Source organism: Ezakiella massiliensis (genome assembly GCF_059862345.1).
Genome location: NZ_JCBCEO010000002.1, coordinates 57672 through 115342 on the forward strand (window position 1 = coordinate 57672; position 57671 = coordinate 115342).

Genomic DNA, 57671 nt, shown 5'->3' on the forward strand with positions numbered 1-57671 from the left:
AGCGGAGATGGTCAGTAGAACATAGGGCGAATTGGAAAAGCCGGTTATGGATGAAAATTTTCCATAGTGGCCACCAAATAAATCAAAGCCGGCATTGCAAAAGGCCGATATCGAATGAAAAATCCCGTAGCCCAAGCCCTTTATTAAACCAAAGCGGGGGACAAAGGCCAGTGACAAGAGGGCCGCGCCCAAAAGCTCGATGGCAAAGGTAATTGCAAAAACTTTTTTGAGTAAAACAACTATGCCTTGGAGTTTGGATTGGTTGAGCTGTTCTTTTAAGATCAAACGGTCTTTTAGGTCGATTTTTTTATTTAAAATTAGGGGAATTAAGGTCGCGATGGACATAAAACCCAGGCCGCCGATTTGAATCAGGGTCATGATGACGATCCTGCCAAAGAGATTCCAAGTGGTCGCCGTATCCACAACCACCAGGCCCGTAACGCAGACGGCCGATGTGGAAGTGAAAAAGGCATTCAAAAACCCCACGCTCTTGCCAGATTTTGTGGCAAGGGGAGTGGTCAAAAGCAGGGCGCCGATTATAATTACGGCCAAAAAACCCAAAGTAATGTATTTAGTTGGCTCCAAACGGTGGTTTTTAACTTGGCTCATTTTTTCCTTCCTATAATAAGCAGATAATTTCTACCTTCGTGTAATTAAGATTATAACACCAAAAGACAAATAAAAAAAGGGATTTCAATCACAGAAAAATACATGCGTGTGCATTGGAAAAATTTTGTTTGATTGGTTGCGGGAATTTTGGCAAAAAAATTTTTTGCTTGCAAACAAAAACGAGGCGGAAATTTCGCCTCGCTCAATCTTTATTTTTATTTTAAATACTCCAAGACCCTAATGGCCAATTTTTCCCAGGAATTTTTGTCGATTTCCTCTTGGATGTCTGCCGGTATCTTGTAGCCGGCTTTTATTTTTTCGATTTGCTTGATGATATTATTTGCCAGGCGTTTTTCATAGGCTGGTACATCCTCTGCAACTGGCTTGTCCAGGTCGTAAATCCTTGGGAGCTCTGTGTACAAGATTACGCCCGAATCATTGACCTTGTCACCCAATTGATTTTTTAGGCCAGCTATATCAGATGTAACTGCAAGCTTGCCGCAGGCCAGGGCCTCGATTGCAATGAGTCCCAGGGCCTCATAATATGAGGGCAGGACAAAGATGTCGGAGTTTTTTAATTTTTCCGCCATTGTCTTCTGGGTTTGGGAATTGTAGACAAAGAGTTTGTCAGAATTTTTTGCATTAGCAAATAATTTTTCTCTTTGGTCTTCGTTTGCGTGGCCAACCAGGTGGAGTTCAACATCTGGATGGGCTTCTTCTATATATGGAAGGGCACCTGCAAGAGCAAAGACGCCCTTGGATTCGGAAATCTTTCCTGCGTACATAATTTTTATAAAATCGCGTGGCTCAGCCTTGTAATTAGTATTAAAAATATTTTGGTTGAAGCCGCCGCCAATCAAAGTGATTTTTTCTTGTGGTATATCAAATATTGCGGAAATTTTTGCATCCTCGCCCGGTGCAACTGTGAAAATCCTCTCGAGTTTTGGAATGTTGGGCAGCATCTTTTTAAATTTTTCGTGCTGGCCAATTTGCCTGAGGTCGGTCCCGTGACAAAAGGCGTAGACCTTTTGGTCGGCAAAGACTTCCTTGACCAGATTTGTCACCAAAAATAAGTGGTGGGAGATGATTATATCTGGCTTTAAATTTTCCTTGATGTAAATTAATTTTTCCCTGTAAGCGTCAAGGACCTTGTCAAACATCTCGTCTGTGGCTTCGGAAAAGATTGTTGAGTCATAGGGCATGACGTCGGACATTCCCATGATTGGGAAAGGCAGGCGGTCGGACTTAAATTCCACTTCAAAGCGCAGGTCTGATTTTGGGAAATCAAATTCCCCTTGATTTGCATAAAGCATTATATTTTCGTGGCCGTGCTTGTCCAGTTCTTCAATTAAATTCGTATAGTAAACTCCAGACCCTGTTTTCATTGGCAATTGTTGGAGCACGTGTAAGATTCTCATAAGTCCCTCCTCTTTATTTTAATATTTATTGTGTCGCCGATCTTGTAATCGGAATCGCGATTTAAAAATATGGTTTCCAGTTTGTGGCCTTGGTAGTCCAGTGTTAGCTTGGAGATTTCCCCCTGGTAAATCAGGTCAATAATTTTTGCAGGTTCGCCGTCATCAGCGATTGTAATGTCTTCGGGGCGGACATAAGACGAATCGATCCGCGATGAATCGCCGATGAAATTTAAAACAAATTCATTGGCTGGGTGCTTATAAATTTCCTCGGCTGTCCCGATTTGCATAATCTCTCCCTTGTTTAAAAGCATAATGTTGTCAGAGATTTCAAAGGCCTCTTTTTGATTGTGGGTGACAAAGATTGTCGTGATCCCAAATTCGTGCTGGAAGCGTTTGATCTCCGACCGCATTTCCACTTGGAGTTTGGCGTCAAGGCTGGAAAGGGGTTCGTCCAGTAATAAAAGTTTTGGTTCGACAATCAAACTCCTGGCGATTGCCACCCTTTGCTTTTCTCCGCCCGATAGCTCGTGGGGCTTACGCTTGTCGTAACCGGTAAGTCCAACTTTTTCAAGCATGTCCTTGCCTTTTTTAATCCGAGCTTCCTTGTCGAAGCCGCGGAACTTTAAACCGTAGGTTACGTTTTCCATTATAGTCATATGTGGAAAGAGGCCAAATGATTGAAAGACTGTAGAGACTTCTCTTTCTTCGGGCGGTAGATGTGAAATGTTTTTCCCGTCCAAAAATATGTCGCCGTCAAATTTTATAAAGCCGCCAATGGCCTTTAGGATTGTGGACTTTCCGCAGCCCGATGGGCCCAGGAAGCACATGAGTTTGCCGGCTTCCAGTTCAAAGGACACGTCCTTGATGGCGTATTTGTCCCCGTATTTTTTTGTTAGATTTTTAACTTCTAGAAACATTTGTCCTCCTCATCCAAAGTCTGTAAAGTCCGTTTACAGTCAGGCAAATAACGATAATCAATAGGGCTATAACCGCGCCCACATTGTACTTGGCGGATTGAATTACGTCGAACATGACCAGGGTCAAGACTTTTTGGCCCGGATAAATTAAAAATATAATGGACCCTATGGTGGTCATGGTTGTGGTAAAGGCGTTTACAAAGCTAACGCTAAGGGCCTCACGCGAAAGTGGGATGACCGCGTCTTTGATTTCGTCAACACGCGATCCGCCCAGGTCACGGATGGAATTTAAGGTGTCGGTTGAAATTCCCTCCATGGCAGCCACGCCCATGCGTGACGAAAATGGCAGCTGCTTAAATAAAACGTTCAAGACAACTATGGTCGCCGTCCCCGTTAAAACCAGTGGCGGATTTTTAAAAGCCAGTATATAGCCCAGGCCGAAAAAAGTTCCTGGAATTATATATGGGAGATTTGCAAAGAAATCTACGTATTTCATGACCCTCATCTTTCTAATTTTTAAATAATAGCCGATGAGAAGTCCAATTATCGACCCAAAGATTGCAGAGATCAGCGAGTAGACGACCGAACGAATTGCAGTTCCCGTTATATATGGCCGGGTCTCCACGAAGTTTTCAAGGGTAAAGTACATTTGCCCTTGGTAAAATTTGGTGAAGGCCGACATGACAATTGCCGCGTAGAGAATTGTAACGGCCAAGAGGAAAAATCCCGAAATGGTCAGGAGCAAATAATAAAGACTGCCTGATTTTTTTATCTTGATCTCCGAGGTCGAAGTCACGCCAGCAGCCGTCGGTGCCATGGACTTGAAGTCCCTCCCGTAAAATAAAAACATGAGTAGGGATGGTATTAACAATAAAACATTGATTGCAGAGGCCTTGGCTAAATTGCCCTCAGCTATAACTGCAAAATAAGATTCGACCGCCAGCACATTGAAATTGCCGCCGATAATGGCAGGCGTGCCGAAGTCTGCGATTGACCTAAAGAATGATAAGAGCACGACAGCCTTGAGGCCGGGCCTGGCCGCAGGTAAAATAATATCCTTGATCAGGCTGCTCGTGTTGGCCCCCAGATTTCTGGCGGAATTAATTATGTCTTGGTCGATTGATTTTATAAATGAAAATAGAAGCAGGGAATTCAAAGATAAATTGCTGATGGTTTGCATCATGACAATCCCCCAGAGTCCGTAAGGGTTCATGGATAAGCCCAAAAGATGGTAGGTGATAGCCCCCCGCCTGCCAAAGAGATTTATAAAGGATAAACTCGTGACAAAGGGCGGCGAAATCAGGGTTATGCTAAGTAAAGTCAAAAGCACTCTTTGCATATTTTTGCTGGACAGGTAAATAATAATTGCCGTGGCGAGTGCCGACAGAGATGAAAAAAATGTAGTAAGTAAACCCATCTTTAGGGTGTTGGTTATAGTTTTGCCTTGGTTTTTAAAGAGGGTGACCATGGACGAAAAATCCAGGGAGTGGTCGGATATAATCGCCTCTTTGAAAACAAAAATAAAAGGAACAAGGATGAAAAGGACGACAGAAACCACCAAAAGGCTTACGATTAAATAATCTAATACTTGGAATAGCTGTCTTCTTTTCATACTTGCTCCTTCTTTTTCTCTTAAGCGAGATTAACTTTTATATTATTCTGTTTTTCCCTTGGAAATTTCAAGGAATTTGTCTAAGATGTTTTGTCTTTCGCTACCAAAGGTTGATAGGTCTTGTTTGATAAGCTTATCTTGTGGTAGGCCAAGTTCTAGACCCTTTACGCCCGGTTTAATAATTTGAGCTGAGTCTTTGCCGTCGAGTTCTGCAATCATTTCTTGGGCTTCTGTTGTTAGCATGAAATCTACAAATGATTTTGCAACTTCAACATTGTCTGAACTCTTGAAAATTGCAACTCCTTCTGGTACCCATGGAATACCGTCTTCTGGATAAATTACATCTAGGCCTTGTTCTTCAGCAACTTTGAAAGCACCGTTGTCAACAGGGATAATGCCGATAGCAAATTCGCCTGCTGCAGTTTTTTCTTGAGGGTCCTTGCCGCGTTTGCCGTAGAAGTCGATGTTGGCATTTAATTTTTCAATGTAATCCCAACCCTCATCACCAAACAAATCCAAGAGGCCTTTAACTACTGCGTAGTTGGTGCCTGAGATTGCTGGGTTTGACATGATAACTTCGTGAGCGTATTTTGGATCAGCAAGTTCTGCCCATGTCTTTGGAGCTTCAAGTCCCTTTTCCTTTAGAACATCTGGGTTTACAATGAAACCTGCAACTGTTAGACCCTTTGCAATCCATGCGCCGTCTGCATCCTTGTAAGCTGGATCAACATCGGCTGCGTTTGGTGAAATGTAATTTTCTAGTAGGCCGTCAGTTTTTGCAGCCATAAATGCGTCGAGTCCGCCGCCAAACCATAGGTCAGCCATTGGCTTGCCTTCAGCCTTTGTTCTGTTGATAACTTCACCTGATGACATGGAGAGGAATTCTACCTTGGCTCCTGTCTTTTCTGTGAATTTGTCGAAGAGCTTTACGTATTTGTCGCTTGTTGCAACAACGTTTAGTGTGCGACCATTGAAGTCTGGCCATTCGGCTTCTTTAGCTTCTTCTGTCTTTTCTTCTGGCTTTTCATCTTTCTTTTCTTCTGTTTTTTCTTCTGTCTTAGCTTCTTCAGCTGGCTTTGTTTCAGCTTTGTCAGCTGGTTTTTGGCAAGCAGCCAATGTTCCAGCTACAAAAAATACAGCTAGGATTAAGCTAAAAATTTTTAAAAATTTATTGTTCATTTTTTCCTCCTTAATATTTGGGTTTCCCCAACAAATGACCTATACCCTGTAAAATTTTTATTAATCATTTTATAAAAAAAATTAATAGGCGGACTTTTGCTATTGATAAAACTTATAGGCAAAAAGATTTTCTTTTGTGTTATAATATTAATAATAAGAAGAGAGGTGGCCATGGAAAAGGAAAATATAAATAATAAGAAAAATGGAAAAGTAATTTTAGTTGGTGCTGGACCGGGTGCAGTTGACCTGGTAACTGTAAGAGGGCTTAAGGCAATTGAAGCTGCAGACGTGATCGTCTACGATAAATATATAAGTGAGGAATTTTTATCTTTAAATCCGACCGCTGAAAAAATTTACGCGGGAAAAATTGGCGGTGGTGATTTTGTCCCCCAAGAGGAAATTTGTAAAATCCTCTATGACCAGGCGGCCGCTGGCAAAACTGTAGTCAGGCTTAAAGGCGGAGACCCTTTTGTCTTTGGTCGGGGCGGAGAGGAAGTCTTGTATTTAAATAAACTGGGCATCGAAACGGAAGTTGTACCTGGCATTTCGTCTTCAATTGCGGCTCTGGGTTTAAATAATATTCCCATCACCCACAGGAAGATGGCGCGTAGCTTTACGGTTATGACTGCCCACAGCTTGGGGCGGTCAGCCGACCACATAAATTTTGCCGCCCTCCATGAGCTTGGCGGAACGATCGTGTTCTTGATGGGGAGACGGGACAGAAAAAATATTGCAGAGAAATTAATTGAAGCAGGCTTTGACAAATCTTATCCTGCAGCCTTGATCTCAGCTGCAAGTCTGCCAGAGGAAAAAGTTATCAGGACAGATTTGATTTCCATTGTAGAAAAGGAATACGAAATCGATAGCCCTGCAATAATTGTCGTGGGCGAGGTTGTGAATGCCTTAGAAGATTAAAGCGGCTTGAAAAATACAGGCATAAATGATAATATAGAGATGGATAAGTTACTATAAAATAAAGAGGAGGAGAGTCATGGACTCAGGAAATAATCAATTAGCCGATCTTGGGCAATCATTTGCAATTATCCTAGGCTTTTTAGCAATCGTAATATGCTTTATACCTTCAGTATTTAGGTTGGACAGTTTGGGCTTTTTTCTGGGTCTAATCGCTTTGGTTATTGCTTTGCGCTCTTCTGAAAATCAACCATTAACTTACAAATCAAGGGCTGCAATAATATTATCAATAATCGGCATAGTTTTTTGTATGGTGTTTCCAGTTCTTACTTTGATATAATTTATGGAGGGTGATTTTTAAAAATGAAATCTAATAAAACTGATCCAGGAATCTGGTCACTTGTATTTGGAATTTTATCTGTATTTGCCTTTAGCTCTTTGTTCTCGACTGTACTAGGCGCTCTTGGTTGGACCATGGCCAGCGCTAACTTAGAAGCGGATTCATCCAGGGACATAGCGAGAGCTGGGCGGCTACTTTCTATAATCGGCGTCATAATAGGCATCGGATTAACTATTGCCTGTTTTACCATGCCTAATTCTAATTGCGGAAATTTAAGGAGGATTTTATGAAAACCAGACTTGCAAAGATAAATGACATAGACGAACTTTTGGTCTTGCAAAAGAAATTTCATGTGGACACCATTAGTCCAGAAGATAAGCCAGACGGCTTTGTTACAACGAAACTCACCGAAGACCAATGGAAGAGCTTGATTGAAGATGAAAAGGGTGTCAGCGTTTTGATTGACGAAGATAAGGACGACAAGATTGTCGGCTATGCCCTGGCAGCTTCTTGGGAATACTGGAAGGTCTGGCCTCTTTTTCATTACATGATCGATAGACTACACGAAGATACTTACAAGGGCGAGGTCATGAGCGTGGGAAATTCCTACCAATACGGACCCATTTGTATTTTAAAAGAATACAGGTCCACGGGCGCCTTTGAAAAATTATTTTTCTTTTCCCTGGCAACCATGAAGGATAGGTTTAAATACCTGCTGACCTTTGTCAACCAAATCAATCCCAGATCATACAATGCCCACACCCACAAGGTTGGCTTGGATGTGATCAAGGAATTTGAATTTAACAATAACAAGTATTGGGAACTTGGAACTACAACAGATAGGACGGAATAATGGCTAAAGAATTTGAAACACTAAAGGGAACTCACGACTACCTGCCCCACGAGCAGATGTTGAGAGAACACATAAAGGATATTTTAAAGAAAAATTTTGTTAAGTACGGCTTTCCTGCAGCGGAAACGCCAATTGTTTGCATGCTTGATTTGTTGACGTCAAAATATTCTGCTGATGCGGATATCTTGGACGAAATTTATCAGCTATCGGACCAAGGCGAACGGGCTTTGGGTCTTCGCTATGACCTGACCATTTGCCTGACAAAATTAATTTCATCTAACAGGGGGATTACACTTCCTTTTAAGCGCCACGAAATCGGCAGGGTCTACCGCGACGGCCCGGTAAAGCTCGGCAGGAACCGCGAGTTTACCCAGTGTGATGTGGACGCGGTCGGCATCTCATCCATGCTCCAAGAGGCAGAATTTATGAACCTGACCCACCACGCCTACAAGGACTTAGGTCTGGAAGTGGAAATTTTATATAATAATAGGAAACTTTTGTACGGACTCATAATTGAAACCCTGGGCCAAATGGACGAAGAGTCTTTAAGAAAGTGCATTATGCTGGTGGATAAACTGGACAAGATGACCAAGGAAGCTCTTGCAAAAGAATTTGCAGAATTGGGTTTTGGGGCTGACAAATTTGAAAATCTCTACGCGACTTTCTCTATGACCTATGATGAAATCAAAGACAAATACAAAGATTCGGAAGTCGAACTCTTGCAAGAGGGTTTGAAAGAACTCGACGAGCTCCATGCTCTAACAGTAAACACAGATGCCAATGAGTCCATGGCCTTTAAACCATTTTTGGCACGCGGCATTGACATTTATACATCCACAGTTTGGGAAATATTCTTAAAAGACCGGGTGGTAAATGGCCACGAATTCAACGTGTCATTGGGCGGTGGCGGCCGCTATGACAAGATCATCGGGACCTTTATCGACGACGGCAATGAATATCCAGCCATAGGCATGTCCTTTGGACTCGATGTAATCTATGAAGTCCTAAAGGCCAAGTCAGAAGGTGAAAGTGAGGCGCTTGTCGACCTCTTTATAATCCCAATGGACACCCAAGTGCCAAGCTTTATCCTGGCGGAAAATCTCCGCAAGCTCGGCCTCAAAGTCGAAATAGAAAAAGTCGATAGAAGGGTCAAGAAATCCATGAACTACGCCAACAAAGAAGGCATTCCATTTGTAACAGTAATCGGCGGTAATGAGATTGAAAAAGGCCAGATTTATATTAAACAGATGGAGACGGGCGTGGAAATGATTAAAAACATCGACGACTACGAAGGCATCACTCAATTTATTTTTGGTTAAAATTGCGACTTTTTGCAGTGTTCGACATTTTGCTCATTCCGACGTACCCTCTAGTACGCCTCATTCGTCAAAATGTCTCAGCCTACAAAAATTCATCAATTTTTCCTCAAAAATAATATGTAGAAAAGCTTACGTTAAAAAACAAATGTAGAAAAATATTTATTGAATTATAAAAATCAAAACAAAAAATACGCGAAGCGTTGTAGGGGCTACCTTTATGGTAGCCATATTTTTTGTTTTCATTTTCTAATTAGACTCTGAATTTTTTATGGACATGTGGGGGTCGATAGGACAAGTGGGTATATATAAACAAATAGTCATTCGTAAATGTAATTTTATACTTATTTGGGGGGATATGATGAAAGGTTTTGTTAATACTGCGATTGTGATTAGAATTTTGAAAAAGATTTTTTGGATAATTTTAATATATATTTTGGTCGCGGGGATTTTTTCTTATTTTATTCCGGCTAAAAACCACCCACGGACTGAAGCGGCTTTGCAGATGGCAGATGAATGGGAGGCGGCAGGAGAAAATTCAATAAGCCCTGACCGAGTCAAGGCCATTGGCGATCCGACGGATGCACTTGCGGTTCGCCTGTCAATGATTCGAGCGGCCGAAGACTATGTAGATGTGGTTTACTATGCCATAGATACCGACGAATCGTCTCAGGCTTTTTTAAGTGAGCTGGTGGACGCGGCTGACCGTGGAGTAAAAGTTCGTCTCATGGTCGACGGCAAGATGGGCGGCTTACCCAAAAAATATAGACGGGCCCTGGCCAGCCATCCCAATATTGAATTTGGCCGCTATAATCCAGTAAAAATTTACAGGCCCTGGACACTTTTTGAAGGCCTCCACGATAAAATAATTTTGGTTGACAACAAGTACGCCCTGACTGGGGGCAGAAATGTTGGCGATCCATACTTTGCCCTGGCAAATCCATTGGCAGCTAACAAGCACGACAGGGATATTTTTATGGTCAAGGACTCGAGCGATGGACCTTTGAGCATAGTCGACGCCTTAGAGTCTTATTATGAAAATCTGTGGACCAATAAATTAAACAGGCAAGTGAGAGCCAAAAATACAGACTCAGAAAAAATTCAAGAGCTCTTGGCTGATGGCAGGAAATTTCTCGCTGACAAGGGCGACCTTTACGACAGACCTATTAGTGATTTTGTCGACTCTGCCTTTTCAGCTAAGAGGATCAAGGTCTTTCACAATCCACTAGAAGCACGCTTTGGCAAAAATGAAACCTGGGTCTTGGACGACCTCAAGGCTCTGGCCCATGAGGCAAATGAATCCGCCCTGGTGGAAACGCCATATACAACGGGGACAAAACCCATTATGGATTTTTTATCAGTCCTTGGTGAGAACCTAGACACGACATTCATTACAAATTCCCTTTACTCTGCCAACAACATAATGGCCTCGCCAAATTATCTTTTTCAAAGGAAAAAATTCTTGGCTACAGGCATAAACATTCACGAATATCTGGGCGAGGAATCCATCCACGGCAAGGCCCTGGTCTTTGATGATGAAATCACTGCAGTTGGGTCCTTTAATATGGACTCCCGGTCGGTAAATCTAAATACCGAAACCATGATTGTCGTCGATAGCCCAGCCTTCACCCAAGACTTTTTATCCCAAATACAGCCGACCCTGGACCAATCTCTACAAGTTGGATGGGATAATGAATTTGTAGAGCGAGAGGATTTTGATGAGCCGGAGGTGGAGAGGGGGAAGAAGACGAAGTTTTTCCTAGCTTATATTCTTTTTAGATTAATACAATTTTTTATATAAAAATTGACAACAAATAAAAAATCTTGCAGAACATTATGCCTGCAAGATTTTTTTAATTTGCGGTTAACTTCGCGACATTCTCGTGGAATTTAATCGGTTTGGCCGAAATAAATCGGCCGCTACATGACCGATTAAACTTTCACTTCGAATCTCATCAAAATTCCCTCGCAAATTATATCTGATTATAAAATTGATATTGTTCAGCACGTTTGCAGGGGCGACTTGCAGCCCTGCCCAAGAGAGCGAGTGATAACGATGCTCGATTGGTATGCAGTGACTCACGCAACTTGTTGTCCAATCGTTCGACCGTAGGGAAAAACGATTGGGTACAACAATCTGAGGAGAATGTGGACCGAAAAGTCTTGCCCGAATATATTTAATATTCAATAATTTTAACAATATACACAAAAAAATCTTGCAGAATACATTATCCTGCAAGATTTTTTTAATTTGCGGTTAACTTCGCGACATTCTCGTGGAATTTAATCGGTTTGGCCGAAATAAATCGGCCGCTACATGACCGATTAAACTTTCACTTCGAATCTCATCGAAATTTCCTCGCAAATTATATTATTAATCTATCTTTTTTAATTCTCTTAATTCCGCTGGGTAAATTGATGGATTTTTTTAGCTTAAAACATTTTGACGAATGAGGCGTACTATAGTGTACGTTGGAATGAGCAAAATGTTGAACACTGAAAAAAGCCGCAATTTAAACAAGGAATTTTAGAATTTGCTGTCGTCTACTTGGTCCAAATACTCGATTACTGGTGCAACCGTCTTCTTAATCGTTCCATCCACAAATGGGTTTTCCAGATTTGCTAGTTCGACTAATTGTAGGAATGGTTTTGTACCGCCAGCCCTGCATAGGTTTAGATAATCTTCCCAGGCTTTGTCGTGGTCTTCGCGGTCTTTCTTCCAGAATTGGAGGGCGCAAACTTGGGCCAGGGTGTAGTCTATATAATAGAATGGTACGCTGAATACATGGCCTTGTCTAAACCAATATCCGCCGTCTTCGAGGACTTTTACTCCGTCGTAGTCGCGGTGTGGTAAATATTTCTTTTCCAGTTCTCTGAAGGTTTTTCTTCTTTCTTCAGGGCTTACGTCTGGATTTTCGTAAACGAAGTGTTGGAATTCATCGATGAGGGCTCCGTATGGGAGGAAGAGAATTGCTCCTTGGAGGTGGGAGAATTTGAATTTGTCAGTTTCTCCTTCAAAGAAGAGTTCCATCCATGGCCAGGTGAAAAATTCCATGCTCATGGAGTGAATTTCTGCTGATTCCATGCCAGGCCAAATATATTCTGAGATATAATCGCGTGAATTATAAACTTGGAAGGCGTGGCCAGCTTCGTGGGTTAGAACTTCCACGTCGTGGGTTGTGCCGTTGAAGTTGGCAAAGATAAATGGGCTTCTCCACTTGGACATGTATGTGCAGTAGCCGCCGCCTGCCTTGCCTGGTTTGGAGTCAAGGTCAAAGAGATCGTGCTTTAACATAAAGCTAAAGAAGTCGTCTGTTTCTGGGCTGAGCTCAGCATACATCTTCTTGGCCTTGTCTAGGCACCAATCCTTGTCGCCGTGTGGTTTGGCGTTGCCTGATTCAAATTGTAGGCCTTCGTCGTAGAATTTCAATTCGTGGCCAAGGCGTTTGGCTTGTCTTTCGCGAAGTTTTGTTGCAAGTGGAACGATTTCAGAGATGATTTGTTCGCGGTAATTTTTAACATCATTTGCGTCGTAATCAACCCTGCCCATTCTCTTGTAACCGAGTTCTACATAGTTTTTGTAGCCCAGTTTTTTGGCCATAGAATTTCTAACCTTTACGAGTTTATCATAAATTTCATCAAGCTTTGCTGTGTTTTCGTCAAAGAATTCAGCTACCAGCTTGGTTGCTTTTTGTCTTACATTTCTGTCCTTGTCTTGGGTGTACTTGCCAAGTTGGGTGAGATTTAATTTTTCCCCGTCCCAATCTTTTTGGCAGGAGGCCAAGAGCTTTTGGTATTCGGTTGTGAGCTTGGATTCTTCTACCAAGTCGTCAACGATTTCGGGCTTGAATGTTAGAAGATCGTTTTCGTATTTTTGGAAGAGGTATTCACCGTATTTTTCTTCCAATTGATCTCTAAATTCTGATTCCAAGAAGGCTTTTTTGAATTCCACAATAGTTTTTTCTAGGTGTGGTGAATTTTCTTGGATAAATTCAATTTCTTTTTCGTAGTATTCGTCCTTGGTGTTGATTGAGTTTCTGATTGAAGCCAGGGTTGTCATGGAGTCTGCATCTGCCAAAGCGTGGGTGTAGACTTCATAAGCGTGGACAGCTTCGTCCACGTGCTTGGCGTTTTTGAGCTCTTCGATTTGAGCTTTGATCAGCTTGTCAATCTCGTCAAAATCCGGACGGACATATTCGTATTCTTCAAATTTTAATTCTAATTGTTCACTTAAGTTATTATTTTCCATATAAACCTCCTTTTGATTTACAAAATATTTATACCCCATTAGACTAAGATATAAAACGCTTTTCGAAATATTAATGGCCGGGGGAAATCGGTCGAAAAATTTTTCGCCTTCTGTTATAATATATATAGGTGATAAGATGACTTTATTGGAAATTTTGAGGGCAGAGAAGGCCAAGAAAATATCTGGCGGAATCTACCATAAGTTGCAAATTGAATTTACTTATCATTCAAACCGCATTGAAGGAAACAGGCTCAGCCACGACCAAACCAGCTATATTTTTGAGACTAAGGCACTAGGCGTGGACGAGGCAGTTAATGTTGATGATATTTTTGAAACTGTAAATCACTTTAAATGTATTGACTATGTGATCGACCATGCCATGGACGATTTGAACCAAGACTTTATAAAAACTTTGCACAAGCTTTTGAAGGTTGGGACAAGTCAGGCGGATGAGGACTGGTTTGCAGTCGGCGATTACAAGCATGTCCCCAATGAAGTTGGCGGCCGCGAGACCACAGCCCCCGAAGATGTAGAAGGAGAAATGAAAAAGCTCTTGGAGGCTTATGCCTGCATTTCCAAAAAGCCTTTTGAAGACCTGGTCTACTTTCATTACAAGTTCGAATCCATCCACCCCTTCCAAGATGGCAATGGGCGTGTGGGCAGGCTGATTTTGCTCAAAGAAGCCTTAAAGGAAAATATCGTCCCCTTTATAATAGATGAGGACTTAAAATATTTTTACTATCGTGGCCTGGCAAATTATAAGGAGGAAAAAGGATATTTGATGGATACTTGCCTGACAGCTCAGGATAAATTTAAAAAGTATTTGGATTATTTTAGGATTCAATATTAGGAGGAGAAAATGGATTATAAACTCAGCGAGAAAAAAAGAAAATTTATGATAGGCCTTTTAGTTTTTGTTTATTTGCTTGGCCTGGTTCCCATTATTTATTCTATTTTGGAATTTGTCTATGACAAGGACTTGTTCATGCCAACTTGGCTGACTGTTGTTTTGACTATTTTGGGTCAGGTCCTACCACTTGGATTTTATATTTTTAATTTAACTAGAGGGCTTGAGGGACAAGACGATAAAACGAGATCTATCTACTCCCTGTTTTTTATGGCGTCCATTCTTAACCGCAGCCTCTTATCTACCAGACCTTACTCTTATATTAAATACTTTGACTGCACGCCCCTTAGGGCATGGGCCAAGTATTTCTCTATGATATTATTCTTAATCGCAGCTGCACTTTTGGCTTGGATTTATGTTTTGATCAGGGACAAGAAAAATAAAAATAAATAATTTTTTCGCCAGCAGCCATGCTGGTTTTTTATTGTCGAAAAATATCTTGCAATCTGCTATAATAAAAGCAGGTGATAATATGGGGATTTTGTATATTGTGCCAACTCCTATTGGCAATTTATCTGATATAACTTTTCGGGCGGTCGATATTTTAAAGTCTGTCGGCTTTATTTACTGTGAGGACACCCGCCACTCGGGAATTTTACTTAAAAATCTGGGAATAAAAAATAAACTCCGCAGTCTCCACAAGTACAACGAGGCATCCAAGGTCGACGAGATCCAAGACCTCCTCGACGATGGTGTGGACATAGCCGTGATCTCAGATGCGGGCACTCCGGGTATTTCGGACCCATGTGAGCTCTTGGTTAAGTCCATTCAAGCGGAAGTCATTTGCCTGCCCGGACCAACGGCCTTTGTGCCAGCATTGGTTGCTTCGGGCTTAGATGCTGGTCGCTTTACCTTTGTGGGATTTTTGCCACAGAAAAAATCTGACCGCGACCGGGAGCTTGAAAGTCTAAAAAATATTTCCCATACACTTATCTTTTACGAGTCACCCCATAGGATTAACGAAACTCTTGCCGCCATGGAGGAAATTTTTGGCGACAGGAATATTTCTATTGCCCGCGAGATTTCAAAAATCTACGAAGAGCATATCAAAACGACTTTGCATGAAGCCAAGGACATGGAATTTCGTGGCGAGCTGGTCATAGTTGTCCAGGGGGCTGAGGAAAAAATCGAGGATTTTAGGGACCTGGCTAAACAATTGAAAGATGAAGGCTTAAGGACCAAGGATATTGTAAAAAAAGTTATGGAAAGAAATCCCGATGCCAAGAGAAATGATATTTATAATTACTTAATGGAGCTGGACCATGGAAGACAGGATTAGAGAATTTGAAAAATTTAATGAGACTTTGCGGGAAAAATATAAAAAAATCGACAAGGCGCATATAAAGGCAGACTTGTCTACGGTGGGCGAACTCTACCAGGCGAGGAAACTGACTGTAGAAGAACTTGGAGTTTATAAAGAAAATTCAATCGCAGCTGTAGACGGGTCTGTAAATTCCTTTGGCGGCGACGAACCAAATGTGATTTCACTTTTGTCGGCCTGCTATCTGCCAGATTTAAAAAGGGAAAGGCTTGAAATTAATAAAATCATTTCACCCCTTGCAGGCTCTTACGAAAATCCCAAGGACGAACTGGCAAGACTCGAAGTTCTGGTTGCCATCCAAGGCTTGGAGAAATTTAAATCTCACGCTCTCTTTATGGACGGCGGCTTTATCAGGTTTTTGACAAACGCCGAAGACGATTTCCACGACCTTGTCCAAGTGGCCAACAAAAATAAGTGCTTGGTCGTCGGCATTATCGAAGACATGAAATCAAAAGTGGTGGCCGAGTCCCTTGGCATTGACGCCTACGACCGAGAAATCGTTTTTGGCGCTTTGGATTATGGCCAGGCTCTCATTTTAAATTCCAAGCATAGGAAAAATACTGAAGTGGGGACTGCTTATATTCGTTCGGCCCTGAGCCCCCAGCCAATTGCAATCGACTACAATATTTCAGACGAGAAGAGGATTAGAGAGGCTCTGGATTTAATTTTTACCATGACGCCTGAGAGTGGGCGTGGCATTCCCTACATCATTGACATGGTGGACAAGTACGCGCGGATTACCGACCGCGAGCTGGAGGCCTTTATTAAAACATATATTGACGAGGACTTGAGACGGATTTATCTGGACCAAGCCAGAAAGAAGAGGTGGATGTAATGAAAGTTGCAGGCATGACTAGCCAAAGCGAAGCCTATATCGTGGATAACGAGCGGGCCATTCGCATCAATGAATATTTAAAAATTATCGACCCCAGCCAGGGGGCTCTCCTTTGCGAGACAATTGAAACCCATACTTACAATCGCTTTATGCCTTTGGATCCGGATTCGGACATGGCCGACAAGCGGGTTATGGAAAGTTTGAAGGAGCTGGGCTATGACCTGGACAACGAGAGGATTTACATTGCAAAGGTCCGCCTCTTAAATGAAGCGCCCTATCCAATTGAAACTGGGTCAGACGTGGTCGTGCCGACCTTTGATGAAGTAAAATCCATTTTGATTTCCACTTCCACAGACAAGGGACTAATCGTTGGCGCCATCAAAAACACTGACAACCTATATGCAGGTGCAGACGAAGATTTAAAAAACCTCTTTACTACTTACGAAGACGGCAAAGCGGTCGACCAATTTGAACTGCCAATGATTTTTGATTTATGGGCCATGAAAGACTATCCACACGTGGGCGTCTTTGGTGGATCTGGGTCGGGTAAGTCCTACGGATTACGGGTAATTTTAGAAGAGCTTATGCGCCACAGCATTCCGACAATTATTTCCGATCCCCACAATGAAATGACCTTTGAAAGTGACGACGGCCGTTTTGACGACGCTTATGAGGTTTATGAAGTCGGCGTGAATGCTGGCGTGGACTTTCGCGACCTGTCAGCCTTTGACTTGGTTTACCTGCTGCAATCGGCAGGAGGACTCACCGAGCCCATGAAGGCGGCCATTGAAAATATCAAAGAGCAAAACGAATCGATTGATTCCTTTAAATTTAAAATCTCATCCATGATCGAGCTCCTGCAAATCGGCGATGAAAATAAAATTGCCCAGGAAATTCAGGACCTGCGTGCGGCTGGTAACATTGCCGAGGCCAATACCCTTGACACAAAGCTGGCTTCCTACGGCAAGTATATAAAAACTTCCAACATAAATGTCCTAAAGGGCATTAGCTGGAGGCTGACCTCTCTTGACAAGACGGGGATTTTCGACACGGCATCAAGTTCTGTAATCGAAGATCTAAAATCGGGCAAGACCGTGGTCATCCAAGGGTCTAAACGCGTGCTCACAGTTTTTACAGCCTTTATCTTAAAGAAGACCTACAATTTGCGGAGGGAATATTTGGATGCCAAGATAAAATCTGACGCAGCTTATTTTCCGCCCTTTGTTTCAGTCGTTGACGAGGCCCACAACTTTGCCCCACGCGGCGATGAATCTCCATCCAAGTCCATTATTCGCGAGATCGCCCAAGAGGGCAGGAAGTACGGAGTCTTCTTGGTCCTTGCAACTCAAAGACCAAGCATCCTTGACGACACGTCGACAGCCCAGCTAAACACAAAATTGCTTTTCAGAACGACTCGTGAAACGGACATCAAAACTATTCGCGACGAGACCGATATTTCAAGCGAAGACGCAAAACGACTCCCTTATTTGAAATCGGGTAACGTTTTCTTCTCGTCGGCCACCATCGGCCGGACACTTTTTGTCCGCGTCCGCCAGGCTATCAGTCATCAACCCAAGAGCGAAAACCCCTTTGATGAACTTGAGGCGCACAGGGCCAAGACCACTGATAAAATTATTGATATTTTAAAAACATATTCGCCAATTAACGAAACGGATTATCTAAAGCTGATCGAAGAACTCGAAGATATGGGCATGTCTTACACGACAGACTCTTTAAAAGCCGAGCTCAATCGTCTGGTCCAAGCTGGATCCTTTGAAATGGAAGAGACGGTTTTTGGAAGGAGGTACACATGGAAAAATTAAATATCTTAGTCGCAACTGTTGAGGCAGTCCCCTTCGTGAGGGTCACCAACTCTGCGGAATTCGTCTACAATTCCACCCGAAAGTACAGGGAGAAAAACCACAACGCCAAGGTTGTCATGCCCCTTTACAAATCAGTCAAGGCCAAGTATTCTGATTCGCTTAGATACATTACAAATTTTATGGTGGACATCAATTCAGAAAAACACACGGCGTCCATTTTGACTTTGGATGTGGAAGGCGTGGAATTTCTATTTATAGATAGCGAGACCTACTTTAACCGCAACCGGGTAATTGGAGAGGTTGACGACTGCGAACGCTTTATATTTTTCGCCAAGGCCGTTGTGCAAATGATCAAGGAAATGGATTTGAAGACGGATATTTTAAACGCCAAAGACTTTGAAGCCGCATTAATTCCTGCCTATATTAAAAAACTCAGGCAAAACGACAAGTACTACAAAAATGTCAAGACCGTTTTGACCCTCCACGACATCAAAAGCCAAGGGATCTATCCCATTTGCGAAGCCGAAGCTATTGGCCTTCCCATGGAGATGGTGGGCGATTTCGACTACAAGTTTTATCAGTCGGTCAACTTTTTAAAGGCCGGCATCCTGGCAGCCGATTACATCACCTTCCCATCCCCAACTTTCAAGGAAGAATGCCAAACCCCATTTTATTCTGAAAGATTGGACGGACTTTTCAAGGCCAACAATTTTAAAATGGCTGGCATCTTGGATGGCCTAAATTATCTGCGCTACAATCCCGAAACTGACGGGTCATTATTTGCCAATTTTTCTCTGGAAAATTTGGAAGAACGCAAGGTCAACAAGCTTGGGCTCTTGAATTATTATAATTTGGAGGGCGTGGACAAGATGCTGATCTGTGTTATCGGCAGGATGATCAGTCAAAAGGGCACGGACCTCATCGCCGACAATTTGGATTATCTGATGGAGAAAAATATAAATATAATCTTTATGGGCACGGGCGACCCCGAAATCGAGGATACATTAATCGAATATCAAAATCGTTTCCCCGGCCGCATAGCAACTAAGCTTTATATGAACGAAAACGAGGCCAACAGGATTTTGGCTGGTTCGGATTTTTATTTGGCTGTACCGCGGACGGAAATCTCCGCCATCAACCAGCTCATCGCCATGCGCTATGGGTCAGTTCCAATCGTTCGCGAAACGGGAACCCTCAAAGACTCAGTCAAGGCCTACAATAAATTTTCCAAAAAAGGTCAAGGCATTTTGTTCTCTGGTCAAACCTCGAAAAACTTTAGAGAAGCCATTGATACCGCCTGCGACATCTACTTCAACAAGCCAGAAGTCTATGAGCAGATGCAGGTGAACTGTTTGGAACGCGACTCCAGGTGGGGGGTTACGACGGACACGTATCTGGAGATATTTAATGAATTGAAACACGAAATTTGTGGCTAAAACGGCGACCTTCGCTTGTTTCGAAATTTTTTTCACTGCGGCGTAGGGTTTACTACGCCTCATTCGTCAAAAAGTCTCAAGCTACAAAAATTCATCAATTTTCCCTCGTAAATCCACTGCCATAGAATGAATAAAGAGTGGATAAATTCGCACTATAAAATTTCTGTGACTAACGCGAATCTCATCCGTTTTTTTTCTCACAAATTCAGAGTGCTATAAAAATTAAGAGAATATAAAAAAATATCTTACGGCCATCATAGAAATTTCCTCGCAAATTTAAAGAGAGAAAGGTAAAATAATATTTAAGAACGTTGTAGGGGCGACTTTATGTCGCCCGAAAAGTGTAGCCCGAAAAGTCAAAAATTCATCAATTTTCCCTCGTAAATCATATGTATAAAAATATTCTTGTTTTTCATGTAGAATCTTACGGCCCTCGCAAATTTGCATTGTTGGATTAGACATAATACAAATAAAAAACAAATAAATAATAAAACATTTTAATCTTGCGGCTGATTCGATTAGCCGCTTTTTTGTGTAAATTATGCTGATTTGTCCTTATGTCCTAATGATGTGAAAAAATTTTTTCGAAAATCTTATATTTTTTTTCAAAAAACTATTGACAAATAATATAAAAAAACTTTATAATCAAAAAGCAAAAAATGTGGGGCAAGTTGATTGCCTTTCGCGAAATTTAAATTCAAGGAGATTAATAAATGAAATATTCAAAAGAAAAAATTGCAAGGACGACTTTTGCCCTTGCCCTAGCAGCCATGATCGGTGTGCAAACTATGCCCATAAATGTTCTGGCCAATGACTGCAGACCGGAGGACTTAGGCAAGGCCGCTTGCCAGCAAATTGCAAATGAAAACCCTGGTGTCCAGGTTCAAGAAAAGACTGTCGCAAATTCTATGAAAGACAAGCTTGAAGGCAAGGACATCAAAATTTGGAAGGGTGATTCCGTCAACTGGAAGGATGGGGTTGGCCTAAAAGATGAGCACAAGAATGACAATGGGGCCAAGGAAAATCTTGAAGGAGCTGAGATGACAGACGAAAAACCGGGTCGTGACCTATCTCAAGCGGGCACAAGAGAAGGAAATGTAAATGTTAAATTCAAAGACAATTCTGAACTTTCTGTTAAGAATAAAGTTTATGTAAGCGATCATATTACTGGTCTTGGCAATACAAATGCACCTGATAATGCAGTTAAAATTACTTTTTATTTGCGCAAGGGGACCAAGGCTGGCAGTGATAATGTATATGAGGGTCAAGAAAATCCTGTGGAATTTTCAGCCTACAAGGCCATGCCAGGTGTGGATGTTTCTAAATACACCAATCCAATAATCGGCGGAACTATTTTTGATTTAATAGCCGCAAAGGGAAGTGATGAGAGCAAGAAGGGGTCTGTTAAGTGGGTCAATGAAAAAGGTGAGACCGACTACAAGGTTTCAGCTGAAAACAAAAATTTCTATGCGGAATTTATAGAAGCTCCTGAAGAGCCAAAGGAAAAACCTGAGGAAAATCCACCTGTAAAACCTGAGGAAAATCCTCAAGAAAAACCTGAAAATAAGGCACCAGAAAAGAGACCTAGCGAGGATGAAAGGCCAAATTATATGAGACCAGATTATTCAAGCCGTGATTACTCTAAGGTCGAAGAAAAACCTAAGGCTAAGACAGAGGAAAAGAAGGAAGAGAAAAAAGAAGAAAAGCTTCCTGAAAAAGATGAGGTCAAGACTGTTGAGCACTATTTGTATTTAAACAAAGCCGAATATGAGGTAAATGTTAACGGTAAACTTGAAAAGAGAATTATGGACGTTGAGCCCTTTGCACTGAACGGTAGAACCATGGTCCCTGTCAGATTTATCGCAGAAGTTTTGGGGGCAGAGGTCAACTGGGACCAAGAGACTAAGACCGCTTCTTTTAGCAAAAATGGCATTACCGCTAAGCTGACATTGGGTAGCAAGATTGTTCAATTATCAGACGGACGCACAATTGAACTCGACGCTGAGCCAATGGTAAAAAATGATAGGATTGTGTTGCCACTTACAAATATTGCAAAAATATTTGCCATCTCAAGCGGAGACATCAATGACGAAAAGGCTGATGACATCGAGTGGGATGCAGAAAATATGAGGGTAATTATTAGAACAAAATAATAAAATATGATTTAAAACGAGGCGGATTAAAAATTCCACCTCGTTTTTTAAAATGCATATGCATATCTGCTGATCCTTAAAAAAACATAGCACTATATATGACAATTCTATTGATTTATTTCGATAATTGAATTATAATATTAAATAGGAGACTATAGTTTTATTTTTGAACTATTAAACCATATATATTTTTTAAGAAGGGGGGTTATGAAAAATGGAGAAATCCATACAAGAAGAATTAAAGAATGTACCGAGCGATAAGGACGTCAATTGCCCGGTTGCAAACACTATGAAGATTTTGTCTAACAAATGGAAGGCCAGAATTATCTGCGTTCTTTCAAATCTGGGGACCTTGAGATTTTCTGAACTCAGAGATGGGATGAGCGATGTTACCGAGTCAACACTGGTTAATAATTTAAAAGAACTCGTTAATATGGGTATAGTAACAAAAACAGTCTATGATGAAATGCCGCCCAGAACCGAATACGATCTCACCGAAAGAGGCAGGGAACTCGTCCCAATCTTGAGGCAAATGAGAGCCTGGAGCCATGGGGTGAGGTTGGAGAATGAGGCGGAGTTGCCCAGATGCAAGGGGTGTGACTTCCTATGTAAATAAATTCAGGGTCTAAATCGCGACATTCTCGTGAAAAAATTTTTTAGTCCTCGATGTACGCTCAAGTACAACTGCGTCCTAAAAAATTTATTTCACTTCGAATCTCATCGATTTATCCTCCTAAATTTGGGTGCTTAAAGGTTGAAGAGTTGATATTATTTACCTCATTCGCAAAAATTCTGCTACTCACGCCTTTCTCATCAAATTTTCCAGCGAAATTTAAGTGCAAAAGAATGTTTAAGAGAAGATAAAAACTAAAAAATAACGCGAAGCGTTGGTAGCGGCCGGTTTATTCCGGCCATATTTTTTAGTTTCATTATGTAAAATAAAGAGGTTTAATTTTCTGTAAATTTATAAGAACGTTGTAGCGGCGATCCTTTATGGTCGCCATTCAAAAGCGGGGATTCGATGTCCCCGCTTTTGTTTTGTTTATGTGGTCGTTTTTATTTGCTTGTGTCTTGTGGCGTTTCCATTTATAATAAAGGTAGAGAAATTCTTGAGGAGGTTGGTATGATTAGGCGTGCGAAGATGGGTGACTTGGACAGATTGGTGGAGATTTTTGAAGGGGCCAAGGCTTATATGAGGGCTCATGGAAATTTGAAGCAATGGGCGGACGGCTATCCGGCGAGAAGTGATTTGGCGGCGGATATTGAAAATGGGAACTTGTATGTAATGGAAGATGAAGAAATTTATGGGGCCTTTGCCATGATATACGGGGACGATCCGACTTACGAGCACATAGAGGGGGCCTGGAATTATGACGGCCCTTATGTGACCATCCATAGGATTGCTCAGGCTGGTGGACGGAGGGGTGTCTTTAAAGAGACGGCGGACTTTGCCCTGACCAAATCGCCCTGCGTGAGGGTGGATACCCATGAGGATAATGGCCCCATGAGGGCGGCGATAGAGAAGGCGGGATTTAGTTATTGTGGAATTATCTTTTTAAAAAACGGCGAGTCACGTTTCGCCTATCAAAAAATTTCGCGTTAAATTTGCGAATTTTTGCAGTGTTCGACTTTTTGCTCATTCCGACGTACACTCTAGTACGCCTCATTCGTCAAAAAGTCTCAAGCTACAAAAATTCATCAATTTTTCCTCATAAAATCTATGTGCTTAAAGGTTGAGGAGAAGATAAAAAGTAAAAAAATAACGCGAAGCGTTGGTAGCGGCCGCGGTTGCAGCTCTGCCCAAGAGGTCAATTTCCTGTAGAGGCGATCCTTTATGGTCGCCAAGAAATTGACCGATTGGTATGCAGTGACTCACGCAACTTGTTGCCCAAGAAAACAAAATTTCTGTAGAGTCCGATTTATTTCGGACAAAAAATTTTGTTTGATTGGATGCAACAATCTGAGGAAAATCCCGGCCATTAAAATGCTGATCGCCCCTAGTGGGCGTGAGGCATTTTTTCTTATTTATCATTATACATATAATTTGCGAGGGAATTTCGATGAGATTCGAAGTGAAATAAAATTTTTAGGACGCAGGTGTACTAGACCGTACATCGAGGACTAAAATTTTTTTCACGAGAATATCGCGAAATTAACCGCAAAGTAAAATAAAAAGACCCAGGTGCGTTTCCCACACCTGGGTCTTTAAATTATTATAAAACAAAAGGATAAGTATATTATACACCAGCTTTCCCAATATGGGTAACAAAGTAGTTACCATTGGGCCTTTTTTAATTACAAATGGATTACATTTTTTTAAATAGAAGGTCGCAGGCGGTTTTGAGGTCGGCCTCGCTGATGGAAGCGTAGCCGATGATGTACCTGGGGTCGGCCGTCTGCCTTTGATAGTAGTCCTTGATGGGGTAGATTTTTATTTTGTATTTGCTTGCATTTGCCAAGATTTCCTCTTCCCGGTCTTTGAAATCACAGATGACGTGTAATCCGGCGTCTTGGCCTGTGTAGGCGATCTTGTTTTTGTCCAGGGCCTTTAACAAGATATTTAATTTTCTTTTTGAAGCTGTCCGCATTTTGTTTAATTGTTTTTCAAAATGCCCCTGGTCAATAAAATTTGCGATGAGTTTTTGGGTGAAGTAGCTGACATTTGTCTCGTAGTTTTTCAAGACTAGCGATTTTGGCAGGACCATGTAGGAGGTCTTGATTGACGGGGCGATGGACTTGGAAAAGTTTCCGATATAGATAACCCGGTCGTTTACGTCGAAGGACTTGAGGGCGGGAATTTTGATCCCCGTGTAGCGAAACTCGCTGTCGTAGTCGTCCTCCAATATATAGCGATCTTTTTTGGACGAGGCCCAGGAAATCAGATCCAGGCGTTTTTTAATTGGATAGACCAGACCGGTTGGGAATTGGTGGGATGGTGTGACTGAAATTATATTTGTATTTTGCGGAATTTTTTCAAGGTCAATCCCGTCGTCCAAAACGTCAAAGACTTGATAGTTTTTCTTAAATTCCTTGAGGGTGTTTACAATGCCGGGAAAGCCGGGGTCTTCAAGGGCAAATTTAAATTTGGGATAGGCATTTGTGAGTTCATAGATTAGGGCCCGGGTGGAATTTGCAATGTAGATTTGATTGGCCGAGACCTTGAAGCCGCGTTCGTAGTATAAGTATTTTGCAATTGCCGCCCTGAGTTCGTAGAGACCGGAGCTCAAGTGGCGGACATAGAGGTCGTCGTCAAGGTCGGATGCAATGTCGCGAATTGTCTTTGCCAGTGCAGAGTCTATGGCCATGGATGGGTCAATGCCGTTAAAATCCAAATCGTAATCGTATTTTTTTTCATAAGTTTCTTCGACTTCAAAAGATTTCTCGTCGGGAATTTGAACCAGGCTGGCAATGTCCGAGGCGTAATAGCCAGACCGCTCTTTAGAATAAATATAGCCCTCGTCCAAGAGGAGATTGTAGGCGGCCTCAATCGTCGACTGGGAAATGTTTAAGTCATTTTGAAGGTCGCGTTTGGATGGGAGCTTGGCATTGTTTTCGATTTGTCCATTTAAAATTGCGTTTTTAAAATAATTATAAAGTTGCTCGTACAAAAATCCCTGGCTTTTGTCTATGTATATGGCAGTCATAAATCCTCCTTTGATATCCTTATTGTATAATATTTTTACATTAAAAACAAGGTCAGTTTAATGAACTGATCTTATTTTTAATTTGAAAAGTGGTCCTTTTAATATGGTCAGTTGTATGTTAAACTCATGTAAAAGGGAGGAAAACAATGAAAAACAACAAGACTAAAAAAATTACAATCGTAGGTCTCTTGACCGCTTTGGTATTTGTATCTAATTACATTTCAATTCCAATTCCAACAGGCTTTGGAGTTACTCGCGTTCACATTGCAAACGGCATTTGCATTCTAGCAGCCATGCTGGTGGGCCCACTTTGGGGAGGGCTGGCAGCAGGTCTGGGCTCAATGTTTTATGACTTTACAAACCCAGCTTATGTTGCAGGTTCACCCATCACTTTTATTTTTAAATTTACCATGGCAGCTGTGGCTGGACTCATCGTTCATTCAAAGGGGGACAATGCCAAGAACAGCACCAAAAATATTATCGGCACAGTCGTAGGTGCGCTCACTTATGTCTGCCTATACCTAATTAAAAGCTATATAACACAAAGATACGTAGCAGGCATTCCACACGAAGCAGTTATGGTTACAGTTAAAACCAAGGCTGCGGCTTCACTGGCAAATGCAGCCATAGGCGTAATTATCGCCTTGGTATTAAACAAAATATTAAAACCAATGGTCGATACGAGGCTTAATTAATGAAGTGCACATCCTTTAATTCCTTTACCTATGTAGGCAATTGTTCTTTAAAGGTTAACGTGGCCCTCTTTATGGCTCACGGCTTTGATATTGTATCGGTCCCAACCAAAACTTTCTCCGCTCATCTGGGCTACACTGACCCGGTCATGAGTGAAGGTAGGGATTTTAATGTCTTGATGGAATCGGTCCAAAAGATTTTCCCTGCAGTAGATCTGGTCCAAATCGGATACTTGGATGAAGAGACGCCTTTTGCTGGTATCAAAAATTATCTAAAGAAAGTCGATCACAAATATGTCCTGGTCGATCCGATTCACGCTGACGACGGGCGGATGTACTCGCCCCTTAGTCCACGGCAAATTGAAATGTACAGGGAATTAATAAAAAATACTGACGCCATTACGCCAAATCTGACCGAAGCCATTAATGTCTCTGGATATCCGGTGGCATTCGAGGAAATTACGGATGCTGACGTGGTAAAGATTGCGGAAATTCTCCACAAGGACTTTGGGGTTAAAAATGTAATTATCAAGAGCTATGTGGAAGACGGCGAAATTAAAACTTATTTTAAAAACAAAGACCAAGAGGGCTTTGTGTCCTCGCCACTCGTCGATGCAAAATTCGTTGGATCAGGCGACGCCTACGCATCCATGGTGGGCATCCTCCTTGCAAATGGCGACCTCAATATGGCCAACTTGCAAGCCTTACAGACCATAATGTATGAGGCCATCAAGGCCCAGGCGGATGAACCCGCAAGCGAAGAGGGCTTCCACGATATAAAGACAGACAAGATCCATTTCTAAAAATCGAATTAATTTTTTGGCTTAAAGATAAGCCATCATAAATTTTTGATCATTTTTTCGGATTTGCATATATTCTCCAGTTTAATAACTGGCAAGGAGCCACGAATTTTCCCCGTGGCTTTTTGCTTGAGTTTAAGTAAAAGTCTTGGAAAAACAGAGCTTTTACTGTATAATAAATATAAGAAACCTACATATAAAAAGGAGGGCAAAATGATCAAACTCTACAAATACATCTTGAAACACCCCATAATAATAATTCTTTTTTATTTAATCGTCGGGATTTCTCTATATTGTTATCGCAAGTGGTTTAGAAAAAAATACAAGAAAAGATTAGGAAAAAGATTTTATTATGATACCGACCTCTTTGATGATAAGGTTGTTTGCCTAAACGAAGAGGCTTACAATTACCTAAAGAAAGTTCAGAGAGAAGGGGCTCCGCTAACAAAAATAGAACAAAAATTTGTGGACGAAATAGAAAAATTCGATGACATCTTTGCCCTACAAAAAAGAGCAGAGAATTATGTTATGAGAGAAATGTTAAAAATATTTGAAAGAGACCAATGGGAATATATTGATGCCTTGGAAATAGAAAGGATATATAAGGAACCAGGTCAGCCAGAAATAATAGTTAATCCATATTATCTGATGCAAAACAAGGTCCAACTAGACCCGCAAATCCAAGAAGCCTTAGAAAAAATAGAGAAAATTGAAATGGATATTGAAAGGCGAAGGGAAGAGGATGCAGAAATGTGGGATAGGATTGCATATACCTACTACACTGGAAGAGACAGCTATTGGTAAAACTAGACGCATATATTTTTATATGCGTTTTTTGTTTACAAAAATTTTCCCAAGAAAAAAGCTGGAGGCCTGTGCCTACAGCTTTTTGAATTTGCTAAATTTTAATAAAGTTTGAGATAATTATTCAATTAGGCCTACAATTCTTTACCTTCGTCTTCAGCGAGAGCAAGAGCCAATAGGAGGTCTTTTAAGAACTTATCATCATGGGATTTTTCCTCAGCCCTATCATCATAATGCTCATCATCTTCATAGTTATCATCCTCCCATTTATGCCAGGTAAATGAAGGGTCATAAACTTTTTCTGGGCCAGAATAATTAGACTTATTTTTACTTGGACCTTTAACACTTATCAAGTCAAGAAATTCATTATCTTTTTTTCTTACTATCTGATTTCGCCTTTGAAATTCCTTATGATAATCTAGCTTGAATTTTTTTTCAATTTCTCGGAGTGGTTGATTTAGCATTTCTTTTTTCAGAATCTTGTTGTATTCACTGGCGTCATAAATAAGTTTGCCATCAGGCGTATAGAGCCTCTTGCGAGCTTCTTCTTCTTTTTTCTCCTTGCGCCTTGCTTTTTGAATTGCTTTTCTTTGGGCTTTTCTCTCAGCTTCTTTATCAGCCTTGACCCTTTGCCTGCAATAATATTTTTTTCTCTTCTTTTTTTCTTCTTCTTTGCTTGCCAAGAAAACCACTTCCTTTCATGATTTTATTATAGCATAGAAAATCAAAAAATAAAGAACTGCCTTAATAAAAAAAGCTGGAGGCCTGTGCCTCCACCTTTATTTTAGAGCTTAATATTTTTAGTCTATGCTAGTGATGACCCATTTTTTGCCTTCCTTCATGAATTCAACATCGACTGTATCGGTGTCGATTCCATTGAAGTCAGATCCGAATAATTCGATGATCAGTGGATTATCCATAGCTTTTTTCTTGACTTTTGCAGTCATTCTAAAAGTTCCCTTGGCGGTCTTGGTGTTTTTGTTGTAGATAAAGTTGATTGGTTCCATCTCTACATCCATTAGGTCATGCATGGTCTTGTCAGTATATGAGCTATAGTAGTTTTGAATGTCTTGGAAATTACCAATGAAATAATCGGCTTCGTCTCGGGCTGTTATGGAAAAATGTTTTCTGGCGTCTTCAAAGTCAAAGTCCATGGCTTCTTCAAAGACGTCTTCAACGATGTCAGCTGCCTTTTTGTCTGTCAGCTTGCCGCCACCAAAGAGTGGCCCAAAGACAAAGAATATCAAGAGTAGAGCTAGGACTACGCATCCTGCTATCATAGCAATTTTTTGAATGTTAAGATTATTGCCATTATAGGTATTTGCTAATTTATTCTCTACTTTTCTGGCTCCTTGATTTACAGGGCCTCCCACCTTTTGTCCGCAGTTGGTACAAAAGCTAGCGCCCTCTGCCAATTGGCTGCCGCAATTTGGGCAGTGCCTTGGTCCGCCTTGTGGTCCTTGCGCTTCGACGTTTGCTCCGCAAGATGTGCAGAATTTTGCATTGTCGGCTAAGTCTGCACCGCAATTATTACATTTCATAATCTACCTCCTCGTATCTATTGTAGTTTATATATTGATTATATCAGCTAATACAATTTATAGCAAGAAAAAAACTCGCTTTATATGGCTGGAGAGTCATACTTTGTTTGCCTATTTACAAATGATGGTACATATCGTTAATTAGCCATTTGCCTTCTTCTTTTATTATTTCAACACTTATTTCTTGTATATCTTCCCCGTCTACCCCGTTAAAAGTATTTGGCAGTCCATAACGAATGGCTGGATGGTCTATATATTTTTTCTTGGGTTTGGCAACTAGCCTAAATCTACCTACTCCTATTTTGTTGTCGGGGTCAAAGCTATACTCAAGTGGTATTATTTCAAAATCTACCATTTGAAGGAGGGTTTTATCGGTGTAGGGTGAAGTGTTCTCTTTTGTTAGCACAAAAATTCCAGCATTAAAGGCGACATCATTTACGTCATCTTTGGTAAGATATTTTTTTGCACCTGCAAGGTCATAATCAAAAAGTCGCTCATAGTAATTTTCAATTACCTTTGCTGCCTCTTTAGCCGATAAGTTATTATTGTCTGAAGAAATTAAGGATATCAAAGAGAGTACAACAAGTACGGCGATGACCACTCCGATAGTTGATAGTCTGCGATTTTTTAATCCTCCAAGATCGATTGAATTTATCTTGTCCTTTATGATATTGAAATAATTTTTTGCTTGGCCGCTTGGATTTTTGGGGCTGCCTCCAACCCTTTGTCCGCAACTTGTACAAAAACTTGTCCCTGCAGGCAGAGCTTTTCCGCACTTTGTGCAGAAGCTAGGTCTATTTTGTGGTGGAGTCGCCTGAACGCTTGCTCCGCAAGATGTGCAGAATTTTGCATTGTCGGCTAAGTCTGCACCGCAATTATTACATTTCATAATCTACCTCCTCGTATCTATTGTAGTTTATATATTGATTATATCAATTAATAAAATTTATAGCAAGAAAAAACTCCAGCTCAAGGCCGGAGTTTTATTATTCTTCTTTTTAATTTATTTTCCAAATTTTCCACTTGCGACCAACTTTTACAAATTCGATATTAAGTATGTTTTCTAGACCGTTTATCATGTAGAAACGATCACGGATGGTCGTGTTACTCAAGCCTTTTTCATTTAATTTAAAGCTAATATTAAAAGTCCCTTGAGCTTTGCCACCGTACTTGTTGTTTTTAAGGGTCTTTGGTGTTACCTTTATGGACATAAAATCTGCCAGGGTCTTGTCTCCAATTATTGATTTAAGTTCCCTTTGGACTCCATCATATCCGTCTATAAATTCTTTGTATCCAAAACTACCTAAGCTGGTAAAGTTTTGGCCGACCTTGTCAAAATCAAAACTTAAAATGCCGTTAAATGTGTCTTCAACAATTTTTGCAGCCTGATTTTCAGACAAGCTTGTGCTAAAGAGTAATTCAGGAACTGGCTTTATTTTCCACTTACGTCCAACTTTTACAAATTCGACTTTAAGTACGTCTTCTGCATCACTTGCATTGGACCCATTTAATAGTTTTTGTATGGTTGAATTTTGAATGCCTTTTTTATTTGGAGAATATACCAGACTAAAAGTCCCTTGGGCAGTGTCATCACTCTTGTCGCAAGTAAAATCCATAGGTATGATTTTTACGTCTATAAATTTTCCCAAGCTATTATAGCCTAGTTGACTATTAAATTCGCTTTGCATGTTGGTGTATTGATCAACAAAGTCTTCGTAGTCATCATTATTAACATTGGCAAAATTCTTGCTGGCCTTATCTAAATTAAAATCCATTAGGCTCTCTACTGTATTTTTGACTAATTTTGCAGCCTTCTTTTCTGATAAGCCTGTGTTAAAGAGTGGAAGAATAACGAATACGATAAGGAGGATGGCCAGAAGTGTTCCGCCAACTGCTAGGCCAAGTTTTTTAAGGCCTGTTTTGTTTTTTCTGGGTCTTATATAATTATTTGCTGGGGCTCCTTGCCATACAGGATCTTCTAGTCTTTGCCCGCAATAGGTACAAAAGCAAGCGTCTGCTGGCAACTGCCTACCGCAATATGGGCAGTACTTAGGTCTGACTTGTAGTCTTTGTGATTCGACGTTTGCCCCGCATGATGTGCAGAATTTTGCATTGTCTTGTAATTCTGCACCGCAGTTGTTACATCTCATAATCTACCTCCTATAAGTATATTTTATTTTGGCTTTATTATAACACATTAAAGGAAAAAGGGCAATGTTTTATTTGGCGAATGGGTAATATAATATATAGAAGATTTTAGAAAGGGGGACAAGATGACGAGCTTCAAAAATTTTTTCGCCGGCGATGACGATTATGGATTTTTAAAAGCAGACCAGATGCCCGCAGGCGAATACCGTGATGTTTACGCAAGCCTGGCTCTGAGAGAGGGCTTTGTGACGACTGGGCAGACGGGCGATTACTTAAACAACCACTGTGGGGCAACGGCTGCCACAAATTTTGTCCGCCACTATATAAAGGAAGATTGGCGGAAAATTTTTGTAAATGTCTATGCCCTAATTGGCAACGGCCCAGCTTTTTTTATCTCCCACAAGATCAAAAGGTATTTTAAATCTCATGGACTTAAATTAAAATCCAAAATTCATTTTAAGACTGATAAAATAAAAAAGGCCAGCATCAGAAACCGCTTGTCCATCTTGCTCCTAGCAAACGGCCTTTTCGACTGGCACTATGTCCTCTGCCTGGGCTACCGGGCCTACGCAAACGGGGACGACTATTTGATAATCGCAGATGGGTGGACAAGGACGGTAAGCTATTACAAGGTCAACAGCGGCTCACTTATGTTTTCCGCCACGACCTATGATCTCATTATTTCTTGAAGGGAAGGATAAGATTTATGAATAAAAATATCTTAAGGGACAAAATTCGCGGTGCCCTCTACGCCCATGCAATTGGCGACGCCATGGGGGCGACCACAGAATTTATGTCGGCTGAAGAAATTAAAATAAAATACGGTAGGGTCGATGACCTAATTGGTGGCGGCTGGCTGGACTTAAATGTCGGCGAGACGACTGATGACACGGCTATGACAATCGGGGTTATCGATGCTTTGATGAAGGGCTTTAAAAATGAAAACGAATTTAAAAAATCCTGCGCAGATAATTTTTTGGCCTGGTTTGAGACCGGCCCTAAGGACGTGGGTAACCAATGCCGACTTGCCCTTGTTAAATACAAAATGACTGGCGAATACATTGACGAAGATAAAGACGCACTTGGCAACGGTAGCCTCATGCGGGCCCTTCCTTGCTCCCTCTTGCCAGTGGATGCCTGCTCACTATCGATCGACCGCCCACCAGTAGACGGGCCCATTTACTTGAATCTCCTCCAAGGAGAGATCACCCACAAGAATAAAACTTGCGCCGACATCTTATCCGAATACACAAAAATCATCAGGGACTTTATCTTGGGCGAAAATTATAAATTAAAATCCCAAGAACTTTTAAAACCCTCTGGCTACATTATAAACACCTACAATAACGCAAAATACTTTGCCAATCTCCAAGTGGCTGATGCCATAATCGGCGCGGTAAACCACGGGGGAGACGCCGACACTATTGCCGCCATCACCGGGTCCATGGCAGGAGCCAGAGACGGCTATCATTCTATTCCAAAAGAGTGGATTGACAAGCTCGATAATAATATAAAAATGAAATACGATGCCTTTACAGAATTTTTGCTAGAAAAATATGAATAAGAGGAGGAAAATTATGGACAAACAAATGGAAAATAAATTTAAAATCTACGCCTCAATGTTTTTTGATTGGCTGACTTTTACCCTGACTTTTTACATGACGGCCAGCTTTATATTATCATTCGCTCACAGCTATTTATTTATTATTTTTTACACCCTAAACATCGTCCTTATATCACATTTTACCAAGGTCTCTCACAAGTCCTATGGGAAAAGGCGAGCCAATATTTTAATGCTAATAACTGTCCTGACATTAGCGGTTTTAATTTATTTCTTGGGATATTTTAATGTTTCAAAGACTTTGGTAAAATTATAAAAAAACTTTGTCAGCCAGCCTTTTCTCGTTGACTATTGGTTTTTTCTTTGCTATAATTAAAGCAGAAAGCCAGTAGGCTTGGACTTTGTCTATAGAGAGATTTCGGATGGTGGAAGAAATCGGCAGGGCCTTGCTGAACCTACTTTTGTTTTCGCAAGCAAGCGCGGGTGGTTCCGTTAAGGACCGACAAAGAACCAATTTGAGTGGTAACGCGGAAACATCGCCTCATGTATATGGGGCTTTTTTTATAGAAAATTTTAGCAAAGGAGAATTTTATGAGATTATCAAGATATTACATGCCGACCTTAAAAGAAGTTCCGGCAGATGCAGAAATTGCTAGCCATCAGCTAATGCTAAGGGCCGGCATGATTAGACGGACTTGCACGGGGATTTATTCCTACCTGCCCCTTGGCCTCCGTGTACTTATGAATGTGGAAAACATCGTTAGAAAAAATATGGACGAATTTGGCGGCCAAGAAATCCGCATGAGCGTTATCCAACCAAAGGAAATTTGGGAGGCATCAAACAGGTGGGCAAAATACGGGCCAGAATTATTTAAACTAACCGACCGCAATGACCGCGAATTTTGCTTGGGTCCAACAGCCGAAGAATATTTTTCATTCCTGGTCAAGGACGAATTAAATTCTTACAAGCAATTACCAATGAATTTATACCAATTCCAAGTTAAATACAGGGACGAAAAACGACCACGCTTTGGACTTAACCGCAGCCGTGAATTTTTAATGAAGGACGCTTACTCCTTCGACTGCGACAAGGAAGGCATGATCAAGTCCTACCACAATATGGAAGATTGCTACGACGCAATCTTCACCGAGATTGGCCTTGACTATGTAAAGGTTGACTCCGACTCAGGGCAAATGGGCGGCAATCTGTCGATCGAATTCCAAGCTTTGAGCGAAACTGGCGAAGGCGAACTCCTCTACACCGAGGATCTTTCATACGCAGCCAACATCGAAAAGTGCCCGGTCTCCTATGAAATTAAGGACGATTCCCAAATGCTAGAAATGGAAGAAGTCCACACACCAGGTACAAAAACGATTACAGAGGTGGCCAACTTCTTGGGCATTGACGAAAGCAAAACTGCCAAGATGGTTTTCCTATCGAATGCAGGCAAGCCTGTCTTTGTAATGATCCCTGGCGACAGAGAATTAAATTTAACCAAGCTGGTAAACTTTATCGGCGCCAACGAGTACGATATTGACATGCTCCCAGCCGAAGAAATAGAAAAGCACGGTTGCGTTGCTGGTTTTGGCGGCCCAATCGGTGCGGATATAAAATTCATTTGCGACAAGAGAATTATGCAGATGAAAAACTTTGTGGTCGGCGCCAACAAGACCGACTACCACTACAAGAACGTAAACTACGGCCGAGACTTCGAGGGCATTGACGGGGGCGATCTTTTGACAGCAGTTGAGGGCGATATTAGTCCAAATGGCAAGCCAATGAAAATCCGCCGCGGTGTTGAAGTCGGACAAATCTTTGGCCTGGGCACCAAGTACGCCGAAGCCGAAGGGGCTTATTACTTGGACGAAAATGGCAAGAAAAATCCAATTTGGATGGGCTCATACGGGGTTGGCGTTTCCAGAACGATTACCGCCATCATCGAGCAAAACCACGACGAATTTGGAATCATCTGGCCAATGTCCGTTACCCCTTTCCACGCCATCGTTACCATTGTAAACACCGGCGACGAAGAACAAGTTGCCCTGGGCGAAAAAATTTACGCAGAACTTAAAAAATTCTGCGACGTAATGCTTGACGATAGAAAGGACAGGGCCGGAGTAAAATTCGCCGACCGCGATTTGATCGGCATCCCACTTAGGATTACAGTTGGCAAACGCGCCAGCGAAAACATCGTGGAATTTTCTTACAGAAAGACACCAAAGGACAGACAAGAAATCTCAGCTGAAGAAGCTATTGAAATTATCAGAAAGGAAGTAAAATAATGGTTAGACTACGCTTTGCACCATCGCCAACAGGCTGGCTACACATCGGAGGACTTAGGACAGCGCTCTTTAACTACCTCTATGCCAAAAAGATGGGCGGAGAATTTATTTTAAGAATAGAAGACACAGACAGGACAAGATATGTAGAAGGGGCAGTTGAAAATCTTTTGGACGCCCTCAAATGGTCGGGAATTGAAAACGACGAAGGCCCAAAATTTGTTGACGGCGAATTGAAAGAAGTCGGCGACTACGGTCCTTACACCCAATCAAACAGACTGGAAATCTACAGAAAATACGTGGATGAATTAATCGAAAAGGACAAGGCCTACTACTGCTTCTGCGACAAAGACCGTCTTGACGAAGTGCGCAAAGCGCGTGAAATCAAAGGCCTCATGCCAAAGTACGACGGCTTTTGCCGGGCAATTCCACTTGACGAAGCCAAAAAACGCGTGGCAGCTGGCGAACCTTATGTTGTAAGGATGAAACTGCCAAAGAACGTTGACATTTCTTTTGACGACCTAGTTCGCGGCAAAATTACCATTAACACCGACGACATGGACGACCAAGTCCTCTTAAAATCCGACGGCTTTCCAACCTACCACATGGCAGTTGTCGTTGACGACCACCTCATGGGCGTGACCCACATTGTCCGTGGCGAAGAATGGTTGCCGTCAACACCAAAACACATCTTCTTGTACGAGGCTCTGGGCTGGGAAAAACCAACCTACGTCCACCTGCCAACCGTTTTAAATAAGGACCGCAAGAAACTTTCCAAGCGCCAAGGGGACGTTGCCGTTGAAGACTTCAGGGCCAAGGGTTATTTGCCAGAAGCACTTGTAAATTACCTGGCACTGATCGGCTGGAGCCCAGAAGGCGAAGAGGAAATCCTATCCATGGATCAAATGATCAAGGAATTTGATTTCTCCCGCGTTTCCAAAACCGGCGGCATCTTTGACCTTGAAAAATTAAATTGGACCAACGCCCACTATATTAGAAATACAGATAGCGAAAAATTATTAGATCTCGCTAAGCCATACATGGTCAAGGCCCTCGGCATTAGCGAAGAGGAAATCGATAACGATCGTGACCACTATGTAATTATGATGGACGCCTTCAAAGAAAATGCAGAAACCCTTGAAGTCCTTGCAGAAAAATGCAAGCTCCTCATGCCTGGCGACTTTGAAGTGGAAGAAGAGGCCAAGGAATGGCTGGCAAACGAAAATGTTCCAGCAATTAAAGCCGCCATCAAAGAACTCTTGGACGGCCAAGAATTGACTTTAGAATATGCAAAAGGCTTTATGAAACAAGTCAAAGAAAAAACTGGGGCCAAGGGCAAGGACTTATTTATGCCAACCCGTGCCCTTTTGACAGGCGTTGTCCACGGACCAGAATTCGACAAGTGCCTATACCTCTTGGGCAAAGAAGAAATTTTAAGAAGGATTGACCTATAAATGAAAAAGGCTCTTATTTTTGCTATCACGATTTTGATGGCTCTTAGCCTAGTTGCCTGCAACAAGGTAGGCAAGCTCTATCCCATTATGGATATGGACAAAGACGGCATTTCTTATAAATTTTATAATGCTAACATGGACCTGGCCTTTGACCAGGCCTATGATGATGTGATTTCCTATTTTGAAGGCGACTACGCAGTTGTCTACAAGGGAAATCAAATTCAAATTATAAATAAAACCGGCCAATCGCTCGTGAGCGAAGACTTCGATAGCGTGGCCGATATTAACGGTGATCGGGCCATCTTAAACAAGGCCGGCAAAAATATTTTGTATGATCTCAAGGCCCAAAAAGCCCTGGCAACTTATGATTATATCAAGGCCGAGGCCAGCGGAATCTTTGCCTACATGGACGGGGGCAAGTGGGGCTACAGAAATATAAATGAAGTCATCGTCGAGCCAACTTATGACGAAGCCTATTCCTTTGGCGTAAATTTTGCAGTCGCCATCAAGGACGGGACTCCTCTTAAAATCGACAAAAAAGGTGAGGAGAGTCCACTTGATTACGAGGAAGTCCTAAAGGCTGGCGATTCAGATTATCTAATCGGCCTTAAGGACGGATCTGTCGATCTATTAAATGCTGACGGCGAGGCGATATTTACAAATATCAAGGGCGACATAGTCGATATAAATTACGATATGCTGGTCATCAACCAAAGGGTGGGCGGCTCTATCAAGTCCGCCATCTACTCGGTCAAGGGCAAAGAACTTGTGCAGGCTGATTTTGATGACGTGAGACTCTTATCCAAAAATTATTTTTCAGCTCGTGGCAAGGACGGCTTTGGGCTTTTCAAAACCGACGGAACTCGGCTGACTGATTATAAATATTCTTATTTAAATGCGGATAATTTCGATTCAAACGGCGGCATCATTTGCGCCATTCGTGACGACCAGGCCTACTTCCTGGACAAAAATGGAGTGGAAATTGACGCGCCAACAGCTGAGGGGACTATCGATGTAAAAAAAGACGAAAACTTCTACATCATCTCGACCATGAATGAAGTCCTTTACTTTGACAAGGACAAAAATTTGGTCAAGACCTCCCTCATCCCAAAACCCCTGGAACATCTTTCCTATATTATGGAGGACCAAAAACCCTATATTTTTTCCAAGAAATTGCCAGCTGGCACTAATCAAGCTTTAAATTCTGCAATCGATGAGATTACAAGAGACGATCGCAAAATTGAATTGAATATTCATGGGGACATCCTCTATGTGACAGTGAAAACTGCCAAGGGCGACCCGACTTTTATGTTTGATATCAGCCTGCCAGCTAAGGTTGAACTATCGGATTTGTTTACCGAGTCCGACATGCGGGACAGGCTCATTGCCATGTCCGCTTTCAAAGACGAAGCCGACATAAAAATCGTGGGCTTTGTTCTCGAGAATGACCTGGATGTTTATTTTAAAAAGGGCGATGAATTTTTGAAAGAAAAATTCGCCTACGAAGACATCGACGACTACCTGGACAAGGACCAAGCCACTTTTTTTAAATCGGTCCTCGCTCCCAGCATAAATGTGGGTGACTGATATGGAAAAACAGATAGGCAAGGTCAGCCGCCTTGAATTTAACAAGCGGACGACCATTATTTCTGAAGGCAAATCCTATAAGGAAAAAACCGGCCTGCCTGGAGAAATCGTTGACCTAACCATTGGCAAACGGGGCCGGGCAAGAGTCGAGGGACTTGTCTCCTCGCCCTACAAAAAAATCCTGGACTGCCAGGTCCAAGACCGGTGCGGCGGCTGTCGCTTTAGGGATATCACCTACGAGAACGAAAAAAATATAAAAATTATGGAACTAGAACGCTTGGCAGATCAAATATCTGCCGAGTTTTTAGGTCTGCACACGCCTGCGACCATTCACCGCTACAGAAATAAAATGGAATACACCTTTGGCGACGAAGTTAAAGACGGGCCTATGAAGCTGGGCCTCCACGAAAGGGGCAAGTACCACAACATTGTGGAGGCGGCCGATTGCAAGCTGGTACCCAAGGACATGGACGCCATTAAGCTTACCGTGAAAAATTTTGCGGTTCAATCTGGCCAGCCCTTTTATCACAGGTACGGTGGTCAAGGCTTTTATAGGCACTTGGTTATCAGGCACAGCGTCGCGGACGACAAGTATCTTTTAAATCTGGTCACGACTTCGCAGGCAAGTTTGGATGTGGACGGACTGATTGAAGAATTAAAAACAGCAAAGCTCATCGACAAGATTGCTGGCATCTACCATACGACCAACGACAGCCCTTCGGATGCAATCGTGGCCGACAAGGTCGATTTGATTTACGGCCAAGGGCAAATTTACGAAGAGATTTTAGGCCTTAGATTTCCTATCGGACCCTTTTCATTTTTTCAAACCAACAGTCGTGCAGCCGAAGAATTATATGCTTATGTCAAGACTCAAGTCCACGGGGCCAATGTCATCTGGGATCTCTTTGCAGGGTCCGCAGTAATCGGGGCCATCGTCTCCGACATGGCAGACCAAGTTTACTCTGTGGAAATAAATCCAGCCAATGTGGAGGATGCAATGGCCATGCTGGAGATAAATAAAATCACCAATGTCCAGCCAATCCTCGCCGATTGCAAGGACTTTGTTAAGACCGAAGACAAGGCAGACTTTATAATCGTCGACCCACCCCGGGCCGGCCTCGGCAAAAAAATCGCCGAGACTTTGAATGAATCGGGCGTGGAAAGAATAGTCTACGTTTCATGTAACCCAGTAACAGCGCTGGAAGATATAAAGGAAATGACGAATTACAAAGCAGTGAGCATGAAAGCGTTTGATAATTTTAGAGGGACATTAAACATTGAATGTGTTTTTACATTAGAAAAAACAATTTAATCAACGGATATTTTGCATTAAAACCCCGAAACCTCATACGGGATTTTCCTCAGACTATTTCAATCAATCAAACATCGTCTTTGGCTCGTTTTCTTGAGAAATAGGTTGCGTGAGTCGCTGCATACCAATCGAGCGTCGTTATCACTCGCTCTCTTGGGCAGGGCTGCAACCCGTAATCGGCCCCGGAATGGTCGGGATAAACCACGACCGCTACAACCGCAGAGCGATATTAGAATGAATACCATTTATATAAATAATTTGCACACCCGAATATATCCTATGAAAAAATATGCATTCTGCACATAAAAAATAAAAATATAAAAATTGATTAGAACGTTGTAGAGGTCACCTTTATGGTGACCATTCAAAAACGGGGGTTCGATGCCCCCGTTTTTGTTATATATGATTATTTTTATTTATATTTTTTAATTTTTGTTTCTCTATTTCCGCTTCTCTATCCCATTTCTTTAACAAAATCTTAAACGATGCCGCACGTGGATTATTTTCGACATAATTATAACAATCTTCCATCTCTTTATCATTTCTTATTATATGATCATAAAAATCCCTTTGCCAAAACCTATCTACATACTGAGGGGCAAATTTATTTTGAACCAAAATTTTATAATCAACATAAATTAAATTTTTAAATCTACTTACAATATCACTTAAATTATATTTTCCATCACTTGCGTTTGAAACAATAAAATGTACGTGGTCGGGCATGGTGCATTCAACATTAAATTTTACGCCTAAAAACTCATTCTCAATTTTGCTATATGTATTTTTGAATAAATTTTCTAATTCCTTGGAATAATAAATAAATTCATCATCTTGAATCTTGCCGAATAATTTTTGTCGATTATCTGTACATATTGTTATAAAATACGGCCCATATCCATTGTAATTATAATTTTTTAATCGTCTATCTTTTCTAACAAACATTGCCCACCTCCGTGTGGTTTAATATTATCATAATGAATTTCAATATTCAACATAATTGCAATATATGCGCCGAAACCTCATCCCATAAATGGGAATCGGTCCCGGAATGGTCGGGATAAACCACGACCGCTACCCGCAGAGCGATACACATATAAAAAGCCATTTTATAAATGGGAATGACGCTCAGAATGACGCTCAGAATGACGCTCGGAATGTCGCTCAGAATGTCGCTCAGGATAAAGTATTGCTTGCAGAGTTTATAAAAGAAAAAGTTAGAAACAACAATAAAATTACAAGAAAGGCTATTGCAGAAGAAGCTGGTGTTAGTGTAAAGACTATTGAAAGAGCTATAAAAGATATTTTTAATCTAAGATATGTAGGTACTGGAAGGAATGGTCATTGGGAGCTTGATGAGTAATAAATAAGTTGAGCACCTAAAAATCAAAAACGATTAGAGTAAAATCTAATCGTTTTTTATTGTTCTTCTTTTTTTACATTCCCCCTCTTTTGTGTTATAATATGTTCTTGAGATTAAAATAATATATATAAAGGAGAACAATATGAGAAGAAAATTATTGATCATTCTCGCGGCTTTTGCCCTTGCTTTTTCAAGCTTTGCTTGCACCAAGAAGGACGATGCAAAAGACCCGAGCCAACAAACAGAAGATACACAAAAGACAGATGAAAATAAGGAAGAAAACAAGGACGATAACAAAACAGAGGGTCAAAATCCTGAAATGCAAAACTTTGTAAACGTCGATGACAATGACAAAAAAGAAGTTATGGACACCTTGAATTTCATGGCAAACGAAGAGTTCACAACTGTTCATGAAAAAATGCACGAAAAATCAAAGGAATACCAAACCGAAGATGTTTATGAGCTAACTCAAAATATTTTCAAGGACACAGGTAAGCTTGGCGAATTCGAAGCGCTTATCAAGCAAGACCACGACGACGAAGAATTTGGCAAGGTTAAATTCTATTCAGGCCAAGTCAAGGGTGAGAACCAATCTCTAGCTTTCGACCTAATTGTAACCGAAGACGGCCAACTCATCGACTGGAGATTTTTCCCAATGCAAGACCAAGAAAAGAACAAGGAAAAATACGCGCATCTCATCAAAGAAGTTGAAGACCTTGCAAACTTAGTAGAAAACAAAGACTACGCAGCCATCAAGCCAAAGCTAAAGCTCATGGAAATGGACGAAGAAGCCCACAAGGGTTTTGAAGCCCAACTCGCTGCCGTCGCCGACAAGGTTTCTAATAGAAAAGAAATGAACATCCTAAACATCACCGACAGGACAGCCGTTTCATCCCTCAAAGATTTGGGCATCACAGGCAAGATTATAAATGTTTCCGCCGTTGCCCTTTACGAAGAAGGACCAGCTGTTGAATACAATCTCGTTTACGCTGAAGACGGAACCCTCCTTTCAATCGGCATCCAACCTAAGGAAACAAACCCACAACCGGGCCTTCCACAAATGCCAGAAGGAAATAAAACTGAAGACGAAAAGGCAGATGAAAAAACAGACGAAAAGGCAGACGGAGATGAAAAATAAGGCGTGAATAAACTTGCTGAAATTATAAAAAATTCAAATAAAATTGTATTTTTTGGCGGAGCGGGCGTGTCCACCGAATCGGGCATACCCGACTTCAGGTCTGCTGATGGCGTTTTTAACAAGGCCATGGGCAGGACCCTTCACGCTGAGGACATGGTCAGCCACAGTTTTTATGTAAAATACCCTGCGGATTTCTTTGACTTTTATAGGAACAATCTCATCTATCCCGACGCCAAGCCAAACGATTGCCACAAGGCCCTGGCCAAGCTCGAGGACATGGGGAAATTATCCGCAGTCATAACCCAAAACATAGACGGCCTCCACCAAATGGCAGGCAGCCACCACGTGTGCGAACTTCACGGCTCAGTCCACAGGAACTATTGCACAAAATGCGAAAAGTTTTATGATTTGGATGAATTTTTAAAACTCGGCGATATACCCCATTGCACAGAATGCGGCGGAGTCGTAAAGCCCGACGTAGTTTTATATGAAGAAGGCCTGGACCAAGCAGTCCTTGCTGATGCAGTCCACGAAATTTCAACTTGCGATACACTCATAGTTGGAGGCACGTCCCTGGTCGTTTATCCAGCGGCCGGCCTCATCAATTATTTCAGAGGCAAGAATTTAGTATTGATTAATTTATCTAAAACCTCCTACGATGGAGCCGCGGATTTATGTATATATGAAAAAATAGGCAAAGTATTTAGAGAGGTTATGCAAGAAATTTGCGGTTAAAATCGCGACTTTTTGCAGTGTTCGACTTTTTGCGAATTGAAGCCCTGCCCAAGAGAGCGAGTGCTAACGACGCTCGATTGGTATGCAGCGACTCACGCAACCTGTTGTTCAATCGTTGGACCGAAGGGAAAAACGATTGAGAACAACAGTCTGAGGAGACGACGTACACTATAGTACGCCTCATTCGTCAAAAAGTCTCAAGCTACAAAAATTCATCAATTTTTCCTCGCAAATTATGAATATGAGGTGTTGAGAATCTTACGGCCCTCGCAAATTATGTATGTATAAATGGCCCTTATGGGTCATTTTTTATTGGAAATATTTTTTATTTGCCCATTGCTCGCCCCTTATGTTATAATGTAAATATAAATCTGCATCTTTTGGTGCAAATGTTTTTGATTGGAGTTATTATGGACAAGACGATTTCACTTTTACGATTCTTAAGACAACTTTCATACGAGAAGGACAAGACTATTTCCAATTTGGATGAATTGGATTTTTATATGTACTTGGACGACCTACCCAAAAATTCGACCTACATTGCCACTGGCGGCCCTGAGGACGAATTTATTTTGCGTATCAAGCGTCCCTTCTCTTCAAAATCTGCTGAGGACCGCCGGATCCAAGATCTCTACCTCAAATTTTTAAAACTCTTTTACATTATTCAAAACGAGAGCGAGGACCTGGACCTTTACATTGCAAATGCGATTCTCACTTCATCCTCTGAGTCCGATATCAATTACCCGGTCTTTACCAAGAGGATTAATATTTCTATGGATCCCAAAAAGCAAATCATCGAGCTCAAGAATTCAAATGTCACTTCCGACTTAAATGTCAAACTCCTGTCCAAGATTTCAAATGTCAACCCCATGGAGCTAAAGCGGATTTCTGACGAGCTCAGGCAAAATTATTACAATCCAATTTCCTCCAAGGAGTCGTCCGCCTTTATGCGGGGCATTGCCAAGCGCCTTCACGCTGAGGGCCAAGTGGTCGAGGACTACACAGCCGACTACAAGCTGACTCCAGTTACTCTAATTGATAGGAATGTTATTATTTTGGCGCCCAAAACTTCTGCAGCGACCACGACCTTTGACCGGGCCATCGCCTTTTACGAGGCCGACCGCAAGTCACCGATCATCTCGCAAATTTCAGGAGACACTGTCATAAAAGAAGAGGAGACCAAGCCCCTTGACTTTGGCCTCTTTACCAAGGAGTACAACTCCGAGCAGCTAAACATACTTAAATCGTCTTACGCCAACACCGTGACCCTCGTCGACGGCCCACCGGGATCGGGCAAGACCCACACGGTTGCCAATATCATCGGCCATTATCTGGCTGAGGGCAAACGCATTTTGGTCTTATCTAAAAAGAAAAAAGCCCTCCGCGTTCTAAAAAACATGATCGACCCTGCCTTTAACGGCCTTGTTGTGTCCAGGATCATGGATTCCAACGACGACATCAACGAAACCCTCTATTATATAAATGAATTTATCTCCAACCACACAACCCTCGAGATGGAAGCCAAGGCCAAGAAATTCGCAGGCGAAAGGGCCGACATCCTCTCCCGCATGGAGGAGACCAAGTCAACCATCCTAAACATCTTGGAGACAGAGGGCCTGCCAATCTACTATGACGACGAAAAGCTCACGCCAATCGAGGCCGCCAAATTCGTCGTGGACAATTACGAATACATGAGCCTCATTCCCGGTTCAATCAAAAACACCGCCTTCCCCTTCGACAAGGACGAACTCGACTACCTTTACAATTCCAACAAGGAAGTCTCTTTCGAAGAGGAAAAGGCTCTTGATAAAAATCTGCCGGACATAAATGAACTCTTAACACCTAGCCAATTTGAAGAAGTCCTTGCAAATCTGGACCGCTTGGAATTTGAATCCCTCAAATACAAGCCCCTGGCACCTGCCGGCACGGAACTCACGGACGACGGAGTCAAAGTCATGGGCGAGATCTTAACGACCTACGGCGATTACGATGAACTCTACACCGACCTTGAAGCCCTGAAATCCTATATAGACTTGCCCGAGTGGCAGCAAAACGCAATCAGGGCCGGCCTAAATATAATTGACAACAAACAATACAAGGAGCTCAGCCGCCTGTCAATGGAAGTTGACCGCTTTAGAGCCGCCAACATCGAAACCCTGACGGGCAAATCCATTGACTATCCAAAGATTGCCAGAGCCGACATAATCGAAGAGCTGGGAATCCTAGAGGAAATTTATTCCAAGAAGGACAAGCCCGGCACTTTTGATATGCTCTTCAAGAAAAACCGCAAGCTAGTTATGGAAGAGTTCAAGATAAACGGCGAGCCCATCCGCAGCAAAAAAGATGTGTCCGATGCCATAGTCCTCATGAACTATGACGTTTTGATTGACGAATTAAAAAGCGTCTACGACGAATTGATCGCCTCCAAAGAAGGCGAACCCTTTGACGATTATTTCAAAAACAAGGACTTCATCTTCCAAAAACTCGAAGAGCTCTACGCTTTCAAAGACCTATACATGAGAGTCCACCACAGGCTGACAGAAATTTTACCGGCCAAGATTATAAACAAGCTGGGTCCGGTTAGCGAAAACCCATCCAGCGAAATCCTCGCCTACTTGTCAACCGACATCTACAATCTCTTGAAGCTCATGAACCTATATAATAAGGAAGTCTTGACTCAAAGGCACAAGCTGACCACAAACGCTGAACTCTTGTCCTCAACAGATGAAATTGAAATCATAAACGCTCTCAAAAACGATACATTAAATAAAAAACTCATCCAATACTCCGAGGACTACGCCGAGTACGAGGCCATGAGTCGCCGTATCGCCATTGCAAAAAAACGTCAACAGCTTTTAAAACGCCTGGACATAGCTCCATCCTGGAAAGAATTTTTGGACAGACGCTTTGGCATCCACGGGGAAAGGGAAGTGCCCGACCACATCGAAACCGCTTGGAAGGTTAAAATCTTGGACGAAGAAGTCTCCAAGATCATCAAAAACCCCTACGAAAAAATGCGGAAGATGCTGTCCTGGTACAGGAAATCCATTATCGAAAACAACCGCGAATACGCGCGCACGCTTTCATGGTACCACTTCCTAAAACGCATGGACGAAAATCCAGAGATCAGGCAAACCTTAAAAGGCCTTGAGCTCACTTACAAAAAAATCGGCAAGGGCACAGGACGCGACGCCAAGGAACTCAAAGCCAAGGCCGACGACCTCTTAAGAGAAGCCCAAGGCTATGTACCTTGCTGGATCATGACCATTGACGACTGCATAGATAACGTCGCCCTCAAACAATACTTTGACCTCACAATCGTAGACGAAGCCAGCCAGGCCGATATATTATCCCTGCCAATCGTCTACACTTCGCCAAAGATAATTGCCATCGGCGACGACAAACAAACCACACCTCTCTACGCCAACATCGGCCTAGAGCGTGTGAAAAACCTAAGGGCAGCCTCACTATCCGAGGACTTCCCCAACTACCACCTCATGGACCTGACCACATCCCTTTACGACATCTTAAAAGCGTCCTTCCCATCATTTTTACTCAAGGAACAATTCAGGTCAGTCCCAGAGATTATCGAATACTCCAACAAACTCTCATACGACGGTAAAATTTTGCCCCTGCGTGACACCAATGATACGACAATTAAACCAGCCCTCAAACTGGTCCATGTGGAGGGCGTTCGCGAAGGCGATACAAACCAAATCGAAGCTGACAAAATCTTGGAGACCATCAAAGAAATCTTGGCAGACCCTGCCTACGACGGAAAGACAATCGGTGTGATATCACTCCTGGGTGACGCACAAGCCAAACTCATAGACGACATGATGATCGAACAAATCGACATCATCGACTACGACAACCGCAAACTTATGGCAGGCACACCCGTCGACTTCCAAGGAGACGAAAGAGATATAATCTTCTTATCCATGGTCGACAGCCCACAGGACAAACCCCTCCGCCTCATGAGCGAAGGAGGAGAAGACCTCAACAAAAAACGCTACAATGTAGCCTTCTCACGGGCCCGCGACCAAGAAATTTTAGTTACGTCCCTCAGACAAAAAGATTTAAAGACGGGTGACCTCAGACAATTCACCATCGAATACTTTGAAGAAGCCCACGAAAACTACCACAAAAACCACACGCTTACAGCCTTTGAAGAAGAAATCAAAGCTGAACTCGAGAGAGCAGGATTCGAAATTCAAACCAACCACTCAGCCGGCAAATACCCACTGCCGCTCGTGGTCAAAGAACCAAAAGTCGCCGTCATGGCCCATTCAGCCAGCATGAAACCCGACCGCGACAAATTAAATACCGAACTCGAAACCACCCTCACCCTCGAAAGAGTCGGCTGGAAACTCGCCCACATCCGCGAAAGCAAATACATCTATGACCCCAAAACCGCCATAGATGAGTTGGTAGAAAATATAAATAATAGAAGATAAGAGATTGATTGATTTAAATCAATTGAATGAAAATCCGCCTCACGGGGCGGATTTTTGAATGGGGACATTTTTATAAAAACTTATATTTTTTTAAACCCCGAAACCTCATACGGGCTGCAACCCGTAATCGGCCCCGGGATGGTCGGGATTAACCACGACCGCTACACGCGATACGCCATTATTAAATGAATACCATTTATATAAATATTTCATATTGATGGGATTTTTATTGATTTAAAAATTCTCAGGCCCACGACGGACCATCGAATTTTTGATCGCCCTCCGGCCGATACGTGCACAGCCACAACCTTGAGCTTTCTATGTATTTATGCTATATTTTACCTAAAGGAGAATAGATATGCATTATTATAGAAGAAATCTCAGATTACCCGACCATGATTACTCGTCTTATGGGCCTTATTTTGTAACATTGATAACCTACAAGGGACAAAATTTATTTGGAAAAATTGAAAATGACGAATTTATTTACCATATTCCAGAACTGGCTGACCTATTTTTTAATACATATAATATAATAGAAGACAATATGCCGGGTGTAAAATTTTTTGAACGTGTAACAATGCCTGACCACGTGCATTTTATTGTTGCTAACAATACCAATCATCAGAAAATCCTTGGAGACATAGTCAAAGAATACAAATCCATAATCTATACTGGGACGGTAAAACTAATCAAAGATGGCAGACTCCCAGAATATAAAAGTAAGTTTTGGCAAAGAGACTATTACGAAAAAGTAATAATGAATCCTCAATCCTACAGAAACTACGCAAATTATATCCGAGACAATCCAAAAAACTACAATAAACCCATATAGTCGCACACCTTTGAAGAAGTTTTCTCTAGGCGATCCTGGAATGGTCGCCTCTCGACCTGTGGTCGAGCATCCGAGTGCCTCCTCACGACGAAAGATGGCTGACAAGAGTTGGAAAGCTCATTTGTCATCAAGCCTCTCTCCAGGCTATGGCAGTGGCGTAACGGCGATCCTGAAATGGTCGCCTCTCGCCCACGGAGACTCGATGTCCCGTGGACGAGATTGCTACACCCAAGTCGAAGCCGAAAAGTTGAAGATATAATTAAACAGAAACATGGCTGTAACACCTTTGTCACATATATATGCTATTATATATCCAAGATCAATCTACGGATTAAACCCCGTGTTTATGTTTCCTAATGTTACGCTAATATTACGTTTACATTACATTGGCTCAAAACACTTGATTTTTAATTCTGATGATTGATATAATAAATGCAAGGATACGATATTCGTATACCAAAATTATTAGGAGGTCTAAAGACTATGAGAAAAACATTATCAATAGTACTTTCACTATTAATGGTTTTATCAATCTTTGCTCCAGTTTACGCTGAAGAAGACGTTAAAGACGTTACAGCTGAAAACATTGCAAAGAATGAAGAATTCATCGATTTCTTAAAAGATGATCTTAAAATCATTGAAGGTGATAAGTCAGGAGATTTAATGCTCGACAAAGACATTGACCGCGCATCATTCGCAGCAATTCTTGTTAGAGCAGACGGAAAGGATGCAGTTGCTAAATCAGTTGCTACTCTTCCAAGCAAGTTTGCAGACATGACTGCTGCTCACTGGGCTAATGGATATGCAACAGTTGCACACGACAACCTATGGATGAAGGGTGACCCACAAAACAACTTCATGCCAGGAAAATCAATTTCCTACGCTGAAATTGCTACAACCCTTGTTAGATTCATGGGAGAAGAAAAAGATGGTATGGTATACCCAACATCTTACATTGCAAAAGCAACTGAACTTGGACTATTCAAAGGTACAGAAGAAATCGCTGGCGAATACACAAAGAACGCAGTACGTAGAAACGTATTCATGATGCTCTACAACGCTCTATCAAGAGAAGACTTTGGTAAATACAATGTTTACAAAATGATCGTTCTTGAAAACAACAGAGTAGCTCAACTTGGTAAAAACCAAATCAAAGCTGAAGTTCTATCAGTTGTTCAAATTGCTAACAACGTTAACGAAAGAGGAGCAGCTAAAGTTGGCGAACAAATGGTATTTGACATTGAAAACGTTAAAGTTGAAAATGGCCTAGCTGACACAGAAAACCTAATGGGTAAAGTTGCTAACTTCACAGTTGATGAAAATGGCAAACTAGTTAAAGTTGTTGTTGATAACACAAACTATGAATACTACTGGGGCGGCTTTGGCGCATCAGAGGATGGTAAAACATTCTCAATCGCTAACAAAAAATTCAACGTACGTTTCGACGAAAGATATTACAGAGAAGGCGATGGTCTCTACAATATTCGAAGATATGACAGAGATGACAGAGTATACAGAACTTATGTAACAAACGACAGAAGAGCTGAAAACTACAACTACCTAGACTTTGCAGAAAGATTAAACCTAAAGAAAGGCAATGACAGAAAGTTAAACGCTAACTTTGCTAGAGTCACAGTTAAAGACGGCATGGTTCTATTTGTAGATGCTTATAACTACACAGACATCGCTCCAGTTCAAAAAGTTGAAAGAGATGGAAACGATGTTTACTACTGGAACGACGCAAGAGACGCTGCAGTAGAAAGAATGACACCAGCTGCTAGAATTATTGGTTACACAGCAAAAGATGGTTTCAGATTAATTTCAAAATCTGATATCAAAGCTGATGACACAATTCACTGGATGGACGGCCTAACACTTGTTAGACAAGACGCAAAACTTGATACAAACCTAGTTAAAACATACATTGACAAATGGGGAGAATTTGCAGTTCTTAAAGTTGCAGAAGATGCATCAGATGCATTCTATCTAAACTCAAAGAAATTCTCTGATATCCCATTCCAATCAGTATATGCATACGATGATAATCACTTCAGAAGATTAGATTCACGTGCACAAATCGATGACATGGTTGGAGCAGATGTTAAAGTATTACTAGACGTGTTTGGAGATATCCAATTAATCACATCACACGAAAAATTCACAGATAGACTAGCTCTAGTTGACAAAGTTATCTCAGCTAAAGGTATGGAATTCTATCTACCAAACGCACCAGAAGAAGTTAAATTCAGATTAACAGATGGTTGGGATTCAAACTACTATCGTTATGGTTGGAATGCAACTCAAACATGGAGATTTGATAGATTCAACAGACTTGACCTAGTTTACACAGCAGCTGACAAAGACGGAAACGCTAAGACAGTTGCTATGATCGATGGATTCGCTTATGGTTATGATAAAGACACTGAAGATTATAACTTTGATGGTCATAAATGGGCTTATGCAGCATTTATCGATGCAAGAAGAGACTTCGTAAGAGTTGGTAGCAAAGACTACAGATACACAGATGAAACTGACGTATTCGTAATCAATGTTGACACAAGAACAGGTAAGAGAGACTATGTAATTTCAAAGGTTACACTAGCTGATGTTAAGAAATACAACGCTGGCAACACTGACCTAATGGCAGCTGTTCTAACAGAAAAAGAATATGCAGATTTCTTAGATAAGATTGACGTTGCAACATGGGGCAGATACAATGATGCTAGAGATGACTTTGCAAAGGCAATTATCTTCACAAACTACAAAGGACCTCAAGCTGACCTAGAAAAACCAGAAATTGGTAGAATTGCAAGAATTGACAACTACTCAAATGTTGTTGAAATCGAAGTATCACGTGGTATGTTCGAAGAATTCAAAATTAATCCAGCTAGCGCAGTTAACATGAGAAATCGTGGACTAATTGGTGAATATGTAGAATTCAGAAGAGTTAAAGATTCAGATCCAAAGGCTGCAAGATTTGATGCTATCATCACAGCAACAGCTGAAGGAAAAGTTGAAGACAGAAGAGCTTACTCAATTAAACTTGAAGGACACTCAGCATTCAAGACAGACGTTAACACTAAAGAATTTGGTGACTCAAGACTTGACTACGCATGGGTATATGTAAGAGGCGGATACGCTGACCTTATCGTATACACAAAACCAGGCGCAGCTCCAGCACTTGAACTAAAACCAGAAGATTATGTTAAATACAATGCATTCAAGGCAGCTCTAGCTACAGCAACAACAACTAAGAATGCTACTAATACTAAGGCTGCTTTGGATAAATACAACGATCTATCAGATGCAGCTAAGAAACTCTTAGTTACAGAAGATGAAAAGAAAGCTCTTGACGCTCTTGTAGATGGAGAACCAGCTGTTAAATTCCAAGCTGATTATGACAAAGCTATTAAAGCTCTATATGACTTCAACAAGAAGATGCAAGCAAAAGCTGCTCCAGATACTGGCAAGATCACAACAGCTGAAGAATATGAAGAAGCTAAAGGTCTACTAGAAGTATATGATGCATACAAGAACATTCCAGGAATTGACACATCTAAGTTAGTAAATGGAAATGCACACTCAGCTATCGAAGCTACAACAAAAGCTAAAGTAACAGCTTATGAAAATAGCATCGAAGCTGATAAGACAACAGCAGCTCAAAAGAGAGTAAATGCTTACAGAGATTCAGAAGCTAGAAGAATTGAAAATGAATTCGCACGTGTAATGAATAACTACACAGACGAAGTTAACGCTAAGGCAAATGTAAAAGCTAAGATTGACGATGTTAATAACGCTATTACAGCTCTAAAAGGCAAAGCTTTCACAGTAGCAAATGCTTCAGAAGAAGCAGCTAAGAAAGCAAACATTGATGCTGATGTTGCAAACATTAGAGCATTAATCGCTGTATACGAAGCTGAAGCTGTAAAATAATTAAGACTTAGTTCTTATTACAACAAAAAAGACCCTTCGGGGTCTTTTTTGTTACATATAATACCTCACTCCTCATAGATCATTTCCCTGATCTTCCTCAAACTTGACAAAACACATAATTATGTTATGATATGATAAAGAAATAAAACGGGAGGACATATATGAATAATAATAAAAAATCAGAAAAATTGTCTGAGGAAAATAAATCTAAATCTCTATTTTCTTGTATTTTTGAAAATCAAGAAAAAAATAGAGAGTGGATAATAAATAAAAAAAGCTTTGAGAATAAATGCATAAATATACAGTATATAGTTAGTTTATGTATAGCAGTCTTATCATCAATCATATTAGGTTGTTTTAATGATAAGATTAAGACAGAGTGCGGTATGAGCTTTTTGCTGTTCTTGCTTTTTGGATCAGTTTTAGTTATTATTGTGGTGCTTTTCTTATCAAAATTGAAAGAAATATTTAATAGTGTATGTAAATTTATTTTTTATGGAGCAAGCGTTTTCTTTGTTGTTAATCTTTGCTTTTTTGCTTTGCTTCTTGTTATAACAAAAAATGTTATAATATCATATTATCTTATGATATTTTTAATGGTTGTATTATGGTCATATATAAGTACACTAGATAATTTGGAAGTTGCTAAAATGGGCAATGGTATAATTTCAGCTTTTGTAACTTTGGGACTTGAATTTACTGGTAATTTGAGAGGAACGCTTGTATTTAATGATCCCGATATTATGAACGCTATTGTTATAAGTAAAAACGTATGGAAAATTCTCCTTTTTCCATTTGTTGCAGCAACATTAATCGGCTTAATTTCTTGTGAGTATAAAGAGTATTGGATTAAAAGAAACGGTAAGTCTAAAGAAATTTATACTAGATATGAGTGAAGCAGAAAAGTATAAGTAGACCCTTCGGGGTTTTTTTACATGTATGTTCTCATAGGGTATGGGATTGTGCAAATTCCCTTGCAATTATACATTGTGGATGCTAGACTGGTTGTAGATGGTAGAGGAAATATTAGCTACCGATTAACTTATAGAGGAGGTAACAATGATTAATTTATTAGATTTTTATTATGATAATATAAAAAAAAATGAATATCACTATAAATTTTTTTCTACAATTGAGGTCTATACTTTTGACTTAAATTCAAATAATGATATAAATGGAGAGAAATTTGATTTTGATATTTTTGATCCAAAAGATGCATTGGAAAAAATAAAAGACTTATGTGAACCAAGTATGAATTATACTCTAAAAGAGGAGGTATTGTTTTATACTTCTTGTTATTTTATTTGTAAATCTGGATATAGAATAAAACAATTCCCAGATATTGTTAGCAGACCTTATGAAGATTTATCTAAATTTACTTATGATGACATCAGGAACAGACTAATTTCTATGGGCAAAGGTGAAGCAAATAGATCTGTAACTTGGGCTGCAAGGAGAGCTTTCGCGAGTGAATTTGAACTAGAGAGAACACCTGGTCGAACATTTAAAGATTTCGCATTAGATGAAAAGTTCAGAGAAATATCTAATAGGTCAGCATCTTTTAGTGAGATGGAGACAGATGAAAAAATAGCAGAATTAAATAATATGATTGAGCACCTTTTAAATAAAGATGGAAAATATCCAGAGCTTGACTGTAGTCCAATTGCTTTTTCATTTATAGATTATGAAAAAATAAAAGAATATAGAACCATTACTCATTGCTTCAGACATAAGTCTGAAAATGCATTAAATGAGAAGAACAATTATACAGATTTACAAAAAGAATTTTTAATAGAATACGGCATAATAATAGTAACAACAATACATGAACTAGTATCATAAACACTTATATAATAATGATTAGACCGGCTTTCAAGAAATTGATTGCCGGTTTTTTTGTGCAAAAAATTCCCTTTTATTTTTTTAAAATACTATGTTTTTTACATAAAACCTAATTTTACATAAAATTACATGACTCATAAATGGCTTGGTTGTGCGATTTGTGCCTATACTTTCAGCGTTTTAAGCGAAAATTTTTAAATTCTGACATATAAAATACGGGACCAAAAATCCTAATTTTTTATGAAGGGAGGGGCACTATGATCTTCTTACAAATTATTCTGGAATTTCTAGAACTAATAGTAAAAAAGGATAAGTATATCGCGGTCGTAAGTATTACAAAAAATATTTTGGATATTACTGATCTTTTGACTGGAGAAATAAATTTCTTTACCGTAGTTATGATAAATGTAAAGCTTATTAAAATTGCCTGGGAATTTAAAAAGATTCTTGAGCAAAACATCATGCACAGAAAAGGGCTATAAGGCCCTTTTTTTATTTGTAATGACTGCCGTCAAGTAGTTGAATTATTGCTTGGTTAATTCTGATTTTTTTATCCAAACGATTTTCTGACATACTTTATATAGGGGAGCTTTTACAGCTTCTCTATTTTTATTTTAAAAATTGTTAGTGAATGATCAGAACTGATCATCCTGGTATAGGGGGTGAAGCTCTCTACATCAGTAACCCATAGTAAGCACACAGGGAGGTGAATGAAGTGCTAAACATACTAAAAATTATACTAAATGTTTTTGAACATTTCGCCACTGGGGCAGCTTATCATGTGGTTTTTGCCCTGAGGATGCTAATTCTTGTCTTTGATGAAATTAAAGATATTGAGAAAGAAAAGATTAAAAAGAAGACAAAGAAGAAGAAAAAATATAAAAACAAAAAGAACAAAACCAAAAAGAAAAGACAGAATAAAAATAAGAAGAAAAAAAGATAAAAGAGGGCGTGAGCCCTCTTTTACATATCAATTTATTCAAAATTCTTATACGTTTTCTTCCCCCCACCTTTGTACACATCTTCGTCATTCACCATATCCCTCATGGATAAATTTTCCCGTGTAGACATCTTTTGCAACTTCTTCATCCCCGTTTCTTTCAAATAATAGACTTTTCTTTTGCTTATGCCCATTATTTTACTAACCTCACTTGCCCGCATATCCATTAAAAATGTTAGTTCTATAACTGTTCTTTCGTCTGGGTCTAATATCGAGAGGAGTCTGGCGACCAGCATTTTATTTTCGTGGGCGGCGATTGCCATGACCGATGGTTGATCTTTTGCTTTGATGTTGTCTATGTCGTCTGTTTCCCGTCTAATCAGGCGCTTGTATTTGTTTATATAAAATAGTTTGAGCCTGGTCTTTAAATATCCTCCGACCGTCCCCTTGGCTGGGTCGTATTCCTTCATGGCCTCAATTACCTCCACAACCCCGTCTTGGTATAGGTCGTCAAAAAATCCCGGCAAATTGCAATACCTAGATATGGACGCCAAAATCAGCGGCCTATAATCCTCAATAATTTTTTCAATTTTATTCATATCATCACCTGTCCTTTTGTTATTATTTGTATTTTCCATTTTATTTTCACATTCCCCCGTGCGATCGTTTTCAATTATATTTTCGTTTTTATTTTCACATTCCCCCGTGCAATCGTTTTAAATTTTAATTTCGTTTTTATTTTCATATTCCTCCATGCGTTTGTTTTCAATTTTATTTTCGATTTGATTTTCCATTTGATATTCATTTTGATTTTTAATTTTCATTTTGTTTTTCCTTCTTTTAGTTATTTTTATATCTATCCTTTTGATTTCTCTCGCCTAAGATATCGGCGGTACCGTCCACTTGCAGCCCTGCCCAAGAGAGCGAGTGCAAACGACGCTCGATTGGTATGCAGTGACTCACGCAACCTGTTGTCCAATCAGGAAAAATTCCTGTAGGGGCGACTTGCAGCCACGCCCAAGAGACGAGCCTTGAAAAGGCGAAGACGATTGGCTAGCGTTGACTCACGCAACTTGTTGCCCAAGAAAACGAGCCATAGGCGATGTTTGATTGGATGCAACAATCTGAGGAGAATGTGGCCCAAATTTTTCCTGATTGGTTACAACAGTCTGAGGAGAATTGTGGACATCTCGATTGCCCAGGTTCGATGCCGGGCAATCGAGGTTTATATACATTATTTTCGCCTGACCCCGCTTGCGATTTCCGGCCTCATATAACGAAGTCAAACTACATATATTATAACACAAAATTCTCATATGTAAATAGAATTTCCTCAATCCACAAACATGGATGTGGCGTAACGGCGATCCTTGCACACGAGGCGGAAAATTGTAGCGGCTACCTTTATGGTAGCCACCGCCTCGTATGGGCAAGAAAACAAAATTTTAGGTAGCGTCCGATTTATTTCGGACAAAAAAATTTTGTTTCATTGGTTGCAACAATCTGAGGAGAATGTGGCCCGAAAAGTCCCGCACTAAAAGCCCAAAATGTCGGTCAATATGACGATCAACAATTAAGAAAAATTGAATAATTCTCCCGAATATGATACAATATTCGGGAGAAAGGTGGTGCGGAATGAATTCTTATTTAGATCAAATAAAAAATAGAATTAAAAATTTTGATAGTGGAAAAGTTTTTATAAATAATGATTTTTTAGATATAGCTAGCAATGAAACAGTACGTAGAACTTTAAATCAATTAGTTAGTGAAAATAAAATTAAGCGTGTTATTAATGGATTTTATTACAATCCAAGTTATAGTGAGCTTATTGGTGAGAATGAGGAGGTTTCAATCCACGAGTTAGCACTTGCTATAGCAAGAAAATATAATTGGAATATTGCTCCATATAATAGCACTGCTTTAAACTTATTAGGACTTTCAACACAAGTTCCAACTCACTATAAATATATATCTAGTGGAAGATATAAGGAATATAAAATTGGAGATACTATTTTAGAATTTAAAAAAGTAAATCCAGGAGAAATTGCCAATATGTCTTTGAAGACAGCGACAGTTATTCAAGCAATTAAATCTTTGGGAAGAGAAAATATTTCTGATGAAGTTATACAAAAGATAAGGGAAAACCTCACAGAAGAAGAGAAGAAGGATTTGATGGCTGAAGCAAAGTCAGTGCCAGCATGGATATATGAAGTTATAAGAGAAATTTGTGAGGGTGAATAAAAACGTATGCCTTATTTAAATTCATTCATCTCATATATCGCTCTGCGGTGTAGCGTCCATCCTTTATGGTGGACATTCCGGGGCCGATGCCGGGTGCAACCCGGTTGAGGTCTCGGCATTTATACGCAATTATGTTGAATATTGAAATTCATTATGATAATATTAAACCACACGGAGGTAGGCAATGTTTGTTAGAAAAGAAAGGCGATTAAAGAATTATAATTACAATGGATATGGCCCGTATTTTATAACAATATGTACAGATAATCGACAAAAATTATTCGGCAAGATTCAGGATGATGAATTTATTTATTACTCCAAAGAATTAGAAAATTTATTCAAAAATACATATAGCAAAATTGAGAATGAGTTTGCAGGCGTAAAATTTAATGTTGAATGCACCATGCCCGACCACGTTCATTTTATTATTTCCAATGCAAGTGATGGAAAATATAATTTAAGTGATATTGTAAGTAGATTTAAA

At 40.8% G+C, this 57671-nt stretch carries 49 protein-coding genes and 1 pseudogene (2 of these 50 cut by a window edge); 37 read left to right on the forward strand and 13 right to left on the reverse strand.

The window, feature by feature from the left end; genetic code table 11:
- The 5 genes from AC6FXG_RS03180 to AC6FXG_RS03200 form a co-directional block, all read right to left on the reverse strand.
- Nucleotides 1-609 carry the 5' end (the start) of a TrkH family potassium uptake protein gene (locus AC6FXG_RS03180; RefSeq protein WP_500571537.1) on the reverse strand. It extends 753 nt beyond the left edge of the window, so 609 of the gene's 1362 nt are visible here — the first part of the coding sequence; it begins with the start codon at nt 607-609; its stop codon lies beyond the left edge, outside the window.
- Between the two features lie 215 nt (nt 610-824).
- Nucleotides 825-2027, reverse strand: coding sequence for a glycosyltransferase family 4 protein (locus AC6FXG_RS03185; RefSeq protein ID WP_500571538.1), 1203 nt, complete (start codon nt 2025-2027; stop codon nt 825-827).
- The gene (locus AC6FXG_RS03190; RefSeq protein ID WP_500571539.1) at nt 2024-2944 is read right to left on the reverse strand and encodes an ABC transporter ATP-binding protein; all 921 of its coding nucleotides are present in this window, start codon (nt 2942-2944) and stop codon (nt 2024-2026) included. Before AC6FXG_RS03190 ends, AC6FXG_RS03185 begins: the two co-directional genes overlap by 4 nt.
- Nucleotides 2928-4556 (reverse strand): ABC transporter permease, encoded by a 1629-nt coding sequence (locus tag AC6FXG_RS03195; protein WP_500571540.1) that lies wholly within the window; start codon nt 4554-4556, stop codon nt 2928-2930. Before AC6FXG_RS03195 ends, AC6FXG_RS03190 begins: the two co-directional genes overlap by 17 nt.
- A 42-nt stretch (nt 4557-4598) precedes the next feature.
- Nucleotides 4599-5735 carry an ABC transporter substrate-binding protein gene (locus tag AC6FXG_RS03200; protein ID WP_500571541.1) on the reverse strand — a complete coding sequence of 379 codons (1137 nt, stop codon included), beginning with the start codon at nt 5733-5735 and terminating at the stop codon, nt 4599-4601.
- A gap of 171 nt (nt 5736-5906) precedes the next feature.
- Here AC6FXG_RS03200 and cobA point away from each other — a divergent pair, with 171 nt between their 5' ends.
- From cobA to AC6FXG_RS03230, 6 genes are all read left to right on the forward strand, one after another.
- Nucleotides 5907-6650, forward strand: coding sequence for a uroporphyrinogen-III C-methyltransferase (cobA, locus tag AC6FXG_RS03205; RefSeq protein ID WP_500571542.1), 744 nt, complete (start codon nt 5907-5909; stop codon nt 6648-6650).
- 76 nt (nt 6651-6726) lie between these two features.
- A complete protein-coding gene (locus AC6FXG_RS03210; RefSeq protein ID WP_500571543.1) occupies nt 6727-6987 on the forward strand; it encodes a hypothetical protein in 261 nt (86 codons plus the stop codon).
- A gap of 23 nt (nt 6988-7010) precedes the next feature.
- Nucleotides 7011-7277 (forward strand): hypothetical protein, encoded by a 267-nt coding sequence (locus AC6FXG_RS03215; RefSeq protein WP_500571544.1) that lies wholly within the window; start codon nt 7011-7013, stop codon nt 7275-7277.
- Nucleotides 7274-7840, forward strand: coding sequence for a GNAT family acetyltransferase (locus AC6FXG_RS03220; protein ID WP_500571545.1), 567 nt, complete (start codon nt 7274-7276; stop codon nt 7838-7840). The genes AC6FXG_RS03215 and AC6FXG_RS03220 overlap by 4 nt, the downstream gene beginning before the upstream one ends.
- A complete protein-coding gene (hisS, locus tag AC6FXG_RS03225; protein ID WP_500571546.1) occupies nt 7840-9159 on the forward strand; it encodes a histidine--tRNA ligase in 1320 nt (439 codons plus the stop codon). Before AC6FXG_RS03220 ends, hisS begins: the two co-directional genes overlap by 1 nt.
- 358 nt (nt 9160-9517) lie before the next feature.
- Nucleotides 9518-10957, forward strand: a complete 1440-nt coding sequence (locus tag AC6FXG_RS03230) for a phospholipase D-like domain-containing protein (protein WP_500571547.1) — start codon at nt 9518-9520, stop codon at nt 10955-10957.
- A 726-nt stretch (nt 10958-11683) separates the two neighbouring features.
- Here AC6FXG_RS03230 and AC6FXG_RS03235 read toward each other — a convergent pair.
- Nucleotides 11684-13405, reverse strand: coding sequence for a M3 family oligoendopeptidase (locus AC6FXG_RS03235; protein WP_500571548.1), 1722 nt, complete (start codon nt 13403-13405; stop codon nt 11684-11686).
- 136 nt (nt 13406-13541) lie between these two features.
- Here AC6FXG_RS03235 and AC6FXG_RS03240 point away from each other — a divergent pair, with 136 nt between their 5' ends.
- From AC6FXG_RS03240 to AC6FXG_RS03280, 9 genes are all read left to right on the forward strand, one after another.
- Nucleotides 13542-14255 carry a Fic family protein gene (locus AC6FXG_RS03240; RefSeq protein ID WP_500571549.1) on the forward strand — a complete coding sequence of 238 codons (714 nt, stop codon included), beginning with the start codon at nt 13542-13544 and terminating at the stop codon, nt 14253-14255.
- Nucleotides 14256-14264: 9 nt separating this feature from the next.
- Entirely contained in the window at nt 14265-14705 is a 441-nt protein-coding gene (locus tag AC6FXG_RS03245; RefSeq protein ID WP_500571550.1) for a hypothetical protein, read from the forward strand.
- A gap of 79 nt (nt 14706-14784) precedes the next feature.
- A complete protein-coding gene (gene rsmI / locus AC6FXG_RS03250) occupies nt 14785-15591 on the forward strand; it encodes a 16S rRNA (cytidine(1402)-2'-O)-methyltransferase (protein ID WP_500571551.1) in 807 nt (268 codons plus the stop codon).
- Nucleotides 15575-16468 (forward strand): DNA double-strand break repair nuclease NurA, encoded by an 894-nt coding sequence (locus tag AC6FXG_RS03255; protein ID WP_500571552.1) that lies wholly within the window; start codon nt 15575-15577, stop codon nt 16466-16468. Before rsmI ends, AC6FXG_RS03255 begins: the two co-directional genes overlap by 17 nt.
- Nucleotides 16468-18291, forward strand: a complete 1824-nt coding sequence (locus tag AC6FXG_RS03260; RefSeq protein WP_500571553.1) for an ATP-binding protein — start codon at nt 16468-16470, stop codon at nt 18289-18291. The genes AC6FXG_RS03255 and AC6FXG_RS03260 overlap by 1 nt, the downstream gene beginning before the upstream one ends.
- Nucleotides 18279-19727 (forward strand): glycogen synthase, encoded by a 1449-nt coding sequence (locus tag AC6FXG_RS03265; protein ID WP_500571554.1) that lies wholly within the window; start codon nt 18279-18281, stop codon nt 19725-19727. The genes AC6FXG_RS03260 and AC6FXG_RS03265 overlap by 13 nt, the downstream gene beginning before the upstream one ends.
- Before the next feature lie 713 nt (nt 19728-20440).
- The gene (locus tag AC6FXG_RS03270) at nt 20441-21880 is read left to right on the forward strand and encodes a copper amine oxidase N-terminal domain-containing protein (protein ID WP_500571555.1); all 1440 of its coding nucleotides are present in this window, start codon (nt 20441-20443) and stop codon (nt 21878-21880) included.
- A 214-nt stretch (nt 21881-22094) separates the two neighbouring features.
- Nucleotides 22095-22496, forward strand: coding sequence for a winged helix-turn-helix transcriptional regulator (locus AC6FXG_RS03275; RefSeq protein ID WP_075574858.1), 402 nt, complete (start codon nt 22095-22097; stop codon nt 22494-22496).
- A 507-nt stretch (nt 22497-23003) separates the two neighbouring features.
- Nucleotides 23004-23483: an N-acetyltransferase gene (locus tag AC6FXG_RS03280; RefSeq protein ID WP_500571556.1), complete on the forward strand. Its 480-nt coding sequence runs from the start codon at nt 23004-23006 to the stop codon at nt 23481-23483.
- A gap of 703 nt (nt 23484-24186) precedes the next feature.
- Here AC6FXG_RS03280 and pdxR read toward each other — a convergent pair.
- Entirely contained in the window at nt 24187-25524 is a 1338-nt protein-coding gene (gene pdxR / locus AC6FXG_RS03285; protein ID WP_500571557.1) for a MocR-like pyridoxine biosynthesis transcription factor PdxR, read from the reverse strand.
- A 146-nt stretch (nt 25525-25670) separates the two neighbouring features.
- Between pdxR and AC6FXG_RS03290 the strand changes: the two genes are divergently transcribed.
- The 3 genes from AC6FXG_RS03290 to AC6FXG_RS03300 all read left to right on the forward strand — a co-directional run bounded on the left by AC6FXG_RS03290 (nt 25671) and on the right by AC6FXG_RS03300 (nt 27820).
- On the forward strand, nt 25671-26219 hold the full coding sequence (locus AC6FXG_RS03290; RefSeq protein WP_500571558.1) for an ECF transporter S component: 549 nt from the start codon (nt 25671-25673) through the stop codon (nt 26217-26219).
- Nucleotides 26219-27019 carry a bifunctional hydroxymethylpyrimidine kinase/phosphomethylpyrimidine kinase gene (locus AC6FXG_RS03295; protein ID WP_500571559.1) on the forward strand — a complete coding sequence of 267 codons (801 nt, stop codon included), beginning with the start codon at nt 26219-26221 and terminating at the stop codon, nt 27017-27019. The genes AC6FXG_RS03290 and AC6FXG_RS03295 overlap by 1 nt, the downstream gene beginning before the upstream one ends.
- A gap of 210 nt (nt 27020-27229) precedes the next feature.
- Nucleotides 27230-27820, forward strand: a complete 591-nt coding sequence (locus AC6FXG_RS03300; protein WP_500571560.1) for a hypothetical protein — start codon at nt 27230-27232, stop codon at nt 27818-27820.
- Nucleotides 27821-27954: 134 nt separating this feature from the next.
- Here AC6FXG_RS03300 and AC6FXG_RS03305 read toward each other — a convergent pair whose 3' ends face one another.
- The 4 genes from AC6FXG_RS03305 to AC6FXG_RS03320 all read right to left on the reverse strand — a co-directional run bounded on the left by AC6FXG_RS03305 (nt 27955) and on the right by AC6FXG_RS03320 (nt 31511).
- On the reverse strand, nt 27955-28503 hold the full coding sequence (locus AC6FXG_RS03305; protein WP_500571561.1) for a hypothetical protein: 549 nt from the start codon (nt 28501-28503) through the stop codon (nt 27955-27957).
- A 117-nt stretch (nt 28504-28620) separates the two neighbouring features.
- Nucleotides 28621-29361 carry a zinc ribbon domain-containing protein gene (locus AC6FXG_RS03310; protein WP_500571562.1) on the reverse strand — a complete coding sequence of 247 codons (741 nt, stop codon included), beginning with the start codon at nt 29359-29361 and terminating at the stop codon, nt 28621-28623.
- Between the two features lie 115 nt (nt 29362-29476).
- Nucleotides 29477-30250 carry a zinc ribbon domain-containing protein gene (locus AC6FXG_RS03315; protein ID WP_500571563.1) on the reverse strand — a complete coding sequence of 258 codons (774 nt, stop codon included), beginning with the start codon at nt 30248-30250 and terminating at the stop codon, nt 29477-29479.
- A gap of 109 nt (nt 30251-30359) precedes the next feature.
- Nucleotides 30360-31511, reverse strand: coding sequence for a zinc ribbon domain-containing protein (locus tag AC6FXG_RS03320; RefSeq protein ID WP_500571564.1), 1152 nt, complete (start codon nt 31509-31511; stop codon nt 30360-30362).
- Nucleotides 31512-31634: 123 nt separating this feature from the next.
- On the opposite strand from AC6FXG_RS03320, the gene AC6FXG_RS03325 reads away from it, so the two are divergent.
- The 7 genes from AC6FXG_RS03325 to AC6FXG_RS03355 all read left to right on the forward strand — a co-directional run bounded on the left by AC6FXG_RS03325 (nt 31635) and on the right by AC6FXG_RS03355 (nt 39703).
- The gene (locus AC6FXG_RS03325) at nt 31635-32198 is read left to right on the forward strand and encodes a hypothetical protein (protein ID WP_500571565.1); all 564 of its coding nucleotides are present in this window, start codon (nt 31635-31637) and stop codon (nt 32196-32198) included.
- Between the two features lie 17 nt (nt 32199-32215).
- Nucleotides 32216-33073, forward strand: a complete 858-nt coding sequence (locus tag AC6FXG_RS03330) for an ADP-ribosylglycohydrolase family protein (RefSeq protein ID WP_500571566.1) — start codon at nt 32216-32218, stop codon at nt 33071-33073.
- A gap of 13 nt (nt 33074-33086) precedes the next feature.
- Nucleotides 33087-33386: a hypothetical protein gene (locus AC6FXG_RS03335; protein WP_500571567.1), complete on the forward strand. Its 300-nt coding sequence runs from the start codon at nt 33087-33089 to the stop codon at nt 33384-33386.
- Nucleotides 33387-33661: 275 nt separating this feature from the next.
- Nucleotides 33662-35353 (forward strand): proline--tRNA ligase, encoded by a 1692-nt coding sequence (locus AC6FXG_RS03340; protein ID WP_500571568.1) that lies wholly within the window; start codon nt 33662-33664, stop codon nt 35351-35353.
- Nucleotides 35353-36804, forward strand: coding sequence for a glutamate--tRNA ligase (gene gltX / locus AC6FXG_RS03345; RefSeq protein ID WP_500571569.1), 1452 nt, complete (start codon nt 35353-35355; stop codon nt 36802-36804). Before AC6FXG_RS03340 ends, gltX begins: the two co-directional genes overlap by 1 nt.
- The gene (locus AC6FXG_RS03350; RefSeq protein WP_500571570.1) at nt 36805-38391 is read left to right on the forward strand and encodes a WG repeat-containing protein; all 1587 of its coding nucleotides are present in this window, start codon (nt 36805-36807) and stop codon (nt 38389-38391) included.
- A 1-nt stretch (nt 38392) separates the two neighbouring features.
- Nucleotides 38393-39703 (forward strand): class I SAM-dependent RNA methyltransferase, encoded by a 1311-nt coding sequence (locus tag AC6FXG_RS03355; protein WP_500571571.1) that lies wholly within the window; start codon nt 38393-38395, stop codon nt 39701-39703.
- Between the two features lie 396 nt (nt 39704-40099).
- On the opposite strand, the gene AC6FXG_RS03360 is transcribed toward AC6FXG_RS03355, so the two are convergent.
- Nucleotides 40100-40648: a transposase gene (locus AC6FXG_RS03360; RefSeq protein ID WP_500571572.1), complete on the reverse strand. Its 549-nt coding sequence runs from the start codon at nt 40646-40648 to the stop codon at nt 40100-40102.
- A 193-nt stretch (nt 40649-40841) separates the two neighbouring features.
- Here AC6FXG_RS03360 and AC6FXG_RS03365 point away from each other — a divergent pair.
- From AC6FXG_RS03365 to AC6FXG_RS03410, 10 genes and pseudogenes are all read left to right on the forward strand, one after another.
- A pseudogene (locus tag AC6FXG_RS03365) lies at nt 40842-41066 on the forward strand (ATP-dependent DNA helicase RecG); the annotation flags it as partial.
- Between the two features lie 142 nt (nt 41067-41208).
- Nucleotides 41209-42204, forward strand: coding sequence for a hypothetical protein (locus AC6FXG_RS03370; RefSeq protein ID WP_500571573.1), 996 nt, complete (start codon nt 41209-41211; stop codon nt 42202-42204).
- Nucleotides 42205-42207: 3 nt separating this feature from the next.
- Complete coding sequence (locus AC6FXG_RS03375; protein ID WP_500571574.1) at nt 42208-42939, forward strand: NAD-dependent protein deacylase; 732 nt, start codon at nt 42208-42210, stop codon at nt 42937-42939.
- 410 nt (nt 42940-43349) lie between these two features.
- The gene (locus tag AC6FXG_RS03380) at nt 43350-47396 is read left to right on the forward strand and encodes an AAA domain-containing protein (protein WP_500571575.1); all 4047 of its coding nucleotides are present in this window, start codon (nt 43350-43352) and stop codon (nt 47394-47396) included.
- Between the two features lie 358 nt (nt 47397-47754).
- Nucleotides 47755-48231, forward strand: a complete 477-nt coding sequence (locus AC6FXG_RS03385; protein ID WP_500571576.1) for a transposase — start codon at nt 47755-47757, stop codon at nt 48229-48231.
- A gap of 483 nt (nt 48232-48714) precedes the next feature.
- Nucleotides 48715-52164 carry an S-layer homology domain-containing protein gene (locus AC6FXG_RS03390; protein ID WP_500571577.1) on the forward strand — a complete coding sequence of 1150 codons (3450 nt, stop codon included), beginning with the start codon at nt 48715-48717 and terminating at the stop codon, nt 52162-52164.
- Nucleotides 52165-52325: 161 nt separating this feature from the next.
- The gene (locus AC6FXG_RS03395; RefSeq protein WP_500571578.1) at nt 52326-53060 is read left to right on the forward strand and encodes a hypothetical protein; all 735 of its coding nucleotides are present in this window, start codon (nt 52326-52328) and stop codon (nt 53058-53060) included.
- 163 nt (nt 53061-53223) lie between these two features.
- Nucleotides 53224-54006 carry a hypothetical protein gene (locus AC6FXG_RS03400; RefSeq protein WP_500571579.1) on the forward strand — a complete coding sequence of 261 codons (783 nt, stop codon included), beginning with the start codon at nt 53224-53226 and terminating at the stop codon, nt 54004-54006.
- A gap of 257 nt (nt 54007-54263) precedes the next feature.
- Nucleotides 54264-54488 carry a hypothetical protein gene (locus tag AC6FXG_RS03405; protein ID WP_500571580.1) on the forward strand — a complete coding sequence of 75 codons (225 nt, stop codon included), beginning with the start codon at nt 54264-54266 and terminating at the stop codon, nt 54486-54488.
- A gap of 233 nt (nt 54489-54721) precedes the next feature.
- Entirely contained in the window at nt 54722-54949 is a 228-nt protein-coding gene (locus tag AC6FXG_RS03410; protein WP_500571581.1) for a hypothetical protein, read from the forward strand.
- Between the two features lie 32 nt (nt 54950-54981).
- Here AC6FXG_RS03410 and AC6FXG_RS03415 read toward each other — a convergent pair whose 3' ends face one another.
- Nucleotides 54982-55545 carry a sigma-70 family RNA polymerase sigma factor gene (locus AC6FXG_RS03415; protein ID WP_500571582.1) on the reverse strand — a complete coding sequence of 188 codons (564 nt, stop codon included), beginning with the start codon at nt 55543-55545 and terminating at the stop codon, nt 54982-54984.
- Nucleotides 55546-56581: 1036 nt separating this feature from the next.
- Between AC6FXG_RS03415 and AC6FXG_RS03420 the strand changes: the two genes are divergently transcribed.
- Nucleotides 56582-57187 (forward strand): DUF6088 family protein, encoded by a 606-nt coding sequence (locus tag AC6FXG_RS03420; protein ID WP_500571583.1) that lies wholly within the window; start codon nt 56582-56584, stop codon nt 57185-57187.
- A 184-nt stretch (nt 57188-57371) separates the two neighbouring features.
- Nucleotides 57372-57671: the 5' portion of a transposase gene (locus AC6FXG_RS03425; protein ID WP_500571584.1), read on the forward strand. 243 nt of this gene lie beyond the right edge of the window; 300 of the gene's 543 nt are visible here — the first part of the coding sequence; its start codon is at nt 57372-57374; its stop codon lies off the right edge, out of view.

Excerpts from the sequence above, each read along its gene's own strand:
- AC6FXG_RS03185 (WP_500571538.1), bottom strand. The coding sequence starts at position 2,027 with ATGAGAATCTTACACGTGCTCCAACAATTGCCAATGAAAACAGGGTCT.
- AC6FXG_RS03190 (WP_500571539.1), bottom strand. The coding sequence starts at position 2,944 with ATGTTTCTAGAAGTTAAAAATCTAACAAAAAAATACGGGGACAAATAC.
- AC6FXG_RS03195 (WP_500571540.1), bottom strand. The coding sequence starts at position 4,556 with ATGAAAAGAAGACAGCTATTCCAAGTATTAGATTATTTAATCGTAAGC.
- AC6FXG_RS03200 (WP_500571541.1), bottom strand. The coding sequence starts at position 5,735 with ATGAACAATAAATTTTTAAAAATTTTTAGCTTAATCCTAGCTGTATTT.
- cobA (WP_500571542.1), top strand. The coding sequence starts at position 5,907 with ATGGAAAAGGAAAATATAAATAATAAGAAAAATGGAAAAGTAATTTTA.
- AC6FXG_RS03210 (WP_500571543.1), top strand. The coding sequence starts at position 6,727 with ATGGACTCAGGAAATAATCAATTAGCCGATCTTGGGCAATCATTTGCA.
- AC6FXG_RS03215 (WP_500571544.1), top strand. The coding sequence starts at position 7,011 with ATGAAATCTAATAAAACTGATCCAGGAATCTGGTCACTTGTATTTGGA.
- AC6FXG_RS03220 (WP_500571545.1), top strand. The coding sequence starts at position 7,274 with ATGAAAACCAGACTTGCAAAGATAAATGACATAGACGAACTTTTGGTC.
- hisS (WP_500571546.1), top strand. The coding sequence starts at position 7,840 with ATGGCTAAAGAATTTGAAACACTAAAGGGAACTCACGACTACCTGCCC.
- AC6FXG_RS03230 (WP_500571547.1), top strand. The coding sequence starts at position 9,518 with ATGAAAGGTTTTGTTAATACTGCGATTGTGATTAGAATTTTGAAAAAG.
- AC6FXG_RS03235 (WP_500571548.1), bottom strand. The coding sequence starts at position 13,405 with ATGGAAAATAATAACTTAAGTGAACAATTAGAATTAAAATTTGAAGAA.
- AC6FXG_RS03240 (WP_500571549.1), top strand. The coding sequence starts at position 13,542 with ATGACTTTATTGGAAATTTTGAGGGCAGAGAAGGCCAAGAAAATATCT.
- AC6FXG_RS03245 (WP_500571550.1), top strand. The coding sequence starts at position 14,265 with ATGGATTATAAACTCAGCGAGAAAAAAAGAAAATTTATGATAGGCCTT.
- rsmI (WP_500571551.1), top strand. The coding sequence starts at position 14,785 with ATGGGGATTTTGTATATTGTGCCAACTCCTATTGGCAATTTATCTGAT.
- AC6FXG_RS03255 (WP_500571552.1), top strand. The coding sequence starts at position 15,575 with ATGGAAGACAGGATTAGAGAATTTGAAAAATTTAATGAGACTTTGCGG.
- AC6FXG_RS03260 (WP_500571553.1), top strand. The coding sequence starts at position 16,468 with ATGAAAGTTGCAGGCATGACTAGCCAAAGCGAAGCCTATATCGTGGAT.
- AC6FXG_RS03265 (WP_500571554.1), top strand. The coding sequence starts at position 18,279 with ATGGAAAAATTAAATATCTTAGTCGCAACTGTTGAGGCAGTCCCCTTC.
- AC6FXG_RS03270 (WP_500571555.1), top strand. The coding sequence starts at position 20,441 with ATGAAATATTCAAAAGAAAAAATTGCAAGGACGACTTTTGCCCTTGCC.
- AC6FXG_RS03275 (WP_075574858.1), top strand. The coding sequence starts at position 22,095 with ATGGAGAAATCCATACAAGAAGAATTAAAGAATGTACCGAGCGATAAG.
- AC6FXG_RS03280 (WP_500571556.1), top strand. The coding sequence starts at position 23,004 with ATGATTAGGCGTGCGAAGATGGGTGACTTGGACAGATTGGTGGAGATT.
- pdxR (WP_500571557.1), bottom strand. The coding sequence starts at position 25,524 with ATGACTGCCATATACATAGACAAAAGCCAGGGATTTTTGTACGAGCAA.
- AC6FXG_RS03290 (WP_500571558.1), top strand. The coding sequence starts at position 25,671 with ATGAAAAACAACAAGACTAAAAAAATTACAATCGTAGGTCTCTTGACC.
- AC6FXG_RS03295 (WP_500571559.1), top strand. The coding sequence starts at position 26,219 with ATGAAGTGCACATCCTTTAATTCCTTTACCTATGTAGGCAATTGTTCT.
- AC6FXG_RS03300 (WP_500571560.1), top strand. The coding sequence starts at position 27,230 with ATGATCAAACTCTACAAATACATCTTGAAACACCCCATAATAATAATT.
- AC6FXG_RS03310 (WP_500571562.1), bottom strand. The coding sequence starts at position 29,361 with ATGAAATGTAATAATTGCGGTGCAGACTTAGCCGACAATGCAAAATTC.
- AC6FXG_RS03315 (WP_500571563.1), bottom strand. The coding sequence starts at position 30,250 with ATGAAATGTAATAATTGCGGTGCAGACTTAGCCGACAATGCAAAATTC.
- AC6FXG_RS03320 (WP_500571564.1), bottom strand. The coding sequence starts at position 31,511 with ATGAGATGTAACAACTGCGGTGCAGAATTACAAGACAATGCAAAATTC.
- AC6FXG_RS03325 (WP_500571565.1), top strand. The coding sequence starts at position 31,635 with ATGACGAGCTTCAAAAATTTTTTCGCCGGCGATGACGATTATGGATTT.
- AC6FXG_RS03330 (WP_500571566.1), top strand. The coding sequence starts at position 32,216 with ATGAATAAAAATATCTTAAGGGACAAAATTCGCGGTGCCCTCTACGCC.
- AC6FXG_RS03335 (WP_500571567.1), top strand. The coding sequence starts at position 33,087 with ATGGACAAACAAATGGAAAATAAATTTAAAATCTACGCCTCAATGTTT.
- AC6FXG_RS03340 (WP_500571568.1), top strand. The coding sequence starts at position 33,662 with ATGAGATTATCAAGATATTACATGCCGACCTTAAAAGAAGTTCCGGCA.
- gltX (WP_500571569.1), top strand. The coding sequence starts at position 35,353 with ATGGTTAGACTACGCTTTGCACCATCGCCAACAGGCTGGCTACACATC.
- AC6FXG_RS03350 (WP_500571570.1), top strand. The coding sequence starts at position 36,805 with ATGAAAAAGGCTCTTATTTTTGCTATCACGATTTTGATGGCTCTTAGC.
- AC6FXG_RS03355 (WP_500571571.1), top strand. The coding sequence starts at position 38,393 with ATGGAAAAACAGATAGGCAAGGTCAGCCGCCTTGAATTTAACAAGCGG.
- AC6FXG_RS03360 (WP_500571572.1), bottom strand. The coding sequence starts at position 40,648 with ATGTTTGTTAGAAAAGATAGACGATTAAAAAATTATAATTACAATGGA.
- AC6FXG_RS03370 (WP_500571573.1), top strand. The coding sequence starts at position 41,209 with ATGAGAAGAAAATTATTGATCATTCTCGCGGCTTTTGCCCTTGCTTTT.
- AC6FXG_RS03380 (WP_500571575.1), top strand. The coding sequence starts at position 43,350 with ATGGACAAGACGATTTCACTTTTACGATTCTTAAGACAACTTTCATAC.
- AC6FXG_RS03385 (WP_500571576.1), top strand. The coding sequence starts at position 47,755 with ATGCATTATTATAGAAGAAATCTCAGATTACCCGACCATGATTACTCG.
- AC6FXG_RS03390 (WP_500571577.1), top strand. The coding sequence starts at position 48,715 with ATGAGAAAAACATTATCAATAGTACTTTCACTATTAATGGTTTTATCA.
- AC6FXG_RS03395 (WP_500571578.1), top strand. The coding sequence starts at position 52,326 with ATGAATAATAATAAAAAATCAGAAAAATTGTCTGAGGAAAATAAATCT.
- AC6FXG_RS03400 (WP_500571579.1), top strand. The coding sequence starts at position 53,224 with ATGATTAATTTATTAGATTTTTATTATGATAATATAAAAAAAAATGAA.
- AC6FXG_RS03405 (WP_500571580.1), top strand. The coding sequence starts at position 54,264 with ATGATCTTCTTACAAATTATTCTGGAATTTCTAGAACTAATAGTAAAA.
- AC6FXG_RS03415 (WP_500571582.1), bottom strand. The coding sequence starts at position 55,545 with ATGAATAAAATTGAAAAAATTATTGAGGATTATAGGCCGCTGATTTTG.
- AC6FXG_RS03420 (WP_500571583.1), top strand. The coding sequence starts at position 56,582 with ATGAATTCTTATTTAGATCAAATAAAAAATAGAATTAAAAATTTTGAT.